General features: G+C 63.5%; 49 protein-coding genes, 3 tRNA genes and 2 pseudogenes (2 of these 54 only partly in view). 42 read left to right on the top strand and 12 right to left on the bottom strand.

Going from position 1 to position 57671, the window contains the following annotated elements; genetic code table 11:
- The 3 genes in view from JSO19_RS04490 to JSO19_RS04480 are tightly spaced (at most 11 nt apart) and all read left to right on the top strand, a layout consistent with a single transcriptional unit that may run on beyond the window.
- Positions 1 to 2273, top strand: partial view of a glycosyltransferase family 2 protein gene (locus tag JSO19_RS04490; RefSeq protein WP_270910015.1) — the 3' portion only. It extends 1105 nt beyond the left edge of the window; only the last 2273 of its 3378 coding nucleotides appear in the window; the start codon falls outside the window, past its left edge; the stop codon is at positions 2271 to 2273.
- The gene (locus JSO19_RS04485; protein WP_270910014.1) at positions 2266 to 3633 is read left to right on the top strand and encodes a DUF5719 family protein; all 1368 of its coding nucleotides are present in this window, start codon (positions 2266 to 2268) and stop codon (positions 3631 to 3633) included. Before JSO19_RS04490 ends, JSO19_RS04485 begins: the two co-directional genes overlap by 8 nt.
- Before the next feature lie 11 nt (positions 3634 to 3644).
- Positions 3645 to 4232 (top strand): hypothetical protein, encoded by a 588-nt coding sequence (locus JSO19_RS04480; protein WP_270910012.1) that lies wholly within the window; start codon positions 3645 to 3647, stop codon positions 4230 to 4232.
- Between the two features lie 56 nt (positions 4233 to 4288).
- Here the strand turns inward: JSO19_RS04480 and JSO19_RS04475 are convergent, their stop codons facing one another.
- On the bottom strand, positions 4289 to 4957 hold the full coding sequence (locus JSO19_RS04475; protein WP_270910010.1) for a GntR family transcriptional regulator: 669 nt from the start codon (positions 4955 to 4957) through the stop codon (positions 4289 to 4291).
- A 192-nt stretch (positions 4958 to 5149) separates the two neighbouring features.
- Here JSO19_RS04475 and JSO19_RS04470 point away from each other — a divergent pair, with 192 nt between their 5' ends.
- The 18 genes from JSO19_RS04470 (at position 5150) to JSO19_RS04385 (ending at position 26413) form a co-directional block, all read left to right on the top strand.
- Positions 5150 to 5905, top strand: coding sequence for a PIG-L deacetylase family protein (locus tag JSO19_RS04470; protein ID WP_270910008.1), 756 nt, complete (start codon positions 5150 to 5152; stop codon positions 5903 to 5905).
- Positions 5902 to 6600 (top strand): 4-carboxy-4-hydroxy-2-oxoadipate aldolase/oxaloacetate decarboxylase, encoded by a 699-nt coding sequence (locus tag JSO19_RS04465; protein ID WP_270910007.1) that lies wholly within the window; start codon positions 5902 to 5904, stop codon positions 6598 to 6600. The genes JSO19_RS04470 and JSO19_RS04465 overlap by 4 nt, the downstream gene beginning before the upstream one ends.
- Complete coding sequence (locus tag JSO19_RS04460) at positions 6593 to 7666, top strand: PrpF domain-containing protein (RefSeq protein ID WP_270910005.1); 1074 nt, start codon at positions 6593 to 6595, stop codon at positions 7664 to 7666. Before JSO19_RS04465 ends, JSO19_RS04460 begins: the two co-directional genes overlap by 8 nt.
- Positions 7667 to 7770: 104 nt before the next feature.
- A complete protein-coding gene (locus JSO19_RS04455) occupies positions 7771 to 8574 on the top strand; it encodes an NAD(P)-dependent oxidoreductase (RefSeq protein ID WP_270910004.1) in 804 nt (267 codons plus the stop codon).
- Positions 8571 to 9677, top strand: a complete 1107-nt coding sequence (locus tag JSO19_RS04450) for an ABC transporter ATP-binding protein (RefSeq protein WP_270910003.1) — start codon at positions 8571 to 8573, stop codon at positions 9675 to 9677. The genes JSO19_RS04455 and JSO19_RS04450 overlap by 4 nt, the downstream gene beginning before the upstream one ends.
- Positions 9674 to 11449: an ABC transporter permease gene (locus tag JSO19_RS04445; RefSeq protein ID WP_270910002.1), complete on the top strand. Its 1776-nt coding sequence runs from the start codon at positions 9674 to 9676 to the stop codon at positions 11447 to 11449. The genes JSO19_RS04450 and JSO19_RS04445 overlap by 4 nt, the downstream gene beginning before the upstream one ends.
- A 74-nt stretch (positions 11450 to 11523) precedes the next feature.
- Positions 11524 to 12627, top strand: a complete 1104-nt coding sequence (locus JSO19_RS04440) for an ABC transporter substrate-binding protein (protein WP_270910001.1) — start codon at positions 11524 to 11526, stop codon at positions 12625 to 12627.
- A 70-nt stretch (positions 12628 to 12697) separates the two neighbouring features.
- A complete protein-coding gene (locus tag JSO19_RS04435) occupies positions 12698 to 13891 on the top strand; it encodes an MFS transporter (RefSeq protein WP_270910000.1) in 1194 nt (397 codons plus the stop codon).
- Positions 13892 to 14421: 530 nt separating this feature from the next.
- Positions 14422 to 14874: a Fur family transcriptional regulator gene (locus JSO19_RS04430; RefSeq protein WP_270909999.1), complete on the top strand. Its 453-nt coding sequence runs from the start codon at positions 14422 to 14424 to the stop codon at positions 14872 to 14874.
- Positions 14875 to 14876: 2 nt separating this feature from the next.
- Positions 14877 to 16379 carry a catalase gene (locus JSO19_RS04425; RefSeq protein ID WP_270909998.1) on the top strand — a complete coding sequence of 501 codons (1503 nt, stop codon included), beginning with the start codon at positions 14877 to 14879 and terminating at the stop codon, positions 16377 to 16379.
- A 286-nt stretch (positions 16380 to 16665) separates the two neighbouring features.
- Complete coding sequence (mtrA, locus tag JSO19_RS04420) at positions 16666 to 17349, top strand: MtrAB system response regulator MtrA (protein WP_270909996.1); 684 nt, start codon at positions 16666 to 16668, stop codon at positions 17347 to 17349.
- A 78-nt stretch (positions 17350 to 17427) separates the two neighbouring features.
- Positions 17428 to 19101, top strand: a complete 1674-nt coding sequence (gene mtrB / locus JSO19_RS04415) for an MtrAB system histidine kinase MtrB (protein WP_270909994.1) — start codon at positions 17428 to 17430, stop codon at positions 19099 to 19101.
- Positions 19098 to 20810 (top strand): LpqB family beta-propeller domain-containing protein, encoded by a 1713-nt coding sequence (locus JSO19_RS04410; RefSeq protein ID WP_270909992.1) that lies wholly within the window; start codon positions 19098 to 19100, stop codon positions 20808 to 20810. Before mtrB ends, JSO19_RS04410 begins: the two co-directional genes overlap by 4 nt.
- Positions 20811 to 20859: 49 nt before the next feature.
- Complete coding sequence (locus JSO19_RS04405) at positions 20860 to 21645, top strand: ComF family protein (protein ID WP_270909990.1); 786 nt, start codon at positions 20860 to 20862, stop codon at positions 21643 to 21645.
- Positions 21646 to 21713: 68 nt separating this feature from the next.
- Positions 21714 to 22346: a ribosome hibernation-promoting factor, HPF/YfiA family gene (gene hpf / locus JSO19_RS04400; protein ID WP_270909989.1), complete on the top strand. Its 633-nt coding sequence runs from the start codon at positions 21714 to 21716 to the stop codon at positions 22344 to 22346.
- A 171-nt stretch (positions 22347 to 22517) separates the two neighbouring features.
- Positions 22518 to 25256, top strand: a complete 2739-nt coding sequence (secA, locus tag JSO19_RS04395) for a preprotein translocase subunit SecA (RefSeq protein WP_270909988.1) — start codon at positions 22518 to 22520, stop codon at positions 25254 to 25256.
- Positions 25257 to 25309: 53 nt separating this feature from the next.
- A complete protein-coding gene (locus JSO19_RS04390; RefSeq protein WP_270909986.1) occupies positions 25310 to 26290 on the top strand; it encodes a DsbA family protein in 981 nt (326 codons plus the stop codon).
- Positions 26291 to 26340: 50 nt separating this feature from the next.
- A tRNA-Thr gene (locus JSO19_RS04385) sits at positions 26341 to 26413 on the top strand.
- Between the two features lie 209 nt (positions 26414 to 26622).
- Here the strand turns inward: JSO19_RS04385 and JSO19_RS04380 are convergent.
- Entirely contained in the window at positions 26623 to 27276 is a 654-nt protein-coding gene (locus tag JSO19_RS04380; RefSeq protein ID WP_270909985.1) for an NAD(P)-dependent oxidoreductase, read from the bottom strand.
- Between the two features lie 112 nt (positions 27277 to 27388).
- Here JSO19_RS04380 and JSO19_RS04375 point away from each other — a divergent pair, with 112 nt between their 5' ends.
- On the top strand, positions 27389 to 27811 hold the full coding sequence (locus JSO19_RS04375; protein WP_270909984.1) for a winged helix-turn-helix transcriptional regulator: 423 nt from the start codon (positions 27389 to 27391) through the stop codon (positions 27809 to 27811).
- 21 nt (positions 27812 to 27832) lie between these two features.
- Here the strand turns inward: JSO19_RS04375 and JSO19_RS04370 are convergent, their stop codons facing one another.
- The gene (locus tag JSO19_RS04370) at positions 27833 to 28312 is read right to left on the bottom strand and encodes a hypothetical protein (protein WP_270909983.1); all 480 of its coding nucleotides are present in this window, start codon (positions 28310 to 28312) and stop codon (positions 27833 to 27835) included.
- A 172-nt stretch (positions 28313 to 28484) separates the two neighbouring features.
- Here JSO19_RS04370 and JSO19_RS04365 point away from each other — a divergent pair.
- Both JSO19_RS04365 and JSO19_RS04360 read left to right on the top strand, forming a co-directional pair.
- Positions 28485 to 28556 (top strand) — tRNA-Thr (locus JSO19_RS04365).
- A gap of 29 nt (positions 28557 to 28585) precedes the next feature.
- Positions 28586 to 28659, top strand: a tRNA-Met gene (locus tag JSO19_RS04360).
- A gap of 310 nt (positions 28660 to 28969) precedes the next feature.
- On the opposite strand, the gene JSO19_RS04355 is transcribed toward JSO19_RS04360, so the two are convergent.
- Entirely contained in the window at positions 28970 to 29683 is a 714-nt protein-coding gene (locus JSO19_RS04355) for a hypothetical protein (RefSeq protein WP_270912155.1), read from the bottom strand.
- On the opposite strand from JSO19_RS04355, the pseudogene JSO19_RS04350 reads away from it, so the two are divergent.
- Together JSO19_RS04350 and JSO19_RS13095 are read left to right on the top strand one after the other, a co-directional pair.
- Positions 29576 to 30744, top strand: a pseudogene (locus JSO19_RS04350) (IS3 family transposase). The gene JSO19_RS04355 and the pseudogene JSO19_RS04350 sit on opposite strands and share 108 nt — an antisense overlap.
- A gap of 28 nt (positions 30745 to 30772) precedes the next feature.
- Positions 30773 to 30919 (top strand): annotated as a pseudogene (locus JSO19_RS13095) (IS30 family transposase); the annotation flags it as partial.
- Positions 30920 to 31084: 165 nt separating this feature from the next.
- Here the strand turns inward: JSO19_RS13095 and JSO19_RS04345 are convergent.
- From JSO19_RS04345 to JSO19_RS04335, 3 genes are all read right to left on the bottom strand, one after another.
- Complete coding sequence (locus tag JSO19_RS04345; RefSeq protein ID WP_270909982.1) at positions 31085 to 32110, bottom strand: DUF559 domain-containing protein; 1026 nt, start codon at positions 32108 to 32110, stop codon at positions 31085 to 31087.
- Between the two features lie 154 nt (positions 32111 to 32264).
- The gene (locus JSO19_RS04340) at positions 32265 to 33293 is read right to left on the bottom strand and encodes an o-succinylbenzoate synthase (RefSeq protein ID WP_270909981.1); all 1029 of its coding nucleotides are present in this window, start codon (positions 33291 to 33293) and stop codon (positions 32265 to 32267) included.
- A gap of 314 nt (positions 33294 to 33607) precedes the next feature.
- A complete protein-coding gene (locus tag JSO19_RS04335) occupies positions 33608 to 36283 on the bottom strand; it encodes an aminotransferase class I/II-fold pyridoxal phosphate-dependent enzyme (protein ID WP_270912096.1) in 2676 nt (891 codons plus the stop codon).
- A gap of 269 nt (positions 36284 to 36552) precedes the next feature.
- Between JSO19_RS04335 and JSO19_RS04330 the strand changes: the two genes are divergently transcribed.
- The 3 genes from JSO19_RS04330 to JSO19_RS04320 are packed head-to-tail and all read left to right on the top strand — an operon-like array spanning position 36553 to position 39634.
- Positions 36553 to 37461 (top strand): 1,4-dihydroxy-2-naphthoyl-CoA synthase, encoded by a 909-nt coding sequence (locus JSO19_RS04330; protein ID WP_270909980.1) that lies wholly within the window; start codon positions 36553 to 36555, stop codon positions 37459 to 37461.
- 8 nt (positions 37462 to 37469) lie between these two features.
- Entirely contained in the window at positions 37470 to 38684 is a 1215-nt protein-coding gene (locus JSO19_RS04325) for an AMP-binding protein (RefSeq protein WP_270909978.1), read from the top strand.
- Positions 38681 to 39634 carry a 1,4-dihydroxy-2-naphthoate polyprenyltransferase gene (locus JSO19_RS04320; RefSeq protein ID WP_270909976.1) on the top strand — a complete coding sequence of 318 codons (954 nt, stop codon included), beginning with the start codon at positions 38681 to 38683 and terminating at the stop codon, positions 39632 to 39634. Before JSO19_RS04325 ends, JSO19_RS04320 begins: the two co-directional genes overlap by 4 nt.
- A 74-nt stretch (positions 39635 to 39708) precedes the next feature.
- On the opposite strand, the gene JSO19_RS04315 is transcribed toward JSO19_RS04320, so the two are convergent.
- Positions 39709 to 40038, bottom strand: a complete 330-nt coding sequence (locus JSO19_RS04315; RefSeq protein ID WP_270909974.1) for a DUF4229 domain-containing protein — start codon at positions 40036 to 40038, stop codon at positions 39709 to 39711.
- A gap of 74 nt (positions 40039 to 40112) precedes the next feature.
- Here JSO19_RS04315 and JSO19_RS04310 point away from each other — a divergent pair, with 74 nt between their 5' ends.
- The 5 genes from JSO19_RS04310 to JSO19_RS04290 all read left to right on the top strand — a co-directional run bounded on the left by JSO19_RS04310 (position 40113) and on the right by JSO19_RS04290 (position 46008).
- A complete protein-coding gene (locus tag JSO19_RS04310) occupies positions 40113 to 40556 on the top strand; it encodes a PLD nuclease N-terminal domain-containing protein (protein ID WP_270909973.1) in 444 nt (147 codons plus the stop codon).
- Positions 40553 to 42382, top strand: coding sequence for a 2-succinyl-5-enolpyruvyl-6-hydroxy-3-cyclohexene-1-carboxylic-acid synthase (gene menD / locus JSO19_RS04305; protein ID WP_270909971.1), 1830 nt, complete (start codon positions 40553 to 40555; stop codon positions 42380 to 42382). The genes JSO19_RS04310 and menD overlap by 4 nt, the downstream gene beginning before the upstream one ends.
- A 427-nt stretch (positions 42383 to 42809) precedes the next feature.
- Entirely contained in the window at positions 42810 to 43091 is a 282-nt protein-coding gene (locus tag JSO19_RS04300; RefSeq protein ID WP_270909970.1) for a pyrophosphorylase, read from the top strand.
- Between the two features lie 125 nt (positions 43092 to 43216).
- A complete protein-coding gene (locus JSO19_RS04295; protein ID WP_270909968.1) occupies positions 43217 to 45214 on the top strand; it encodes an alpha/beta hydrolase in 1998 nt (665 codons plus the stop codon).
- Complete coding sequence (locus tag JSO19_RS04290; RefSeq protein WP_270909967.1) at positions 45211 to 46008, top strand: hypothetical protein; 798 nt, start codon at positions 45211 to 45213, stop codon at positions 46006 to 46008. Before JSO19_RS04295 ends, JSO19_RS04290 begins: the two co-directional genes overlap by 4 nt.
- On the opposite strand, the gene JSO19_RS04285 is transcribed toward JSO19_RS04290, so the two are convergent.
- Both JSO19_RS04285 and JSO19_RS04280 read right to left on the bottom strand, forming a co-directional pair.
- Positions 45932 to 47176 carry an MFS transporter gene (locus JSO19_RS04285; RefSeq protein ID WP_270909966.1) on the bottom strand — a complete coding sequence of 415 codons (1245 nt, stop codon included), beginning with the start codon at positions 47174 to 47176 and terminating at the stop codon, positions 45932 to 45934. The two genes, JSO19_RS04290 and JSO19_RS04285, sit on opposite strands and share 77 nt — an antisense overlap.
- 117 nt (positions 47177 to 47293) lie before the next feature.
- Complete coding sequence (locus JSO19_RS04280) at positions 47294 to 48616, bottom strand: isochorismate synthase (protein ID WP_270909964.1); 1323 nt, start codon at positions 48614 to 48616, stop codon at positions 47294 to 47296.
- 134 nt (positions 48617 to 48750) lie between these two features.
- Here JSO19_RS04280 and JSO19_RS04275 point away from each other — a divergent pair, with 134 nt between their 5' ends.
- Positions 48751 to 49506, top strand: a complete 756-nt coding sequence (locus JSO19_RS04275) for a class I SAM-dependent methyltransferase (RefSeq protein ID WP_270909963.1) — start codon at positions 48751 to 48753, stop codon at positions 49504 to 49506.
- Positions 49503 to 50558: a polyprenyl synthetase family protein gene (locus JSO19_RS04270; RefSeq protein ID WP_270909961.1), complete on the top strand. Its 1056-nt coding sequence runs from the start codon at positions 49503 to 49505 to the stop codon at positions 50556 to 50558. Before JSO19_RS04275 ends, JSO19_RS04270 begins: the two co-directional genes overlap by 4 nt.
- A gap of 2 nt (positions 50559 to 50560) precedes the next feature.
- On the opposite strand, the gene JSO19_RS04265 is transcribed toward JSO19_RS04270, so the two are convergent.
- Positions 50561 to 51352, bottom strand: a complete 792-nt coding sequence (locus JSO19_RS04265) for an alpha/beta fold hydrolase (RefSeq protein WP_270909960.1) — start codon at positions 51350 to 51352, stop codon at positions 50561 to 50563.
- Positions 51353 to 51452: 100 nt separating this feature from the next.
- Between JSO19_RS04265 and JSO19_RS04260 the strand changes: the two genes are divergently transcribed.
- From JSO19_RS04260 to JSO19_RS04245, 4 genes are all read left to right on the top strand, one after another.
- Positions 51453 to 52844: an FAD-dependent oxidoreductase gene (locus tag JSO19_RS04260; protein ID WP_270909959.1), complete on the top strand. Its 1392-nt coding sequence runs from the start codon at positions 51453 to 51455 to the stop codon at positions 52842 to 52844.
- A 216-nt stretch (positions 52845 to 53060) separates the two neighbouring features.
- Entirely contained in the window at positions 53061 to 53615 is a 555-nt protein-coding gene (gene pyrE / locus JSO19_RS04255; RefSeq protein WP_217135675.1) for an orotate phosphoribosyltransferase, read from the top strand.
- Between the two features lie 8 nt (positions 53616 to 53623).
- The gene (locus tag JSO19_RS04250; RefSeq protein WP_270909957.1) at positions 53624 to 54424 is read left to right on the top strand and encodes a sulfite exporter TauE/SafE family protein; all 801 of its coding nucleotides are present in this window, start codon (positions 53624 to 53626) and stop codon (positions 54422 to 54424) included.
- A 49-nt stretch (positions 54425 to 54473) separates the two neighbouring features.
- Positions 54474 to 54737, top strand: coding sequence for a hypothetical protein (locus tag JSO19_RS04245; RefSeq protein WP_270909955.1), 264 nt, complete (start codon positions 54474 to 54476; stop codon positions 54735 to 54737).
- 28 nt (positions 54738 to 54765) lie between these two features.
- Here the strand turns inward: JSO19_RS04245 and JSO19_RS04240 are convergent, their stop codons facing one another.
- Positions 54766 to 55509, bottom strand: a complete 744-nt coding sequence (locus JSO19_RS04240) for an HAD-IIA family hydrolase (RefSeq protein ID WP_254259630.1) — start codon at positions 55507 to 55509, stop codon at positions 54766 to 54768.
- Between the two features lie 162 nt (positions 55510 to 55671).
- Between JSO19_RS04240 and JSO19_RS04235 the strand changes: the two genes are divergently transcribed.
- Positions 55672 to 57342, top strand: a complete 1671-nt coding sequence (locus tag JSO19_RS04235; protein ID WP_270909954.1) for a phosphoglucomutase — start codon at positions 55672 to 55674, stop codon at positions 57340 to 57342.
- Between the two features lie 34 nt (positions 57343 to 57376).
- Positions 57377 to 57671, top strand: partial view of a prephenate dehydratase gene (gene pheA, locus JSO19_RS04230; RefSeq protein ID WP_270909953.1) — the 5' portion only. It continues 659 nt past the right edge of the window; the window shows 295 of its 954 coding nt (coding positions 1-295); it begins with the start codon at positions 57377 to 57379; its stop codon lies beyond the right edge, outside the window.

Below are 57671 nucleotides of genomic sequence, written 5' to 3'. Positions count from 1 at the left end.
CTGTGGGCGCCCTGTTCACCTGGTGGCTCTTCGGTGCGTCGTTCGTGACCGGCGGAGGAGCCGGCCAGCTGACCCAGTCGCTCGGCGGCCTGTGGTCGAGCACCGTGAGCGCCGCGGCCGTGAACGTGCAATCGCTCGGTTCGTTCGCGCACACGATTCCCGCCGACCCCTTCGCATGGGTGCTCGCGCTCATGGGCACGATCACCTTCTGGAACCCCTCACTCGCGGTCATCGTTCTACTCATCGGCTCGGTGCCCGCAGCCGCCCTCGGCGGTTGGATGTGGGCGAGCCGACTCACCGAGCACGCCGCTGGCCGGCTGCTCGCGGGCATCGCCTGGGGCGCCTCGCCCGTGCTGCTCTCGGCGCTCATCACCGGCCGCATTACGACCCTCGTGGTGGTCGTCGCGCTGCCGTGGCTGCTCTATGCCGTCTCACGTGCCTCGCAGTCGTGGAGCTGGGCGGGCGTCGCCTCGTTCATCGCCGCCGTCGTGCTCGCGGCCGGCCCCGTGCTGTACCCTGCGGCTCTCGTGCTGCTCATCACCGCCGTTGCCTGCTACCCGCGCGGCGCCTCAAAACTCTGTGCGATCGCGATCGTGCCCCTCGCCCTCGGCGTGCCCCGCATGCTGAGCGCTGTGGCCTCTGGCCGCCCCCTCGACATGTTCGCCGACCCGTCGGCCCCGCTGCAGCACACCGCCGCGGCGCCCGCCGACATGCTGCTCGGCTTTCCCGAGGCCGGCCTCGGCGGCCTGCCCGGCGCCCTCAGCCTCATCGGCGTCGAGAGCTGGGCTTCACCGTGGGTCGTCGCCATGTGCCTCGTCGCGCCCCTCGCAATTCTCGCGGTGGTCGGTGCGTGCACCGGCCCGGTAAGGCGCACCATCATGCTCGGGCTCATGACCATTCTGGGCATGCTCACGGCGGTTGTCGCCCCCCACCTGCTGCTCGTGCCGCTCGGCTCAGAGCTCGTCGCGGTCTCGGCCGGCGCCGGCCTCGCGCTGTACTGGATCGGCCTCATCTCGTTCGCCTCCTTCGGCCTGAAGGCGCTGCTGCGCGCCGAGGTACCCGTCGCCATCGTCGCCATGGTCGGTGTCATCCTGCTCGGCCTTCCCACGATGGTGCAGCAGGTTCGCGCTGAAAGCCCACTCACGGTCGACCGACAGCCCATTCCCGCCGTCATCGACGCAGAGTTTGCGATCAACCCGACGCAGCAAGCCCTCGTCATCACGCCGCTCGGCGAAGACGAGCTGCGCGCACAGCTGCGAGGCGGAAACACCCTGACCCTTGACCGCGTGCGCACCGCGCAGCTCACCGCCGCAAAGGCCTCTGAAGAGCAAGCGCTCTCAGAACTCGTCGGATCGCTCGCGAGCCTCGGCGCCTCAGAACTGCAGGAGCAGCTCGAGGCCGCAAACATTCGCTTCGTGCTGCTCGGCGATACGCCGGGCTCCGGCGGCGCGCAGATTCGCTCGCTGCTGCAAGAAGCACTCGACCAGAGCGAGGCACTCTCGCCGATCGGCGACACCTCGCATGGCCTGCTGTGGCGTGTGAACGAGTCGGCCCCGGCCGACGGCGGCGAGGCTGCTGAGGGCGCTGACTCGGCCGAGGGTTCTGCCGACGCTGCCGAAAGCGACGACGAAGCCGAGAGCGCCGCCCAGGCGACCGCGCAGCTCGCCGACGACGAACTCGACATCCAAACCACCGAGCAGCGCCCCGTGAGCGGCAAGATGCTCTGGGTCGCCCAGCTCATCTTGCTCGGCCTCATGTTCCTGCTCGCGCTGCCCACCGGCGAGGTGCGCATGCGCCCCGAGAAGCACCGCAAGCCACGGGGAAGGGCCGCCAAGAAACTCGCGCCGCTCACCGACTCAGGCATCGCCGTGGCCCCCGCGGCTGAAGCCGCTGCCGACGCCGACGCCGACGCCGGCACCGCCGAGGCCGACGCGGCCGACGGCGAACTGAACGCCGAGCCTGCTGCCGTGCTCGAAGACGCAACCCCGCGCGAGGTCTCAGACCAGACCGACGAGGTGCCGATTATCACTGACGCGATGCTCGCTGAGGCTGATCCGCAAGGGGAAACGGGCGAAGCCCGCGACGACGAGCCTCTGGCTGGCGACGAAGCTTCGGCCGACGACGAGCCGGCGCTCGTGCACGAAGAGCACGAACTGCCCGACGAAGACACGATTTTCGTGGGCGGATCGGCCGACCTTTCAAGCCCCGAAGTGACCGGCCTCGACGAGACCACCAACACGAACGATGCACACCGGGAGGCGCGCGATGAGTAATCGAAGCAAACTGGTGCGCGGCAGTGCCCAGGTCGGCACCGGAATCGCGGTGACCGCGGTCGGCGCGCTCCTCATCATGCTGGCGGGGCAGGCGAACCTCCCGACGGTCAAGCACGAGGTCCCGTCGCAAACCGTGAACACCGCGACCACGACGAACACCTCGATCGTGTGCCAGGGCTCATTCGGCGTGCTCGGCCTCAACGCCAGCTCACCCAACGACGTCACCCCGATCGGCGAGGCCGAAACGAAGGTGAGCGGTAGCGAAACCACGAAAACCGACCTCGCACTGCAGCTCTCGGGCGCGACGCCGCCGAGCTCACACACGGTGCCCGGCTCAGAAGACTTTCGCGCAGCCCAACAGCAGCGCATCGACACCGAAACCGTGAGGGGTCTCGCCGCGTCAAGCTGCGGCGAAGCGACCAACGAGCAGTGGATCGTGGGCGGCAGCACCGCCCGCGGCATCTCGAGCGTCATCACCCTCTCGAACCCCGGCGCGGTCGCCGCAACCGTCACGATCGGCGTCTTTAACGAAGAAGGCCCCGTCGAAGGCGTCGGAACCACCGGCGTGCTCGTTCCGCCCGCGACCACCAAGACGGTTCCGCTGAGCGGCTTCGGTGCCGGCTACGACAGCACCGCCATTCGTGTACAAGCCAGCGGATCGCCAGTATTCGCAACCCTCGGCGTACACCAAATCACCGACATCACCCCCATCGGTGCCGACACGGTCAACGCGCAGCTGACACCATCGACCGAGCTCGTCTTCTCGGGTGTGCGCACCTACGAGAACCACACGCACGGCGAAGAGGGCGAAGACGGGCACGATGCCGCGCTCGCCAGGCTGCTCTCACCCGAGGTCGCGACGAAGGCAAAGGTGTTCTCGCTCACGGCCGACAAGGAGCGCGCACTCATCGGCGAAGTCGACCTCGAGGCTGGCGTCGTGACCGACCTCGGCTTGTCGAAGCTACCGAAAGAGGCCACCGGCGTCATCGTCGAGAGCGACGAACCCATCGTTGGCGGCGTGATGGCGCTGCTGCACAACAACAACGAACACGACTTCGCGTGGATGACCCCCTCGAGCGTCTTCAGCTCAGGCGAAACCGTGAAGGCGCTCACGCTACCCGGCGGAACCCTCACCCTCACCAACGTGAGTGACAAGAAAGCCGAGTTCACCGTCGGTGAGTCGACCGTGACTCTCGAGCCCTACACCGCGAAGCAGATCGCGAAAGCCGGCGAGGCCACCGTTCAGGGCGAAGCCCCCTTCGCCCTTGGCGTGACACTCTTCGACGAGCACACCCTCTCGACCTACCCGGTGCTCGCCTCAGCAAGCCTGATCGAAGAGTTCACCGTTTATACTCGCTAAGCTGGTGCGTGATGTTTGGCCGTCGTAAACCAAAGCCCCAGCCGCAGGGTAAGCCCGCGCAACCCTCGGCTGCGCAGCGCGCCGCCGAGCAGCGTGCTGCCGAGCAAGGCGCTGCCGAGCAAGGCGCTGGCGCCGCGCAACGGGGCACCGGGCAATCGGCACCCGCGCAACCCGGCGACTCGACCCCGCCGGTGCGCCGCCACGGGCGCCGGCCGATCCGCTCATCGCTCACCGGCACGAAGGTGCGCGATCCGCACTCCCGCGTGGAAACGTTCAAGCACTGGGCCGCCGCGACCATCCAGTACCTGCGCCAGCAACTGCCCGACGACCTCGACGGCGTCAACATCGGCTTCATGTCGCTGCCCCCATACGAGATGCCCGAGGGCACCCACTCGGAGGAGCCGATGTTCTGGCTCGTGAGCCCTGGCGAACACATGATCTACCTGTTTCGCGCGCCCATCCAGCGGTTCCGGGGCCTGCACGAGCCCGACGAGACGCACCGCCGCATGTTCGTCGAGTGGTGCGTGTACCAGGCCGTGTGCGAGTACCTGGGCGAAGACCCGTGGACGCTGCTCCCCGGGCGGTTCGAGCACTACTAGTGGGGTTTGCCCGAGGCGTTGCTTAAACGATAGGCAGGAAAACAGAGGCGAGGACGTTAGCTGAGACTCGGTTGTGTTTCCTTGAGCGCAGCGATGACGCTTTCTAAGTGGATCCGGATTGCCGCTTCTGCCGCATCAGGATCTTGCGAGGTGATCGCGTCGATGATGGCTAAATGCTCGGGGCCTGAGGTTTGTGCTCGGCCAGGGCGAAAGCTCAGTCGGAACTGGTGTCTTGCTGCTTGAGCCTGCAACCAAAGCAGTAGTTGGGCGGCAGTCTCTTGGCCGCAGTGTTCTCGAATAAACGCATCGAGTTGTTGATGTAGGGCTGAGTACTCGACGAGGTTATTGGTGTCGAGCGCTTCAACAATGTTTGCCCGCAATGAGGTTAAGCGCAGCGATTGCTCCGGGGTTATTATTTCTGCAAGTTTTCTTGCGCACAAAGATTCGAGGAGCAGGCGTACCTCAAGAATCTCGATCGCTTCTTCGACTGAGATCGCTCGAACGCGGGCACCCCGGTTCGGCAGTCGTTCGACAAGTCCCTCGGTGCTCAGATTGAGCAGAGCGGTGCGTACTGTTGCCCTTGATGCACCAAACTGCTCGCACAAGTCGACCTCGACAAGGCGCTGCTGCGGGGCAAATTCCCCGTTGAGAATCGCTGTTCTGAGATCGGCAGTGACATCAGGAGAAATGGGGTGTGAAGCGGTAGCAGCGGTGGGAGTGACCAAGGCAGCTCCTTTCGCATCGGTTGCGCGTCAACAAATAGTGGATACGTGAAAAGTGTAACCAACGACGACAAAAAAGGCGACCATAATTGTTAACAATATCTTGACCAATCTTGTTTACATGTGTGAAGATGGTGACACAGCATTCGATCGGGCCGCACAACGTGTGCCTGAGCTTTCGTTCAAGGAGGAACATTGTCACACACCGAACCTTCCACCCTCGTTGTCAGCGCCCACGCTGGCGATTTCGTCTGGCGAGCAGGCGGTGCCATTGCTGCCGCTGCTCTGCGAGGGGAGCGGGTGACTGTCGCGTGTCTTTCATACGGTGAGCGGGGCGAGTCTGCGAGTCAGTGGCTCCAGGGCAAAAGCTTGGAAGAAATAAAGGCGATCCGCAGAGAAGAGGCCGAAGCAGCCGCAGCTGCGCTCGGGGCTGATATTGAATTTCTTGATGCGGGTGACTACCCCCTGCTCGAATCGCAAGAAATCGTTCGGCAGCTCGTCGATATCTTCCGCCGAACGCAGCCGACGGTCGTGCTCACCCACACTCTGGCTGACCCCTATAACGGCGACCATCCGGCCGCTGCGCGGATGGCGCTTCAGGCCCGTGTTCTTGCGCAAGCGATTGGTGTGCAGAACTCAGACGGTTCATTTCCCACGAAAGAAGACATCATTGGGGCTCCGCCGGTCTTCTTCTTTGAGCCGCATCAAGGTGAGCAGTGTGAGTTCAAGCCAGACGTACTGCTCGACATCACCGAGGCCTTTGCGCGTAAGCAACAGGCAATGGAGTGCATGCCTGCGCAGAAACACATGTGGTCGTACTACACAGATCTCGCAGTGCGACGCGGTGTGCAGCTGAAGCGCAATGCAGGGCCAAACCTGGGCTTGGCTCACGAGACGCTTGCAGAAGCGTATGTTCGTTTCTACCCAGAGGTCACGGGGGTGCTCGCATGAAGTCGGTGATTGTGACAGATATTGAACGGCCACGCGCTGAGCTTGTTGAGCAACTTGAGCAGCTTGGAGTGGCGACTGTGCACGAAGCAATGGGGCGAACAGGCCTTGTCGGCACCATCGTTGCCCCGCTGCAACAGGGAAAATGTATTGCAGGAAGCGCGGTCACGGTGCTGTGCTGGCCGGGTGACAACCTCATGATTCATGCGGCGGTAGAGCAGTGTCGTGCAGGAGATGTTCTCGTGGTTACAACACCGACCCCCTCGCTCGCGGGTTCGTTCGGAGAGCTCTTTGCCACTGCACTCGCCTATCGGGGCGTGCGTGGGCTCGTCACAACCGGAGGGGTTCGCGACGTGCGTGAGCTTCGTGAAATGGGCTTTAGCGTTTGGGCTGCAGCTCAGAATGCTCAGGGCACGGTGAAAAACACCGCTGGCAGTGTGAACGTGCCGGTTGTAGTCGGTGAAGTTGTTATTCGGCCCGGCGATATCGTGATTGCTGATGATGATGGGGTGTTGTGCCTTGCTCCCGAAGACGCTGAGGCGGTGCTCGAGGCGTCGTATGCGCGTGTTGCGAAAGAATCAGAAGCCCGTGCTGCGTATCTTGAGGGCAAGCTGAGCCTCGATCACAATCATTTGCGTCCGAAGCTCGAAGAACTCGGGGTGAGCTACGTGCCACAAGCGGAGCTCGATCGTGCCTGACGCGACCGCAACGGCTCAGCATGCGTCAGCGATGTGGATGCGTGGTGGTACTTCAAAGGGGTTGTTCTTTGAAGGCCGAGATGTGCCGAGTGCCATTGCCGATCGCAATGCGTTTTTGTTGCGCGTCATGGGGAGCCCTGACGCGCGTCAGATCGACGGGGTAGGGGGCGGGCATCCGCTCACCAGCAAAGTGGCGATCGTTTCACCTTCTGCCTTGGAGGGCGTTGATGTCGACTATGAGTTTCTTCAGGTCGGGGTCGAGCAGGCCGTGGTGAGCGGGGCTCAAACCTGCGGAAACATTCTCGCGGGTGTTGCGCCTTTCGCCGTTGAAAGAGGGCTTGTGCAGCCGCAAGGCGATCAGACAACCGTGAGTATTCATCTGGTGAACACGGGCGATATCGCGAGAGCGACATTCATGACACCTGACCAGCAGGTTACCTACGAGGGTACGTTTGGCCTCGAAGGGGTGCCAGGTACTGGAAACCCCATTGAGCTTGAAGTGAGCCCACGCGAAGCCCCACTCTTTGTGACGGGCAAGGTGAGTGAAGCCATCAACGCGATAACGGTGAGCTTGGTCAATAACGGTATGCCTGTGGCAATCGTGAGCGCACGGGAGCTCGGTATTTCTGGGCAGGAAACAGTTGAGCAGCTTGAATCGATGCCTGAGCTACTTGGCCTGATTGAAGAGCTCCGTATTGAAGCTGGAGTGCGTATGGGGCTCGGTGACGTGACAAGCCTCACAGTTCCGAAGATGCTGGTCGTCTCGCCTCCGTCTCAGGGGGCAGACGTGGCGGTGCGTGCTTTGATACCGCACAGGGTGCACCGCTCAATCGGTGTACTCATGGCCGCGGGGCTTGCTGCTTCAGCTCGGGTCGAAGGTTCTGTTGCGGCGGTAGCGGCCGGTGGGCGCATCGGGTCTGATGACCGCGCGATCACCATCGAGCATCCCTCTGGGGTGCTGGCGGTTGATGCGAGCGCGTGGAAAGACGAGCGCGGTGAGTGGAGGGCGAATTCGCGCTCTGTGCGCACCGCACGCAAGCTTTTTGATGGTGTCGTTTACGCGTGAAGCAATGATTTATCGATTTGTTGCAAAGATTGTCAACAATATGCTTGACGATTTTGATTACATCTAATATTTTCAATACATAACGGTATAAACAGGAGTCAAAGATGACGGTTGTGGTGGTTCTTGGTCTTGGCGAGGCCGGTGCAATTTATGCGCGCGGGTTTCGTGACAGCGGCTTTACGGTTCGTGGGTTTGACCCATTCGTAGTGAACGACGACGAGGGCATTACCCAGTGCGATGATCTCGGCGAAGCTCTTGCGGGAGCTCAACTGGTTGTGAGCCTTGTTGGGGCCAGAGCCGCGGGCAACGTCGCAAAAGACGCCATGGCTCACCTTGAACGAGGAACAATCTTCGCAGACCTCAACACTGGGTCGCCTGATCTCAAATACGAACTCGGCCTCAACGCGGCTGAACGTGGTGTCGCTTTTGCAGACGTTGCGGTGCTGGCCCCAGTGCCTCGCTCTGGTGTGCAAACGCCGCTCATGGCGAGCGGTAGCGGCGCGCAAGCTTTTGCCGATCTGATGGTGAACGCTCATGCACCTGTTGAAGCGATCGATGGCGATGCGGGTGCCGCCGCCTCACGAAAGCTTCTGAGAAGCGTCTTTATGAAAGGGCTTGCTGCGGTAGTGATTGAGAGTATCACCGCCGCAGAAGCGGCTGGCTGCGACTCCTGGTTGAGGGGGCAGATCGCTGACGAATTCTCTGGTGATGCAGAAGCGCTCACTCAACGGCTTATCGACGGGTCTCGGTTACATGCCGAGCGTCGAGCCCATGAGGTGCTTGACGCGCAAGCGTATGTGCGTTCGCTGCAAAAACCTACGTGGGTGAGCGAAGCAACGCATACCTGGTTTGAACATCTCATGGCCAACGGCGGCCAGAACGAAACTGGCAAAGGAACATCGGTATGAACATCAAGATTGAAAACCTCACGCTGAGCTACGGCTCATCGGTGGCGGTGCGCGATCTGAGCCTTGAGATTCAGCAGGGCGAAGCACTCGTATTGCTCGGCCAGTCTGGCTGTGGCAAAACGAGTACGATGCGTTGCGTTGCCGGCCTAGAAACGCCTGATTCGGGGCGCATTACTGTCGGGGGCAATGTGCTCTTCGACTCGGAGCGGGGCATTAACGTTGCTTCTCACAAGCGCAATATTGGCATGGTGTTCCAGTCGTACGCGATCTGGCCGCACCTGACCGTCTTTGAAAATGTTGCTTTCCCGCTGCAAATGAAACGCGTCGCAAAAGCCAATATCGCTCCGAGAGTGCACGAGGCGCTCGCAGTTGTGGGCCTCGATGGCTTTGCCGATCGTGGAGCTTCGATGCTCTCTGGTGGCCAGATGCAACGAGTAGCGCTTGCACGGTCGCTTGTTATGGAGCCCTCTGTGATGTTGCTTGACGAGCCGCTGTCGAATCTTGATGCGAGGCTCCGGCACCGACTGAGGCAAGACCTCAGAGAGCTTCAGCACAGCCTCGGCCTGACATCGGTGTACGTGACCCATGACCAAGAAGAAGCTCTCGCTCTTGCCGACCACATCGCCATGATGCAGTTTGGTCGCATCGTTCAGATCGGTAGCCCCGACGAAATCTACGGCAGGCCGCTCAGCGCTTCAATCGCAGATTTCTTGGGCGTAGCGAATATTTTGCCCGCGACAAGGGTCGACGCGACAACGGTTGAACTGCAAGGCACTCAGATCAAGCTCGAAGTTGAGCCGTTCTCACCTCACGACGAGCTCCGCGCGTGTATTCGCGCCGAAGACGTACTCTTTGATGCTGACATTCCACACGAGTCACCAAATACAGTTGAAGGCGTCGTTGTCTCGAGAGAGTTTCTCGGGGCAACCGCCACGTTTAAATTGCGCTTAGGTGAAGACGTTGAGCTGCAGGTACTCGGCACAAAGCTGCAGACGAGCAGAATTCGTGAGGGCGAAACAATGCGCGTATACCTCCCGAAACACGCTGTTCAGGTGCTTCCGCTCGAGGTCACTGACGCTAACGTGAGAGCAGCAACGGTATGACAAACGAAACGCAAACCGAAATGAAAACCGGTGTGATTCGTGTGCGAAACGGGAATCAACAACGTCCTGCGTCACCAAGCCAGTTTCGAGCGAAACGAGTAATCGGTCTTGCCGCGCTCTACGGGGTACTGGGAATCCTGATCCTTATGCCGGTCGCGCTGGTGCTGCTTTCAGCGTTCACCAGCGAGACTCCCCGTCCTGGAAATATTCATCTTACGAATTTCACTTTCGACAACTTCGCGACGGTCTTTGGCGCGGGCGCAATGCGCGCAGCGGGCAACTCGGTCATGGTTGGAGCAGGAGCCTCGATTATCGCTCTGCTCTGCGGCGGGTTCCTTGCGTTCGTCACCGCACGCACGAACGTGCCGGGCAGAAAGTTTCTCTATTTCGCGGGCTTAATGCCGATGTTTTTGCCCAGCTTTGTTGGTGCCCTGGCCTGGGGTCTTCTGGGTGGGCCTAATGCGGGCCTGCTGAATATTCTGGCCCGAGACCTCGGCCTTTCTTCCTGGCTCAATGTGTATTCATTACCCGGCCTTATCGTCGTGTTGGGCATTTACTACGCGCCGTATGCTTTTTTGCTTATTCACGCGTCGCTCAGCCTCATGAATCCTGACCTTGAAGAAGCCGCCAGAGTACACGGTGCGAAGCCTCATGAAATTCTTCGAAAAGTCACGTTTCCGCTCGCAACACCAGCGATTCTTGGCTCGGCAATTCTTATTTTTACCCTGACGGTCGAGAACTTTCCCGTGGCTCAGATGCTCGGCTCTGCAAGCGGTATCGATACGCTGCCGACCTACATCTTTAGACTGATGAACTCCGCCCCATCGCGGGGGAACGAAGCCGCTGCCGTTGCTATCGCACTTGTCGTCGTTGTCCTGGTCGTCACGGCCGTTCAACGTCGTGTGATCTCGAAGCGTACGTTCACGACGGTTTCAGGAAAGGGCCTGAAGCCCTCGAAGATCGATCTTGGCTGGTTCAAAATACCCGCAGTGGTGCTTGGAACGTTCTACTTCTTCATTACGGCAGTCTTGCCATTGCTTGCTTTGCTGTTTGTCGCAATGCACGATTCCCCGTATATCTCGAGTGTCCTGGGGAGCATCAGCGACGGAAAGCTCAACTTTGACGCGTTTTTGGATGTGCTTGTTAAACCAACGGTTCACAAAGCAACACTGAACTCTGTGATTGTTTCTGTGCTTGCCGCGCTGATCGGAACACTGATCGCATTCATCGTTTCATATGTCGTGAACCGGACGACGATTCCGGGCAGGGCTGGTCTGGGGTATATCAGTATGATCCCGCTTGCCGTACCGGCAATTGTGCTCGGTCTCGGTTTGCTGTGGACCTGGCTCCTCATTCCGCTACCGGTATACGGAACGCTCACCGTTATGGTGATTGCCTTCATGGCAGCGCAAATGCCTCAGGGGTTCCAAGGCGCTAGCTCCGGTATCTTGCAAATTCATGCTGACCTTGAAGACAGTGCGGTCATGAGCGGCGCTAACCGAGTGCGTGCAATCTGGCGCATCACTGTACCGCTGCTGCGTGTGCCGCTCGCGTCAACATTCTTACTATTGCTCATGCTCTCGATGCGTGAACTGACCGTGCCACTCTTTTTGTTCACTACCGATACGAGGCTCCTGTCGATCATCATCTTCGACGATTACGAGAACGGCATTCTGCAGTCAAGCGCCGCAACAAGCGTGCTGTATTGCGGATTGATTTTCATTCTCGCCTGGCTTGCGCAACGCTTCGGAGCGAAAAAGACAACGGCTTGAGTATGAATGTTTCGATGACCCCCAACCCAACAACACGTATCGTCACCCATGACGCATTTCAGAGAGGAAATGTTATGAAACGCAAAACACTGAAAGGCTTAGCCTTCATCACTATGGCCGGGCTTGTGCTCACCGGCTGCTCATCATCCGAGAAGCCTGCTTCTGAGGCAAAGGCAGGTGAAGACCTCGTGATCGACGGCGAGCTTATCGCCAAAGCCGACGTATACGCAGATGCGCTTGACGAAGGAAGCCTTGTCTTCTACACGGGGGCGAGTGAAGTCTCTGAGCAGCAGGTCGCAGACGAGTTCAGCGAGCTCACCGGCATCCAAGTTGAGATCGTGCGGTTGGCTCCGAACAAGCTGCAGGAGCGAGTACTGAGCGAGAACGCCGCCGGTAAACTTGGCGCCGACCTTGTGCGCATCTCGGGCGAAGATCTGATTGTTGCCCTCGCTGAAGACGGGGTATTTACCGAGACTGAGCTGACTGACGACATCAGCGGCGCACTCATCGACGGAGTGGTCTTTGACGACGGAAAGTACTTCAGTAGTTTCGATCGTGTCTACAGCTTTGGCTATAACAATCAGGTTCTTTCTGAAGATGAGGCACCAAAGAACTGGGCTGATCTGACCGATACCAAGTACTCGGGCCAGTTTGGTCTTGTACAGGTTGGTGCTGGTGGAAGCACCGCGGCACTGACCCGTTTCCAGCTTGATCAGCTCGGCGAAGACTGGCTCAAAGATATTGCCGCGAATGAACCGCGCGTCTTCGACTCTTCAGCAAACCTGACTGATGCACTCGCGCGCGGCGAGATCCAGATTGGCACTGTGCCCATTGGTACTGCGTATTCTGCAATTCTTGAGGGAGCACCGATCACGATCGCTATGCCTGAAGAAGGCGCAGCCGCGTACCCCTTCTACGTGGGGCAGACCTCGGCTTCGAAGCGCTCAAATGCGGCCACGGTCTTTATCAACTGGCTTCTCTCAGAGAACGGCCAAGCTCTCGCTTCATCGCTCGGTGACTACCCCGTGCACCAGGGTGCTGCGAACCCTACGATCGGCGATGTCGAACTCCCTGCAGCTGATTCTGGCTTTGCCTACCGTGCGACGCTTGAAGACTCGCTCGAGCATCTCCAGAGCGACGCGAAGACCTGGATGGATATCTTCGACTACAACGGCTAGTCGTTGAGGGGCTGGGGGCGCAACGCCTCCGGCCCCTTTTCTTTTTCGTACAAGCTTGAGGAGCGGAGACGTGGTGGTAGGAGACCGGGCAAGCTGGTGGGCCCTCTTTGCCCATGCGGTACTCGTGCAGGCTTTGAGCTACGGGTTGCGTTCTTCGGTCTCTTATGAATTTCTCGGGCTTGGTCTAGGCGGATCTTGGCTCGGTTATTCTGCTGCCGCGTTTGCGTTGCCACCTCTGCTCCTCGCGATTCCATCGGGCGTGCTGGTGCGGAGATGCGGCGAACGGTTCGTGCTCGTTGTGGGGGCGCTGTTTTTTCTCCTCTCGGTTCTTCTTTTGGGAGTGGGGCGCGACCAGGCCCTTGTGTTGCTCTTAGCCTCATCGCTGATTGGCTGCGGGGTGCTCTTCTCTGTTGTCGCTGAACAAGCCTGGGTGATGAAAAAAGCTGCGAAGCACCGTCTCGACTTCACGTTCGGCATGTACACATTTGCCACCTCTGGCGGCCAAATGCTGGGGCCGCTTATGCTTATGCTTCCTGCGTATGCGGCATTCGAACATGGTGTCTTCGCCGAAGCCAGGAGCCTCGGCGGTGTGAGCCTCGTGCTTTCGTTGCTGCTTGTCGCGTTCTCAGCAGTGATACGGTCTGAAAAGACTCAGGTGAACGCTCAGGTGAACGCTCACGGTGATCCTGCTTCGGTGACGAGAAGTACGGGACTGCTGAGGCAACGGGGCATTATTTCGGCCTTGTTCGTGAGTAGTGTGGTGCTCACCTCACTCGACCTGGTAATTGTGTATGTGCCCCTTCTCGCTGATGAACTCGGGCTTCCGGTCGCGGCTGCAAGTGCGCTGCTTGTTGTGCGGGGTGCTGTCACGATGCTCTCGCGGCTGCTTCTCTCTGTGTTCACTGCCAGAGTGGGGCGTCGAGCCGCGTTAATGATCGGTTGCCTCTTTGCGGGGGTGGGGCTTGCCTGCTTCGCAGTGGTGCCCGTCGTGTGGCTTTTGATGATTGCCATAGCGGTATACGGTCTTGCGGCTGGAGTGGTGCAACCTTTGACTATGTCATGGATGACGCTCGTGACTACCCCAGAGCAGCGGCCTGTCGCGGCAGCGCTGAGACTCGTAGGCAACCGCGTTGGCCAGACGACGTTGCCGCTTGCGGCAAGCTTCCTTGCAGGGTTCGGAGGAGCGACAATGGTGTTCGCTTTGATGGCAACGCTGTTGACCTGCTCGGCGGTTACTGCTCGACAGGCGCCAAACGACCGTTAGCCACTTTCGGGGCGCCCGTTTTCTCCGCGCTTCCTGCTTCATGTTTTGCGCTTTGCGCTTCACTTTTGTCGCAGCTTGACGAAAAGCAGGGTGTTTGCGAAGAAACACCCTGCTTTCTGTCAAGTGGACGCTGGGGCGCTGCGCGGCTCGCGTCCAGTGGCACTCGCTTCGCGTCCGGTGACACTCGGCACGCGTTCTGCGTTTCTTGACTCGCGTTCTGCGCTTTCTGACCCTCGTCCTGCGCCGTTCGGCTCGTGTTTGCCGATTTCGCGTTTGTTTGACGAAAAGCAGGGTGTGAGAGGGGTAAACACCCTGCTTTTCGTCAAGTAGATCGATTTGGGGCGTGCAAAGCCGGCCACAGAGGCGGGCGCCGATCCGCCAGCAGTCGCGGGTGCGCGCCAGGCTCACCCGCGGGCACGGCCAGCGTGCGGCCAGCGCACCCGCGCCCGCGGCCACCGCACCCCACACAACCGATGTGGGTAAGGCCCCCCTTTCTTTTGAATCATTCAAAAGAGTGGTAAAGTTGAGCCATGACACAGCAACTCCACCTTGGTGCCGCCGAGCGGCTGAAGGGTGCTGGGCTGCGATCGACCGCGCCTCGACGTGCCGTGCTTGAGGCGCTGCACCCGGGCGGGCACCTCGATGCTGCCGAGCTTTTCCGGCTCGTGCAGCGGGAGCTTCCCGACACCACATTACAGACCATGTACGTGGTGCTCTCGGCGCTCACCGACGCGGGGCTCGTGCGCAAGATCGAGCCGGCTGGCTCAGCTGCGAGGTACGAGGTGCGGGTGGGCGACAACCACCATCACCTCATCTGTCAGGGCTGCGGGCGCATCGAAGATGTTGCCTGCACGATTGGCCACGCGCCATGCCTGACTCCCGGCGAGACGCACAATTTTCACATCCACACAGCCGAAGTAACGTTCGTGGGCCTGTGCCCCGACTGCTACGACGGAACAGACGAATCACCAGAGAAAGGGTAATTATGGCTGATCAGAAGATCACGACCACGCAGACCGGCACCCCTATCGCAAGCGATGAGCACTCACTCACCGTTGGCAACGACGGCCCCACGGTTCTGCACGACCGTTACCTCGTAGAGAAGCTCGCAGCGTTCAACCGCGAGCGTGTTCCCGAGCGTAACCCGCACGCGAAGGGTGGCGGCGCCTTTGGTGAGTTCGTTGTAACCGAAGACGTGTCGCAGTACACTCGCGCTGCAGTGTTCCAGAAGGGCGCAAAGTCTGAGACGCTCATTCGTTTCTCGTCGGTTGCTGGCGAGCAGGGCTCACCTGACACCTGGCGCGACGTGCGCGGCTTCTCGCTGCGTTTCTACACGACCGAGGGCAACCTCGACATCGTGGGCAACAACACCCCGACGTTCTTTATTCGCGACGGCATTAAGTTCCCTGACTTCATTCACTCGCAGAAGCGCCTTGGCGATTCAGGTCTGCGCGATGCAGACATGCAGTGGGATTTCTGGACCCTCTCACCCGAGTCGGCACACCAGGTCACGTACCTCATGGGCGACCGTGGTCTCTCGAAGTCGTGGCGCCACCTGAATGGTTACGGTTCACACACCTACCAGTGGATCAATGCCGACGGCGAGCGTTTCTGGGTCAAGTACCATTTCATCTCACACCAGGGCGTTGAGCACATGGAGGCCGATGAGGCCGAGCGCCTCGCGGGCAGCGACGCCGACTACTACCGTCGCGACCTGTTCGACTCGATCGAGCGTGGCGACTACCCGTCGTGGGATGTCTACGTGCAGATCATGCCGTACGAAGAGGCGAAGACCTACCGCTTCAACCCGTTCGACCTCACGAAGACCTGGCCTCAGGCTGACTACCCCCGCATCAAGGTGGGTACGTTCACGCTGAACCGTAACCCGGTCAACTTCTTCGCAGAGATCGAGCAGGCAGCGTTCTCGCCCGGCAACCAGGTTCCCGGCACCGGCATCTCACCTGACAAGATGCTCATGGCTCGCGTATTCTCGTACCCCGACGCTCAGCGTTACCGCGTCGGCACGAACTACAACCAGCTGCCGGTCAACCAGCCTCACGCAACCGAGGCCAACAACTACATGCACCAGGGCAACATGCAGTACCACTTCCCGCCCGCATCGCAGCGCGTCTACCACCCGAACTCGTTCGGCGCGGCAGGCGGACCCGCGGTTGATGCTCAGGCTGGCGTCGAAGCTTCGTGGGAGTCAGACGGCGAGCTCGTACGCGCCGCAGCAACCCTGCGCGCCGACGACGGTGACTTCGTACAGCCCGGCATTCTCTACCGCGACGTGTTCTCGGCTGAGTCGAAGGAGCGGTTCCACAACACGCTCGCCGGCCAGGCCGCTGCGATCACGATCGACGAGATTCGCGAGCGCTTCTTCCAGTACTGGACGAACGTTGACGAGGGCCTCGGCCAGATTCTGCGCGACCTCTACGCCAAGGGCGAGGGCACCGCAGCGACCGACTCACACGAGTCGGCAGAGTAACCACCACCCGCACCGCCGCACCGGCGGCTAGGGCAGAGGCGGGGTCTCGACTTTCGGGTCGGGGCCCCGCCTTTTGCGTGCGCTGGTGCCGGCCGCGATCCGCTCCCGCCGGTGCCCAGCCGCGATCCGCTCCCGCCGGTGCCCAGCCGCGATCCGCCCCCTCGTGTGGTCAAAAAGTGTCGCAAATCTTGTATCTTTTCGACACTTTTTGACCTTTCGGCGTCGGGCGTCGCTCAAGAAGCTCCACCTCCAGCCTTTTTCGCCATAAACACGCGATAATGGGGGTATGAGTTCAAGGATCCTTGTCGTCGATGACGACAGCGCACTCGCCGAAATGCTCACCATGGTGCTCGAAGGCGAGGGCTACCAGGTTGAGCATGCCGTCGACGGAAATGAGGCCCTCGAACTATTCGAGAGCTGGAAGCCAGATCTCGTGCTGCTCGACGTCATGTTGCCATTCATGAACGGTATTCAGGTGTGCGGGCGCATTCGCGAGACGTCGGGCCTTCCCATCATCATGCTCACGGCGCGCACCGACACCGACGACATTGTGCGCGGGCTCGAGGCCGGCGCCGACGACTACGTGGTCAAACCCTTCAATCCGGCCGAGCTGCTCGCTCGCATCAGGGCAAGGCTGCGCGACCAGAGCGAGAACGAGCCAGAGGTGCTGCGCGTTGCTGATCTCACGATCGACGTTGCGGCGCACGAGGTGACGCGGGGCGGCGAGCTCATTCCCCTCACCCCGCTCGAGTTTGACCTGCTCGTGATTCTCGCGCGCAAACCCCAGCAGGTGCACAGCCGCGAGATGCTGCTCGAAAAGGTCTGGGGCTACCAGTACAAGGCCGACACGCGACTCGTCAACGTGCACGTGCAGCGACTGCGCGCGAAGGTCGAGCAAGATCCCGATAACCCGCAGGTGGTTCTCACGGTGCGTGGCGTGGGGTACCGCGCGGGCGTTCCGCTCGAGTAACCCACGAACTGCACCCGTTTGAGCCACCGCCGAGAGACAGATCAACAGCCCAAAACCGTGTGAGAAAGCGAAAGCCGCGTGAACAAACTGAGGTCGATCGGGCGCCGAGTAGGCGAGCCGATCGTCGCGTCTCGCGACAGGGTTCGCGACGTCTGGCGCCACTCGATGAAGGTGCGCACCATGACGATCACGGGCGTCATGACGGGCCTCATGATTTTCATCTCTGGCACCTTCATTCTTGCCAGCGTGAGCGACGATCTCTTCACGCAACAGCGCGACGAAATTTTGCACGACTCGGCCAGGGCAACGGTGCTGGCGCAGCAAACGATTGACAGTGCCGGCTCGAGCGATCCGCGTGCCCTCGGTAGCGTGGTCAACGCGATGCGCCGCTCGGTCTCGAACATGTCGGCCTCAGACTATCTCGTGTTTCGCAGGCAGTCTGACCAGCCGCGCTCGGTCGATGCGCCGCTCGACTCGACCATCGGCCCCGAATTCTCTGAGTTCATTTCTGACGACCTGCGCAACTCGCTACTCGAGGGCGATGCGCCGCAGTACTGGCAATCGATCGAGATCGTGAAGCCCGACGGCAGCACGGTACCCGGGCTCGCGGTTGGCTCGACACTGCAACTGCCGGGAGAGGCGGGGCACTACGACCTCATTCTCGGCTACGACTTGAGCGAGACCGACTCGATCTACGGCTTCATCTCGCGCACGCTCGTGTTCACCGGCTTCTTCCTGATGCTGCTCATCGGAGCGCTCGTGTACGGCATCACCCGCCTCGTGTTCCAGCCGATCCGCTCGGCAGCCGATACGAGCCGCAAGCTCGCGAAGGGCGACTCGAACGCGCGCATGCCACTGCAAAATGACGAATACTTCGACCAGCTTGCCGGCAACTTCAACCTCATGGCCGACACCCTGCAAACTCGCATTACCGAGCTCGACGACCTCTCGACGATGCAGCAACGCTTCGTCTCAGACGTGTCGCACGAACTGCGTACGCCGCTCACGACAATGAAGCTCGCGTCGCAGGTGCTCGCATCGAACTCTGACGGGCTCTCGGGCGGCCAATCTCGCGCCATCGAGGTCATGAGCGAACAGGTTGACCGCTTCGAAGCGCTGCTCGCCGACCTGCTCGAGATCTCGCGCTACGACGCCGGCCAGGTCGCGATCTCAACCGAACCAACGAACCTCGTGCGCCTCACCGAAGAGGTCATCGAGGGGCTCGCTCCGCTCTCAAAGCAACCCATCGAATTGCATGCGCTCGGCGGGTACGCGCCCATCGAAGTCGATCCGCGTCGCATCAGGCGCATCGTTTCGAACCTCGTTGGCAACGCGATCGAGCACGGCGAAGACAAACCCATCGAGGTGCGCGTCGACTCAAACGGCTCGGCGACCGCGATCTCGGTGCGCGACTGGGGCATCGGCATGAACGAAGAAGCCACCGAGCGAGTGTTCGAGCGGTTCTGGCGGGCCGACCCCTCGCGCAAGCGCACCCTTGGCGGCACGGGCCTCGGGCTCGCGATCGCGCGCGAAGACGCGACGGTGCACGGCGGCGTGCTCGAGGTGTGGTCGAAGCCGGGGCAGGGCACGAACTTCAGACTCACGCTGCCGCGCGACGAGGGTGGGGCGGGCTTCTTCTCGCCACTGCCGCTCATTCCCGAAGACATGCCAGAGGCGAGCGAAACCTTTGACACGACCGGCGGGTGGCTCAAGCGCCCGCTGCGCAGGCTGAAGAAGGGAGACAAGCGATGATGACACGACGCATGCGCATGCTGGCAGCCACCGGCGTGACCCTCGCGGCGCTCACCCTCACCTCGTGCCACGGCATTCCCGTTGCGGGCGGAGTGCACCAGGGCCTCACCGACCTCGCGCAGGCCGAGCAAGAGGTGCAGTACCGGCCCGATTCGCCCATGCCCGACGCGACGCAGGAAGAGATTGTGCGTGGGTTCTTGCAGGCCGCCTCTTCGGCCTCCAATAACTACGACATTGCGCGCCAGTTTTTGACCGATGATTATCGAGACCAGTGGGATCCGAACCAGTCGGTCACGATTGACGAGGGAACCCGAAAGTACCCGATCATCGAAGATATTCCGATGGAGGGCGAAGACGAGATCGTGAGCGTCGTGGTCAACGGCATCGCTTCGGTCGACGAGCGCGGGGTGCTCACGCAGCTCGACGCTGACGAGAGCTCGCCGTTCCAGTTCGGGCTCCAGGAACAAGACGGCGAGTGGCGCATCGCCTCTGCGCCCAACGGCGTGATACTCGACCGCGCAACCTTTCTCGAGGTGTGGTCGGTGCACCAGCTCTACTTCACCGGCCCCAAGTCGACCCTGGTCTCTGACACGCGCTGGTTCTTGAAGCGGGCCACGATGGGCTCGCACATCATCAACCAGCTGCTCGCAGGGCCCACCGACGAGCTCACCGGCGTTGCCGTCTCGTCGTTCCCGACGGGCACGAAGCTCTCGAGCGACTCGGTCATCATCGAGGGCGGCACGGCGCGCATCGACTTCTCGTCTGAGTTCGAAGCCATCACCGAAGAAGGGCGCAAGCTCGTCGACATGCAGCTCTCGTCATCGCTTTACGCGCTCGCGGGAGTTTCGAAGTACGTCGTGACCGTCGGCGGGGTCGAGATCATGAGCGGCCAGGTGGCGCTCGCGCAAACGCTCATGCCGCCAAAGCCCGAGGGTGGAACGAGCGTCGGCGTCATGCACAGCAAGGGCTATGGCGTGCTCGGCTCGACGGGCATCACGGCCGACCCGAGCTACTCGAAGGTGCTCATGCCCATGAACCCCGAGCGCATCGTCATGAGCCGTGATGGTAGGGCCGCCGTGGTGCTCGCCGAAGACGGGCTGCACTGGGCGACACCGCAAACCTCGTTCCTCTTTGACGACCGGCCCGGCCTGCTCGAACCCACGACCGACCCGAGCGGCTACGTGTGGACCTTCGACCCCGCGAAACCCGAGCAAATCAATCTGTGGCACCCGGTGAGCGACAACATCACGCTCCCGACTCCCGAGCTGGTTGACGAGAAGGTGGTCGCGATGCGGCTCTCGCCCGACGGCAACCGCATTGCGATTCTCGTTGACGACGACGGCGCCAGCAAGGTGCTCGTGACCGGCGTCGTTCGTGACGACAACGGGGTTCCGCAGCGCTTCGTTGGCCTGGGGTCGCCGCAGGAGAACTGGGTGTACGGTGCTCCGCTCGACATCGACTGGGTCGACACGCAGCGCGTCGGGGTACTGAGCGCGGGCGAGGGCGACTCGACTCGTTTCACGCTCACAGGCCCCGGTTTGCTCGCCGAAACCCGTGCGGGAGTCTCGAAGGCTACAACGATTCGGGGTGGCGGGCGGCTGCAACTGACCTACCTACTCACCGCTTCTGGCGAGGTGCTGAGCCCCCAGGGCACGTCGAGCTGGCAACGCCAGGCGCAAGATATTTCGGTGGTCACGAAGCGCGGCTAGCCTGTGCATAACTTCTGACGAGGGGCTTGTCGCGTGTGATGCTTCGTGCATGGCCGAAACCCTCTTCCAAGCGATCTTGCGCGACCTGCTCGCGCTCCTGTGGCCCTCGTCGTGCCTCGGGTGCGGCAGGCCAGACCGTGACTGGTGCGCCGAGTGCGCGGCAGGCTTTGCCCGCTCGCACCGGCTCATCGACGTGCCCCACGACAGCGGCGAGGCACGGGCCGGTCTCATTCGAGGGCGGTGGATCGCTGCCGCCCCATACGCAGACGTCATGCGTCACCTCATCGTGCGCTACAAGCACCATGGCCAGCGCTCGTTCGCGGCTGCGCTCGCCGGGGCGCTCGAGGGGCCGCTCGACGAAGTAATGAGCGGCGGGCCACCAGACGAGGTGCTCGTCGTCGCGATGCCCTCTCGAAAGGAAGCGGTGCGCAGGCGCGGGTACCGGCCCCTCGAAGAGATCCTGCGGCTCGTGCGCTTCGCTGACGGGCGCAGGCTCGGCCGGGCTGAGCTGCGACGAGGCCGCGTGCTCGCGGCGACCCGCGGCCGCACGGGGCAGGTGGGGCTCGGCATCGCTGAGCGGCGGCGCAATGCCGCAAGGCTCAGAGTTGCCTCTGGCGCGCAGGTCGATGGCCGCTGCGTGGTGCTCGTTGACGACATCGTGACGACGGGCGCGACGCTGAACGCGGCGACGGCTGCGCTCGAGGCGAGCGGCGCCCGGGTGCTCGGCGCCGCGGTGCTGGCGGTGACGCTCACGAGGCACGACCGAATTTCTGCGCGTTTGGGGCGAATCGCTCAACTGAACTCGCAATACGAAGAAGAGAGGGGTAACGTGTGATTAAGGTGAGGGGCAACGGAGCTCCGAAACTCGGGGCTACCCCACCTTTTGGATCACAGGAGGTCACCATGGACGTGCATATCCACGGACGAAATGTTGATATTACAGACCGATTCGAAAGCTACGTTGAGTCAAAAACCGAGAAGCTCGAGGCGCTCCTGCCGAAGGCTCAGACGTTTAACGTTAAGGTTTCGCGGCTCAGCGATAAGAGCCCAAAGCACGGTGACCGTGTCGAAATTACCATCGTTGGTTCAGGCCCAGTGATCCGGGCCGAATCGTCAGGCAGTGACAAGTACACCGCCTTTGACATCGCCTACGGTCGCATTCTTGAGCGTGTGCGCCGGGCCAAAGATCGCAGGCAAGATCGCCGTGGCAAGGGCCGCACCTCACTCGGTGACGCGGCCTCGAACGACTTCAGTGGCGTCGGTATTACTCCCGCTTCGCTCGACACCGTGAACGCGGTGGCCAATGGCCAGCAGGTCGCGCAGGCGAGCGAGGGTGACGACGTGTATACGCCGGTCGTCATACGCTCGAAGGAGTTCCCGGCTGCAAGGCTCACGGTCGAAGAGGCCGTCGACCAGATGGAGCTCGTGGGGCACGACTTCTTCTTGTTCGTCGATGACAGCAACGGTCGTTCGAGCGTTGTCTACCGCCGTAAGGGCTGGAACTACGGGGTGATCTCACTCGACGACGCAGCCTAAGCGTCATGCCGGTGCCGCGCAGGGTGTTCTGTCACCTTGCGCGGCACCGCTCTTTTCGTGGGATTTCCTCAGCAGAGCCAGGGGGCAACGGACTAAGCTGGAGAACTGTTAGCCATTACACAATATGATCTGGGAACCACCAGATTCATGAACGGCTGAGGAGAAATATACGTGGCCACTGTTCTAGAAAAGCTTCTTCGCGTAGGCGAAGGACGCACGCTGAAGAAGCTTGAACGTCTCGCAAAAGTTGTTGCAGGGCTCGAAGAGTCGTTTGTAGACCTCACTGATGAGGAGCTTCGGGGCGAGACTGCGGCACTGCGCGAGCGTCTTGCGCAGGGTGAAACACTTGACGACCTTATGCCTGAGGCATTCGCCGCGGTGCGCGAGGCTGCGCGCCGCACCATCGGCCTGCACCCGTTCCCGGTTCAGGTCATGGGTGGCGCGAACCTGCACATGGGCAACATCTCTGAGATGAAGACCGGTGAGGGTAAGACCCTCGTCGCGACAATGCCTGCATTCTTGAACGCGCTCGCTGGCCGCGGCGTGCACATCATTACGGTGAACGACTACCTCGCCACCTACCAGTCAGAGCTCATGGGCCGCGTCTTCCGCGCCCTCGGCATGACGACCGGCTGCATCATCTCGGGCCAGAGCCCGGCAGAGCGCCGCAAGCAGTACGAAGCCGACATTACGTACGGCACGAACAACGAGTTTGGCTTCGACTACCTGCGCGACAACATGGCGAGCAGCGCAGCCGAGCGCGTACAGCGCGACCACTACTTCGTCATCATTGACGAGGTCGACTCGATTCTTATTGACGAGGCGCGTACGCCCCTCATCATCTCGGGCCCCGCAGCGGGCGAGGCCAACCGCTGGTTCTCTGAGTTCGCGAAGCTTGCTCGCAAGCTGAAGGCTGGCGTTGACTACGAGGTTGACGAGAAGAAGCGCACCGTCGGCGTGCTCGAGCCAGGCATTGAGAAGGTTGAAGACCACCTCGGCATCACGAACCTGTACGAGTCGGTCAACACCCCGCTCATCTCGTTCTTGAACAACGCCATCAAGGCGAAGGCGCTCTTTACCCGCGACAAAGACTACGTCGTACTCGACGGTGAAGTGCTCATCGTCGACGAGCACACCGGCCGTATTCTCGCTGGCCGCCGCTACAACGAAGGCATGCACCAGGCAATCGAGGCCAAAGAGGGCGTCAAGGTCAAGGCCGAGAACCAGATGCTCGCGACCGTGACGCTGCAGAACTACTTCCGTCTGTACGAGAAGATCTCGGGCATGACCGGTACGGCAGAGACCGAAGCGTCAGAGTTCATGTCGACGTACAAGCTTGGCGTCGTCCCGATTCCGACCAACCGCCCGATGCGCCGCATCGACCAGCCCGACCTCGTGTACAAGAACGAAGAAGCGAAGTTCCACGCGGTAACCGCCGACATCGTTGAGCGTCACAAGAAGGGCCAGCCGGTGCTGATCGGTACCACGAGCGTCGAGAAGAGCGAATACCTTTCTCGCCTGCTCGCCAAAGCCGGTGTGCGCCACGAAGTCCTGAACGCCAAGAACCACGCACGTGAGGCCGCGATCATCGCCCAGGCCGGTCGCCTCGGCGCCGTGACCGTCGCCACGAACATGGCCGGCCGCGGTACCGACATTATGCTCGGCGGTAACGCTGAGCACCTCACCGTCACCGACCTTGCCTCACGCGGGCTCTCTCCCGAAGAGAACCCAGAAGAGTACGAGGCAGCGTGGGACGAAACGTTTGCCAAGGTCAAGGAGGCCGTGGCCGCTGAAGCGTCGAAGGTACAGGAGGCCGGTGGTCTCTACGTACTCGGCACCGAGCGCCACGAGTCACGCCGTATTGACAACCAGCTTCGCGGTCGTTCGGGCCGTCAGGGTGACCCCGGCGAGAGCCGCTTCTACCTGTCGCTCGCCGACGATCTCATGCGCCTGTTCAACTCGGGCGCAGCGGCTTCGCTCATGAACCGCAGCAACGTTCCCGACGACCTCGCGATTGAATCGAAGATGGTCACGAGCGCCATTCAGAGCGCGCAGAGCCAGGTCGAGGCACGCAACGCCGAGATCCGCAAGAACGTGCTCAAATATGACGACGTGCTCGACCGTCAGCGCAAGGCGATCTACGCCGACCGTCAGCAGATTCTCGACGGCGAAGACATCGAGCAGCGCGTTGACCAGTTCAGGTTCGACGCACTGACCGCGATCATCGACACGCACGAGCCGGCCGCCGGCGAGTGGGACTTCGACGCGCTCTGGGCCGACCTCTCGCAGGTATACAAGCCAGGCATCACGATCGACGAGGTGCTCGCCGAGTACGACGGCAAGCGTGGCATGGGCCGCGAGTTCCTGGAGCAAGAGATTCGCTCTGACTTCGAACTCGCGTACGAGAAGCGTGAAGAGCAACTCGGTACCGACGCCATGCGCGAGCTCGAGCGTCGCGTCGTGCTCACGACGATCGATCGCCGCTGGCGCGACCACCTCTACGAGATGGAGTACCTCAAAGAGGGCATCGGCCTGCGCGCAATGGCGCAGCGCGATCCGCTCGTTGAATACCAGCGCGAGGGCTACAACCTTTTCCAGAGCATGATGGGCCAGATCAAAGAAGAATCACTCGGCCTGCTCTTTAACCTTGAGGTGCAGGTGCGCCAGGCCGAAGGGCCGCAGGACCACGTACACCTCGAGGGCGGGGGCATCGACCAGCAGGTTCAAACCGATACCTCGAAGCTCAGCTACACCGCACCGTCAGAAGACGGCGGCGCAGTAGTGAGCGGATCGGGCGGCAAGCGCAAGCAGCAGCCCACGACCCGCGGAGCCTTTGGGCAGCAGGTGCCGGCCGACGGCGAGGCTGATGACCAGCCGATGAACCGTGCTCAGCGTAGGAAGAATAAGTAACTTTCGAGTCGAGTGATGGGTCGCAAGACCCTCCGACATATCTGGAGAAAAACATGACACAAGAGTCGAACCAGCGTTTGACCAAGAACGAGCGCCGTGAGGCCGCGCGGGCACAGGCGAAGGCCGCCCGCGAGGCTCAGGTGAAGAAAGAGAAGCGCAACCGCCTGTTTGTACAGGGCGGCATCGTGATCGGCGTGCTCGCCGTCATCGCGATCATCGCTCTCGTCGTCACGCAAATGGTGAAGCCGGCGGGCCCCGGCCCCAAGAACATGGCATCGGGTGGTGTCGTCTTCGAGGGTGAGAACTTCGAGGTGCGCGAGACCCCGGCCATCGGCGACGGCGAGAAGCTCGTGGCGCAGGAAGTTAACCGTGAGACGGTTCCCCTCGACATCACGATCTACGTCGACTTCATGTGCCCCGCCTGTGGTGCATTCGAGCAGGAGGCCTCGGCCATGCTCGAGCAGTGGGTTGGCTCAGGCCAGGCGACGCTGCAGGTATACCCCGTGAACTTCCTCGACAGCCAGTCAAAGGGCACCCGCTACTCAACCCGCGCGGCAAACGCTTTCGCCTGCGTGGCAGAGCAGCAGCCTGACGCTGCTTGGGATTACTACCGCACCCTGCTCTCGGCCGAGGTTCAGCCTGCCGAGGGCACCACCGGCCTCACGAACGACCGCCTGCTTGAGGTGGCCGTCGAGTCAGGTGCCTCAGACAACCGCGAGCTGCGTCAGTGCGTGCAGAACGTTCCGTTCTCTGACTTCATCTCGAAGACGAACCGCCTGGCCTTCACCGGCCCGCTGCTGGGCCTCGAACCCGACACGGTTCTCGCTGACGGCCGCGGTGGCATGCTCGATGCCGACGCCGACCAGCACATCAGCGGTACCCCCGCGATCATCGTGAACGGCCAGCAGGCGCCGAGCTCACCCACCGAGCTCGAGCAGTTCATGCTCAAGAAGTTTGCCGAGCTCTCGGGCGACACCGCCGAGACCGGTGACGACGAGGGCGCTGACGCGCCCGAAGAGGGCAAGAAAGACTAGGCGAATAGCCGAAGGGGCCGCAATCGGTATAGACTGATTGCGGCCCAAACGCCGCCTTAGCTCATCTGGTAGAGCAGCAGCCTTGTAAACTGCAGGTGATCGGTTCGAGTCCGATAGGCGGCTCAAGAACGAAGACCCCCTCCCGAATCTGGGAGGGGGTCTTTCGCTGTGTGCGGATGTCTACACCCGCGTTCGCCTCACCGTGTGGTCAAAAGTGTCGATTTTCGACCTGATTTTCGACGCTTTTTGACCACACGCCGAGCGGAGGGGGCGGATCGGCACACGCCAGGCTCGCGCTAGTAGGCGACGGTGAAGCGCGCGCCAGGCTCGCGCTAGTAGGCGACGGTGAAGCGCGCGCCGGTGTGCGCAGGGGTCTCGATCTCTTTCACGACCGCGAGCGCGAAGTCGGCGCCTGAGATGGCCGAGTTGCCGGCCTCGTCGGCGAGCAGTACGTCGCCGCCGAGACGGTAAGTGCCGGTTGCCTCGCCTGGCTGCCAGGGCCCGAAGCCGCCGGCGGGCGAGACGTAGAACCACGCGAGGTCATCGCCCCGGCCGCGAAGGTCGGTGAGCACGCGGCCCATCTCTTCGGCCTCTGGCTTGATCTCGGCGGGGAAGTCAGGGGAGTCAGAGACGAGGGGACCGCCCTCGAACTGCTGCAGTGAGCCGGCGCCGCCGATGACGCCGAGGCGCACCTTTGCCGCCAGAGCAGCGTCGGCGATCGTGGCGTTGATGGCTGCGAGCTTACCCTCGCCGGCGAGTGCGCCGCGGGGTGAGAGTGACGAGATGACCACGTCGGCGTCGCTCGACACGATGCGCTCGATTGCCGATGCGTCGGTGACGTCGGCCTCGCGGTAGGTGACACCGGCGATGGGGGCCTCTGGGGTTGAGCGGGCGATGACGGTGACGTCGTGTCCGCGGTCGGCTGCGGTCTGGGCGATGTGTGCGCCGGCGTAGCCGGTTCCGCCGATGATGGTGATGTGAGCCATGGTCGGAATCTCCTATCGATAAACGTAGATAACTTGCAATACTCACTGTAAGCGACTTAGTATCTTTTGGTAAGTACCTACTTTTCAGAAAGATAGTTACCTGGAGGTTCCTATGAAGGGTGCGGATCAGCAGCCCGTGGCGGCGCAAGCGCGCGCCAAAGCAAACGCGGTCGACGCTCGCCCAGCCGACCCCTACAGTAGTGACTGCCCGTCGCGGCAGCTGCTCAATCGCATAGGCGACCGCTGGACGGTGCTCGTGGTTGGCGCCCTTGGTTCAGAGCGGCTGCGCTTCTCTGAGCTGCAGCGCCGCATTGAGGGTGTCTCGCAGAAGATGCTCACCCAGACGCTGCGCTCGCTCGAGCAAGACGGTCTCGTGACGCGTACGGTGTACCCGGAGGTTCCGCCGCGCGTCGAGTACGAGCTCACCGAGGTGGGCTCGACGCTGCAGCAGCCCCTCGACGCGATTGAGCAGTGGGCGAGAACGCACATGCAGTACGTGCTCGACTCGCGCGAAAAGCACGCCACAGCGGCCTAACGGCGCCGCGGGGTGCACGGGCTAGTTGTGGTAGGGGAACACCATCTCGATCGGGCCCTCAGGCTCTTCGAACTCGGGGCGGGGGTCGCGACTGTCGGCAATGGAGAAGCCGACCGCCGACCCGATGAGTGAGAGCGCGATGATGCCGAGCGAATTGCACAGGCCGATCGCGAGCCCCTGGTACTCGATGCCCGCGGCGGCATCAAAGAGGGTGACGAGTTCGCCATTGTGCATGTTCGGCACCATGAAGCCGAAGAGGATGGCGCAGAGCCAGCTGAGCGCCAGCGAGACGACGGCGCCGCGGCTCGTGCGGTAGCCCTTCTCGCGGGTCAGGCGCATGCGGCGCATCACCCAGATGTGGCAACCGACATAGGCCGCGCCGATCGTGGGCAGATACCACCAGGTGAGCCAGCCGCCGAGGCCAAAAAACCAGTGGCCGGCGCACATCCAAATCGAGAGAACGATCGACACCGGTACCAATACGCGTGACAGGCCGCTCACACCAACTCCTCTTGCCAAGTTTCTGCTCTTAGTGTGTCAGATGCTTGCGAGAACAAGATGTGTGCCGGGGGCTCCGGGCATGATCCACGCCCGGGATTACGGCAAATGCGATTCGATTTCACATTGCCCAAAAGAAATGCTATTCTCTAACGGTTGCATTCTTTGCGGCATTGCCCCGATAGCTCAGTGGTAGAGCACTTCCATGGTAAGGAAGGGGTCGCCAGTTCAATCCTGGCTCGGGGCTCTGACTCTGCCGGTTTCTGCCGGAAGCATGGCTGAGTAGCTCAGCTGGTTAGAGCGCACGACTCATAATCGTGAGGTCGCGGGATCGAGTCCCGCCTCAGCTACCGGAGTCGCACAAAACCCCTGCGGAATGCGGGGGTTTTGCTGTTGATGGAAGATGTTGATGGAAGTTCCGGCTTATAGGACAAAACGTGTGGATAGCGTCGGGCGGGTCAGCCCTTTCCGGCCCAGCCAGAGCGTAGCCAGAGTCCCTCGTTCGCGTCGAGACCGGTGTCGTAGAAGGTAGGAGCCGGGTCTTCTTCTGGTTCCTCGGTTCTTGGTTCAGTGACAGGGTGTTGCTGGTGAATGAATTCATGTGCCCAGTCGAGTGGGGGGGGGGCTATAGGCAATAAACGGTGGATGGCCCTGGCATGTTCATCCCCGGCCGCCCCACCCAGAGCGTAACCAGAGCCCTTCATTAGAGTCGAGGCCGGTGCCGTAGAGCACAGGTCCTGGGCCAGACTCTGTCTGTTGTGAACGACGAATAGGTGCCGCTGTCTGTGGGGTGTGTCTTCTCAGAATTGTGGTGAAATCTGGCCGCCCTGAGGGCAGGTATAACCACCATTCGATTGCGCGGCGTTGATGCTCCTCGGTCATGCCCCGGTGATGCAGCAGAAGCAGTCGCATGTGTGCGTTGGTGGCGCCCTCGATGCCGTTCGTGGTCGCTGGCACGTTCAGGGTTTTGAATGCTGGGTCGAGGAAGGTGAATAGGTGCTTGGTCTTGATGACCCGTTGGAACACTTGGTGTCCACTTTGGAGTCGTTGATGGGTGTACCACCATTTTTGGCCTGGCTTCGCCCATACTGGCACTTCGAGGCCATCTTTGCGGTAGGCGCGTTGTTTCGTGAGCGATAAATATTGGGTTTCCCATTGGAAGAACAGTGCTACCCAGGCTTCTGCATCATCGAGGGTGCGGGTCTGCTGTAGGAGTTGGTGACACTCAACATGGCTGGTTACAACCCAGCCTGGAAGGATGTCGCCATGCCCAAAATGTTCCCCAAAGAGTTTCGTGACGACGTAGTCCGCGTCGCGAGAAACCGTGAGCCCGGCGTCACCATCGCGCAAGTCGCCAAAGACTTCAGTATCCACCCCGGCATCCTCGAGAAATGGTTATACCGAGACCGCGTCGATCACGGTGAAACCCCCGGCGCCACGACCCAAGAGAACGCCGAGCTGAGAGAGCTACGCAAACGCAACCGACTCCTCGAGCAAGAAGTCGAAGTTCTCCGCCGTGCGACCGCGTACCTGTCCCAGGCACACCTGCCGGGACAATGATGTACCCGCTCGTGAAAGAGCTCGCCGATGACGGTATCTCCGTCCAGATGTCGTGCCGGGTCTTGAAGCTCTCACGTCAGCCCTACTACCACTGGCTGAAACAGCCCATCGGTGAGCGAGAAGTCGTTGAGGCTTATCGCGCGAACGCGCTCCATAACGCCCACATTGATGACCCTGAATTTGGGCATTGTCTCTTTGCCGACGAAGCCGGAGCTGCGGGCCAGCCGATGAGCGACCGAACTGCGTGGCGGATCTGCGCCAGACAGGGCTAGTGGAGCGTGTTCGGCAAACGCAAGGCAACCGGAAAAAGCCAACGTCCAGGGTCTGCCGTGCATGACGATCTCGTGAAACGAGAATTCATTGCCGCAACAGTGAACACACTCTGGTTGACCGACATTACCGAGCATCACACGAGTGAAGGCAAACTGTATGTGTGCGCTATCAAGGACGTGTGCTCGAACCGGATCGTGGGGTACTCGATCAGCGACCGCATGCAGTCACGTCTTGCCGTAGACGCGTTGGATAACGCGGTGGCGAGGCGTGACAGCGTTGCCGGGTGCGTAGTCCATAGTGATCGTGGGTCGCAGTTTCGAAGCAGGAAATTCCGACGTGCGCTCTCACGTCATGGCCTCGTGGGATCCATGGGGCGGGTGGGTTCGGCGGGCGATAACGCGGCGATAGAGAGCTTCTTCAGCCTCTTACAGAAAAACGTGCTCGACCGTCGAGCCTGGGCTACTCGTGAAGAGCTACGAATCGCGATTGTGACCTGGATCGAGCGGACCTACCACCGCCGACGCCGTCAGCCGCGTTTGGGTAGGTTGACGCCGGTCGAGTTCGAGGCGATCATAAACTTGTCAGTTGCTCTCGCGGCCTGACATATCAACTGTCACCAACTCCTACAGCAGACCCGTATTTCCCCAGGGTACTGATTTGAGGGTGTTCAGTCAGACAGATCTCGATTATGTTGAGTGGGAGATGAATGACCGGCCCCGGAAACGGTTAGCGTTCGCGAAGCCGGCCGAGGTTATCGAAGAGATACTGTTGCTCTGACTGCTAAAACCGCCCCGATAAACGACACTTTTTGACCACACGATGCGTCGGAGCATACCGGGTCGGGGTTGGCGGGACTGGCGGGCATAGCGCACCTACCCCAACTGGCAGGGCGCCAGCCCCCTACACCGGCACGAGCCACGCGGGAGTGCCAGGGTGCGCCGGTCAGAGGTCGAATTGCGTGAGTTTGGTGCCGATCGCGCGCGAACCCACCGCGAAATCGTCGAAGTGGAACCGGAGCACGCGATACCCGAGCAGCCGGGCACGGTCGAGTCGCTGCATGTCGGTGATGTACTGTCGGTGGTTGGTGCGATGCTGCTGCCCGTCGTACTCAAAGATCGCCAAGCGTTTGCGGCTTACGAGGTCGAAGCGCCCCACGAAACCGGCATCATCGTGAATGACGAACTGTGGCTCGAGATCAGTAAAGCCGCGGTGCACGAGTTCGAGTCGCAGGAGCGTTTCGTAGCGAGACTCCGCGCCAACACGAGCGTGCTCGAGAGCGCGGCGCAGCCTCTTGGCCCCGCCCGCCGAAGTTTCACTCGCGAGACGCCTGAGCTGTTCGAGTGCGACGGTGGCCCCGCCCGCACCCTGCGTAATGAAATGGTCAGCCATCACGATGAGTTCAAGCTCGCTGAGCATCGTCGAGCTCTGCAATAACCCTGTGAACGGCGAGACGAGCGGAAGCCCCCGAACCTGCCGCACCGAAAACGCTGCCCGGCTGCGGTGCCCAACGACACCCGGTTCCCTGGGGCGAGATGCTTCAAACGGAACCGTCACGTGCAGCAGTTCGTCATCCCGCACACTGTCGCGCCGCAGTAGGCCATCGCCCCGCGAACCGCCACCGCGCCGTGACTCATCGCCCCGCAGCACTCCATCACCCCGCAAATCGCCACCGCGCCCCACCTCATCGCGAAGCGCCCCGCCGGGCACAATAGGGCACCCGTACAGCGCGAGCGCAGTCACGTGACTAAAAGCGCTGTGCGGTTTCATCTTCGTGGCAAAGAACGTAGCCCGCTCGGCAAGAAGCTCCTCCTGGTGCATTCGACGACGCGGATGCTCACTCGGCAAAGCCCGCACGCCGTGAAACGGCTTCTCGACCGAGCCCCGATACACGGCGTATCGGCTGAGCCCGTACTGGTCGCGCTCGCCCGCGAGGAACGCGGGGCGCGGGGTAGGGCTGTCGATATGCATGTCCCCGAGCGTATGTGTTGATCACTGGGGCCCGCATAAGTTATCCACAGCGGATCATCGCAGGTGCCGAATCACCAGCCCTCGCAACCACCGGCCCCTCGCAACCACCAGCCCGTCGCAACCACAAGCCCTCGCAACCACCGACCCCCGCACCTCACCCGAGCAACGCGTGGCAGCGTTCGAGCCGGGCGATCCACCAGGCTTCGCGCTCGGGCGACGCGGCGAAGCGGTCGACGAGCTCGGCCTCCACGACGGGGGTGTGAACGGCGATCGATCCGCCCGAGGGAACGAGCGAATCGCGCACGACGTCGCCCGCGAGCAGCGAGACGGTCGCGAGGCCGCACGGGCCATCGAGCACGCCGTCGGGCAGGGAGGCGGCGAGGTGGGCGCCCATGGAGATTCCGACGGAGGTGTCAAGCGCGCTCGACACGACGACCGGCAGGCCAGCCTCGAGAATGATCTCGCGGGCGCGGGTGATTCCGCCGAGCGGCTGCGCTTTGACGACGAGCAGATCGGCAGCCCCGGCCCTCGCGACAGCCAGCGGATCGTCAGCCTTGCGCACACTCTCGTCAGCCGCGATGCGTACGTGAGGCGTGGGCCCGGCAGAGAGCGCCTCACGCAGCCGGGCGAGGTCTGAGACCTGGGCGCAGGGCTGCTCGGCGTAGTCGAGGTCGAAGGGGGCAAGCGCGCGTAGGGCGGTGATGGCTTCGTTGTAGCTCCAGCCGGCGTTCGCGTCGATGCGCACGCGCGCCTCGGGGCCCATGAGCTCGCGCACCCGGCGCACGCGGGCCACGTCGTCGTCGAGGTTCTGGCCGCGCTCGGCGACCTTGACCTTGACGGTCGTGCACCCGTCGAACGACGCGAGCAGCGGGGCCACGGCATCGGGCCCGATCGCGGGAATCGTCGCGTTCACCTCGACCCGGTCACGCGGCGCCATCGGCAACCCGGCCGACCAGCCGTACTCGAGCGCGGCCGCGAGCCAGGTCGCTGCCTCGGCATCGGCATACTCGGGAAACGGCGAGAACTCGCTGAACCGCTCGGGCCCCTCGATAATGAGTGCCTCGCGCTCGGTCACCCCGCGAAAGCGCGTGCGCGTCGGGATCGAAACGACGCGCGCCCGTTCCCGAACCTCGTCAAACGAGGGGCGGGGCAGGGGCTGAGTCTCGGGGCGTTCGGCGATCATGCGACCAGTCTAGAACTTCGGATCTCGCGCCGCTTTCGGCTGGCGTTGAGGCGGCGGCTGCCGGTCTCGCCGCGCCGTGCCGTGCCTGGTGCCGTGCGCCGGTACCTGGTGCGCCGAGGGAGCACGAGTTCGTCGAAAGCGCATCGAAATCGCGCGATTCCCGTGCACTCTCGGCGAAGCGGTGCTCCCTCGGCGAAATGGGAGGGCGCCCCAAAAACCGCGGCGGATCGCCCCAGCCCCAGACCGCGCAAGCAGTCCCCGGGCCAAGAGCGCCCCGCCAAGAGCGCCCCGCCCAGAGCGCCCGGCAACGCCCCCTACACGTCTGCGCCCGGCAGCGCCTCCGTGCCCACGATCACGCGGTAGCCGCGGGTCGCGTCGTAGCCGTGGATCTCGCGGGTGTCGAGCGCGCTCATGAACTCGAGCACGTCGCGCGTGATGATCTGGCCGGGAACGAGCACCGGGAACCCGGGTGGGTAGGGGGTGACGAAGCCGGCCGAGACGGGTGAGCGGCCGGCATCGATTTCGGCGAGCAGCTCGGGGCCCTTGCGGTACTGCACCTGGCGGTTGTCCTGGCCCTTGAAGAAGGCGGTGCGCAGGTCGCCGTCGGGCAGGTCGCCAGCGCCGCGGTACTCGGGCGCGAAGGCGCTGAAGTCGGGCAGCGGCGGGATCTCCTCATCTGGCGCAACGCCGTGGCCGTTCTCGAGCTGCTCCTCGGCGAAAAGGTCGGCGAGCTTGAGCAGTACCTCAATGAGGTAGGCGACGCCTGAGCGTGTGGTGCCGATGTTCGTCATGAAGAGCACGGTGTTGCGGCTCGTCTTGTTGACCTGAATGCCGTAACGGTCCATGAGGTGCGTGTACTTGAACGTGTCGCCGTCGACGCCTGTGCGGCTGATCTCGATCGTGATGCGGCTCGGGTCGACGACGAACTCTTCGGTGTCCCACGCCTCCCACATGTCGGCAAGGCTGTCGCTGTGGGGCAGGGGGCGCTGCGATCCGCGGTATTCGCCGGGAATGAGGTCGTAGGCGGTGAGTACCTTGAAAGTGTTGCGCAGTACCGGGTTGCGGGTGATGGCCTGCGCGAGGCTCGTCGCGAGGTCGAGCTGGCGCTGCACGAGCTCGAACCCTTCGAGCTCGACCTGACGGCGGCCGAGGTCGAGCGACGCGAGAATCTGGTAGTTCGGCGACGTCGAGGTGTGCGTCATGTAGGCCTCGTTGAACGCGGCCTCGCTCAGGCGCACGAAGTCCTGGTCGTACACGTGAACCATCGAGCCCTGGCGCAGAGCCGTGAGCGTCTTGTGCGTCGAGTGGGTCGCGTACACGCGCACTCGGGCGTCGGGCGAGGGAATGAGGCGTTCGTTCAGCCACACCTCGTCGCTCAGCGGGTCGCCGTTCGTGTCGAACAGGCGCGAGCGCTGCTCTTCGTAGCGCTCAGCGTAGGCCGGGTCTTTGAGGTGGCCCTCGAGGTACTGTGCCGCGGCCATGGCGGTGCGGCGGCGGGTGACCGGGTGAAAGGCCGCGAACGCGAACCAGGCCTCGTCCCACAGGAACACGAGGTCAGGCTTGATCGCGAGGCATTCTTCCATGACGCGAATGGGGTCGTAGACGATGCCGTCGAACGTGCAGTTCGTGAGGGTGATCATCTTGACCTGGTCGAGGCGGCCCTGCGCGCGGTAGTCGAGCAGAATCTGCTTGATGCGGTCGAGCGGCACGGCGCCGTAGAACGCGAAGTCGTTGAGCGGGTAGGCGTCGAGGTACGAGACCTGCGCGCCAGAGAGCATGAGCGCGTGGTGGTGCGACTTGTGGCAGTTGCGGTCGACGAGCACGACGTCGCCCGGCGCAACGATCGCCTGGTGCACGATCTTGTTTGCGGTCGAGGTGCCGTTCGTGACGAAGTAGGTGCGCTTGGCCCCGAACGCGCGCGCGGCGAGGGCCTGGGCCTTCTTAATGGCACCGACGGGCGAGAGCAGCGAATCAAGGCCACCCGAGGTCGCGCTGGTTTCGGCGAGCAGGAGGTTCAAGCCGTAGAAGTCGACCAGGTCGGTGATCCACTTCGAGTCGACGACTGATCCGCCTCGAGAAATCGGCAGCGCGTGAAACACGCCTGCCGGGCGGCGCGCGTGCTCCTGAATCGCGTTGAAGAAGGGGGTGTCGTAGAGGTGCGCGATGCGGCGCAGCAACGAGAGGTGTAGCTCGAGCTGGTCTTCGCGGCGGAAGACGCGGCGAAAGCGGCGGGTGAGCTGGCCCGCGAGGTCTTCGATGTGGGCGCCGGCAACGAGGTACAGGTCGAGTTCGGGGCGCACGCGCTTCAGCGTGTTTGCGAGGGTGAGCACGCGCTGCACCGAGCCGAGATCGCTGCTTTGTGCGAGCGGATCATCGCTCACCTGCGACTGGACGTACTCGATCGTCTCTTTCAAGTCGCGGCTGAGCGGCTGCTTCGTGTGGTCGCTGAAACCGGGGCGCATGATGACCGCGAGAATGTTGGGGTTCGTGAGCACGGCCGCCACGGCGTCTTCGGCCGATGGCACGATGACGACGTCGTAGATGAAGGCGTCGCCCGGGGTGCGAAGCGAGCGCACCTCTTGCTCGTAGATCTCTTTGTCGTTCTCAGACATCTGGTCGATGACGAGCACCTCGAACTTCTTGCGCGAGGGGTCACCGTGCTGGGGCGCATCTTCTTCAGAGAGCGGCGGCAGGTCGTGGTCTTCGAAGTCGCTATTGATGTAGCCCTTCATGCCCTGCATCGCGCTGCGCACATGGTCGAGCGCGAGCGAGAACTGGCCATGCTCGATCTGCTCGCGAATCTCGCGCACCTGGCGCTGGCCGATGCCCGCCCAGTAGAACTCGATGGTCTCGAGTGCGCGCAGTGAGCGAAAGAGCTCGGTGATGGTGGTCTGGTCGCTCACGTCGGCGCCGCCCAGGGCGAGTAGTTTCACGAAATAGCGCGTGTACTCCCATGCGTCGCTTCTTGCCCGCCAGGGGCTCGATGGCATTCCCGAGTAGGGGCCAAGCCACTGCTCTTCGTCTGTCGGCACGGTGATCACGCCCTCGCTTGACTGTCCGATTGAACGTACGAGGTTGGTTTGATCGTCTAACATGCCTAGAAAACCTTTCCAGCGTTGGAAGTGAGAAGCGCCACTGGCGCGACCGATGCGGCACCGCATAAGTTGTAGCAAAGTTTAGCGACTTTCTGTGCCCGAACCCGTATACGGTGCGTATCGTGCCAACAATGTGACGCGTTGTGACGGGTAGAGTGAGGGGTATGACGGTCGTATCTGAACTCTTTGACGCATCGGTATGGCAGCTGGCCGAGGGGGCCGAGCGGTATACCGACATCACCTCGCACGTTTCGCTCGATTCACGCATCGCGCGCATCGCCTTTAACCGGCCCGAGGTGCGCAACGCGTTTCGACCCCACACGGTCGACGAGCTGTACGACGCGCTCGAGCGTGCCCGCGTCAACCCGCGCATCGGCGTAGTGCTGCTCACCGGCAACGGCCCGAGCCCCAAAGACGGCGGCTGGGCGTTTTGTTCGGGCGGTGACCAGCGCATTCGTGGCCGCGACGGCTACCGCTACTCTGACTCTGAGCAGGCAAGCGACATCGATCAGGCCCGCTCGGGGCGGCTGCACATTCTCGAGGTGCAGCGCCTCATTCGCTTCATGCCCAAGGTTGTGATCGCGCTCGTTCCAGGCTGGGCGGCCGGCGGCGGGCACTCGCTCAACGTCGTGTGTGACCTCTCGATCGCCTCAGAGGAGCACGCGAAGTTTAAGCAGACCGACGCCGACGTCGGCTCGTTCGACGCGGGCTACGGCAGCGCCTACTTCGCGAAGCAGATCGGGCAGAAGAACGCTCGCGAGATCTTCTTCCTCGCCCGCGAGTACTCGGCGCAGCGTGCCTACGAGATGGGCGCCGTGAACGCGGTTGTGCCGCACTCCGAGCTCGAAACGACTGGCATCGAGTGGGCGCGTGAGATTCTTGGCAAGTCGCCCACCGCCATTCGCATGCTCAAGTACGCCTTCAACGCGGTTGATGACGGGCTCGTGGGGCAGCAGCTCTTCGCGGGTGAGGCCACGCGTCTCGCCTACGGCACCGACGAGGCCGTTGAGGGCCGCGACTCGTTCCTCGAAAAGCGCGATCCCGACTGGTCGCCCTTCCCGTACCACTTCTAGGGGCCGTGATGAGTGAACTGCGCCGCATTCCCGCGCACGACCACCTCTGGCTCATGGCCTCGCTCGCCGAGGCCCTCGCGAGCGGCCCTGCCGTGCAACCCATTGCAAGCGACGAGACTCCCTCGCCAGAGCACGTCGCCGAGGGCTGCGCGCTCGTCATACACACCTCTGGCTCGAGCGGATCGCCCAAGTTCGTCGCCCACTCGGCCGAGTCGATTCGGGCGAGCGCCGAGGCGACCAACGCGATTCTCGGTGGGCCGGGGCAGTGGATCATTGCCCTGCCCACGCATCTCATCGCGGGCGTGCAGATGCTCACGCGGTCGATTATTGCCGGCACCGATCCGCTCGTGGTGAGCGGTAAGTTCAGCCCCGAGAAGCTCGTTCGGCTCGCGTTGCAGCTCGAAGCCGACAGGCGCTACGTCTCGCTCGTGCCGGTGCAGCTGCGCGCCGTGATCGAGCTCGCTGAGCGTGACGAGGAGGCGCTTCGCGTGCTGCAGCGCTTCGACGCCATGCTCGTCGGCGGGCAGGCCGTGTCGCTCGAGATACGAGCTGCGGCGCACCGTCTCGGCCTGAAACTCGTGCGCACCTACGGCATGACCGAGACGGGCGGCGGCGTCGTCTACGACGGGGTCGAGATTGGCGAGACCGAGATGCGCATTCGGGGCGGCGAGATTCAGCTCTCGGGCCCCTCGCTCGCGCTCGGCTACCTCGATAACGACGGGCTCACCGCCGAAACGTTCATCGAAGAAGACGGCGTGCGCTGGTATCGCACGGGCGACGCAGGCTCGCTGCTCGGCGGAATGCTGCAGGTCACCGGCCGCCTCGACCGGGTGCTTATCTCGGGAGGCGTGAACGTTTCGCTTGACCGAGTCGAGGCTCTCGTGCACGAGATGCCGGGCTGGGCCGAGAGCGCCGCGCTCGAAGAACGCAACGACACGTGGGGCGCGCAGGTGACGATCGTGGCGGCGCCTAGTCATAACGCTGATGGCGGCACTGCCGACGGCGACGCGCTGCGCGACGGCTTCGAAGCGCTCGCGGGCGCGGTGAAGGCCGACCTCGGCCCGGCGGCAACGCCCCGCCGTCTCGTTGTCGTCGACGAGCTGCCGCGACTCGCAAACGGAAAAAACGATTATCAGCGCCTCGCCGCGATGCTCCAAGAGCCTCAGCGTGACGGCGCGACGGGCAGTGATCTGCCACGGGCTGAGAGTAAGGAAACGAAGTGAGCCGAAAAGATCCGCGTCGGTCAGGAAACCCGGCCAAACGGGCTGTCGCCGAGCAACGCGTCGAGATGGGCATCTCGCCCGCGATCACCTGGCGCGACTGGGTCGGCGGCGCGCGTATTCGCACCCTGCCACTCGCGGTCGCTCCGGTCGCCGCGGGCGCCGGCGTCGCGCACATGGTGCAGGCCTTCTCGCTCACCCTCACGCTGCTCGCGCTCGCCGTCGCGGTCATGCTGCAAATCGGCGTGAACTTCTCGAACGACTACTCCGACGGCATTCGCGGCACCGACGAGTTTCGGGTCGGCCCCACACGGCTCACCGCCTCGGGGCTCGTGAACCCGAAGCGCGTGCTCGCGACCGCGCTCGTGTTCTTCGCGCTCGCCGCCGTTGCCGGGGCCGTTGCCGTGGTGCTCAGTGAGCGCTGGTGGTTCTTGCTCGTTGGCGTGCTCGCGATTGCCGCCGCCTGGTTCTACACGGGTGGCAAGCGCCCCTACGGCTACGCGGGCCTCGGCGAAGTGTTCGTCTTCATCTTCTTCGGGCTCGTCGCCACCGTCGGAACCGTGTGGCTGCAAACCGACCTCATCACCGAAGAGGCGTGGGTGTCTGGCATCGGCGTCGGACTCTTCGCGGTCGCGGTGCTCATGGCCAACAACATTCGCGATATCCCGACCGACCGCCTCGCTGGCAAGAAGACCCTCGCGGTGCGACTCGGAGAGCGCGGCGCCAAGATCTTCTACAGCGTGTGCGTCGTGCTGCCCTTCGCGGTTCCCGCCGTCTGGGGAATCTTTCACACGAACCTTGTCTACACGTGGTTCGTGCTCGTGCTCGTCGCTCCGGCCCTGCTCATCATGTGGCTCGGCAAGAGCGCAAAAGACCTCATTCTCGTGCTCGTGCTCACGAGCTACTCGGGCCTCGCCTACGGCGTTGCCCTGGGGCTCGGCTTCGCGTTCTAGACGCTCGCGAGGGCGGTGCAGAGGCGGCAGCCTCAGGCTCGCCGAGGCGGTGCCCTGAGGCGGATAGGGCCCGGCTAAGCCCGGTCTGCGTCGTCTCCGGGCGCCTCGGCCTCGTCGCTTTCGACGGGCTCTGAGCGGTCGAGCAGTGACGGATCTTCGTCAACCATCTCGTCTTCAAGCACCGAGTCTTCGGTGCGATCACGGTCGCGCCAGTCTTGCAGGCCCTCTGCGGCGCGCTGACGCACGGGGTCAAGCACGATGATCGAGATGGCCATTGAGATGAGTGCGGCGAGAACCGCGGCGAGCCACCAGCGCGCGCCAAGCATCCACACGAGGGCGAACACGCCCGCGAAGAGGGCCAGACGAATTGTGGAATATAGCCACCAGGCTTTACGAGTACTCATCGTTCCCCATGTTAGCGACGCATCGCTGTGAGCAAGCCAGAAACTGAGACCGCGCATCGGGGTAGCATAGGGTCATGGCACGGTTCATCATTTTGGCAGTGGTACTCGCGATTGCGTTTACGCTGTACTCGCTCGTTGATGCCTCGATGACAGATGCGCGCCGCGCGCGTGGCGTGCCGAAACCCGTGTGGGTCGTGATCTGCGTCGTGCTGCCGGTGATCGGCGGAATTCTCTGGCTCATGGTGGGCAAGGGCGACGGGCGTGAGCCTGCGAAACAGGTGGCTCCCGACGACGATCCGCGATATGGCGCGCTGTCGACCGAGCATGTTGACCAGCGCATCGCCGATCTCGAGTCGCAACTGCGCGCGCTCGACGACGAAGTGTTTCCCGGTGAGGGTGCGGGCGGTGGCGAAGGCGCTGCCGACGCCGCAGCTGAGCCCGAGGCCGACGCCGCGGCCGACGAGGGCAAGGACGCCCCTTCCGAGACCAACAAGCCCGACGAAGACACCGAGCGGTGAGCGCCGCAGGGGCCGCCGCGACCCTCTCATCGCAGCTCGCAACGACCATCGTCTCTGAACTCATCGTGCAGGGCGTGCGCGATTTTGTCGTGTGCCCGGGCTCGCGCTCGCAGGCCCTCGCCCTCGCGGTCGCCGAAGCCGAAGCGCTCGGCGAGGCACGACTGCACGTGCGCATCGATGAGCGCTCGGCCGCATTCTTCGCGCTCGGCATCGCCCGCGAGAGTGGCCTGCCAGCGCCCGTCATCGTTACCAGCGGATCGGCCGTCGCAAACCTCATGCCCGCCGTACTCGAGGGGCACAGCGCGAGGGTTCCGATGATGCTGCTCACCGCCGACCGGCCCGAAGAGCTGCACGGCGTGCGCGCGAGCCAGACGGTCTGGGACAACATGTATACCTTCAACTTCAGCCGCTTCAACGCTGACGTTCCGCCGGCAGAAGACGAAGACCTCGACGAATACCTGGGCTCAGAAATTCCCGAGGTTGTCGCAGAGGCGTTCGTCAACGCGATCCGCTCGCCGAATGGCGCCGGGCCAACGCACCTGAATATTGTCTTCCGCGATCCGCTCTCTGGGCCCTCGGGGCTGCTCGAAAGCGCGCTCGAACGCGCCCGCGAGCGTGGCCCCGCTCGCGTTGCCGAGAAGCGCCCCACGCTTGCCGAGCGAAGGGCTGACGTCGAGTGCGAGTGGTGCGGTGAGCTGCCAGGCGACTGCGACCACAAGCGCCCGACCGAGCTCGAAGTGTACGTACACGGTGCGGGCAAGGCCCGGCCAAACACCGTCGTCATTGCCGGTGCCGACGCCGGAGCCGAAGCCGAGGCCTTCGCGCACGCCGCGGGCGTTCCGCTGCTCGCCGAGCCCTCGAGTGGTGCCCGATTCGGGCGCGAGGCGATTCAACACTGGCAGGCACTGCTGAACGACGAGGAACTTGCCTCACGCATCGAGGTCGCCGTCATCTTCGGCCACCCTGGGCTCACCCGCGAGGTGGCACGAGTCGTCGCCGCAGCCCGAACCGTCGTCGTCGACGACGCAGGGCCCGACGGCCCCGCGCTCGGCATCGAACGCTTCAACCCCGGCCGCAACGTCAAACAGTTCGCCTTCGCGGCCCGAGTCTCTGAAAAGTACGACCCGGCCGAGGTCAAGGCCTGGCTCGGCGAGTGGATCGTGCGCGACCGATCACTGCGCGACGAGCACACGACCGTGCACGAAACCGACCTCGAAGCCGCCCGCGCGACCGGCTACCAGGAGCGCAACGCCTTCGCCCGCGCCGAGGTGGCCCGCATGCGCGAGCCCCTGAGCCGCGAACACCTCACCGAAATGGTCTGGCGTGCCACCTGGCCGCACGACCGCCTCGTGCTCGCCGCCTCCCGCCTCATTCGCGTGCTCAACCGTATGGCCACGCCCCGCAACATTCGCGTGCACTCGAACCGCGGCCTCGCCGGAATCGACGGAACAATCGCAACCGCCATGGGCATCGCCCAGGCCAGCGACGGCGCCGGCATCACCCGCGTGCTCATCGGCGACCTCGCCCTCTTCCACGACGTCGGATCGCTCGCCCTGCCACCCGAACGCGAAGGCACGCCGCGCATGCAGCTCATCGTGGGCAACGACGGCGGCGGCACGATCTTCGACACCCTCGAAGTCGCCGCCACGAGCGACCCCGAAGCCTTCGACCGGGTCATGCTGACCCCGCAGCGCGTCGACATCGCCCAGCTCGCCGCCGCCTACGGCTGGTCGTACCGGCTCGTCACTACGCAGGGCGAACTCGAAGAGGTGCTGACGGCGCAGGCCGAGACCCCCGGCATCGTCGAGGTGGCGCTCGCGCGGTAGGGGTGTGGCTGGTGCTCTCGGCTGCCGCTCCCCGCGGATTGCCCTTTTCTGTGCGTTTTCGTGAGTTCCGGGCGGCTCCCCGCGGCTTGCTGGCCGGTTTCTGGGCTGTGCTCGCTCGCGCGGCGTCTACTTGACGAAAAGCAGGGTGTTATCGCGAAATAACCCTGCTTTTCGTCAAGTAGACGCAACATTCACCGGGAAAGTGCTCCCGGCCGCCGCACAGAGACCCCGGCCGCCGCTTCATGCCCCAACAACCGCACGAAGCCCCGAACTCACCCTGTGAACGGCCAACGCAACGCCTCAAAACTGGGTTATCAACAGATCGCGAGCGGCCCCATTGCAGGCGGATCTCTACTCCCAATACGCTTCAACTGGGGGCCGCGGAACCCCCGTGGTCCCGAGCTACGAGCCTTGGAGGTCACCAGTCATGTCACGCGTTCTCTCAACCGAAGAAGCCCGGGTCGCCATTCGCCAGATTCAATCGATCGTGAGCGGCGGGTTCACCGAACAAATCACCCACCTCGATGCCCAGGGAAGGGTGCTCTCTGACCCCAACATCTGGGACGGCCCGCTTGCCTCGCAGTTTCGCTCGACCACGTGGCCAGAGACGAAGGTTGCGCTCGACAGTGCAAAGCACGAACTTGAGCGATTGCGCACACAGCTCGAGACGATCGCACAGAACATCTTCGCGGCGGGCGGTGGCGCCTAAATGGGGGTGCGGCGCCCCGCTCACCAACCACAGACGCTCGCCCCTCGCGCCGCAGAAACCGCAGTCCCAGAAGCAGCGAGCACAGCCGCAGCCGCAGAAGCCGCCTCCGCCGAGAGCACACCCGCATGACCGTGCACTTTGACGACCTTGCGGCGCAACGCCTTGAACTCGCGGCGACGTCGGCGGCAGAGCAGTTACGCCTGCAGAGCGCCGAACGACACCGCAGTGCTAGGCGCGCCCTCGAATCGTTTCGCGGCGGGTATGCACGGCGGTTCGAACAGGTGGTGTGCATCGAGTCTGAAGACCGGGCGCGGCTTGCCGCGACCCTCGACGAGCTCGCTGAGAGCGTCGCGCTCACCGCGGCGGCGGCAGTGCGCGAACGAACGAGGCAGCACGATGTCGCCGAGTGGCAAAAATACGAGGCCGGGGTTAACGCGCACGGCGCCCTCGTGAACGCCGTCGGCATCACCGAGGGCGGCCGTCTCGTGGCGACGGGGGCCGGGGCGGGCAGGCTCTGGAAGGCGCGGCCTGACTCGCGGGCGGTGGTGGCGGCGCCGATCCGCGTGGGGTTTCAGGCGAGACCCAGGCCCCGCGGCTTCGTGCCCGGCGGGCAGAGCCGGGGAACGACCTCGGCGATGCCATCTCAGCTGCGGGGTTTTGCTGGCCGGGCGCGCGCCATGAATCGTGACCTTGAGCACGAGGCAGATCGGCTGAGCGAGGCCTGGCGCGGGTTCGTGCAGCAGTGCGGGTGGGCCCGTATCGAGGGCGCAACATTCGAGAGTGGCTTTCGCCGGCTCCTTGCAGAGAGCGACGACGATGCGCGGTGGATCGAGCGAGTCGCCACGGCGTTCGAGCAGGCCGGGGCAGGAACCCTCCCGACGCACAGCGTGAGCCTTGCGGTGGCTGGAAGGAGCCCGAAGCTGCTTGCCCGGCTACTGTTCACCGGGGCAGGGCGACCTGCGCAGGTCTCGGTGACGTGGCGGGCGCTGATGGCGCGGGCACCGCAGACGGCTGATGCGCTCATCGAGCAGTACGCCTATGAGCTTGCGGGGCTCGACGGCGTTCCGTTCGAGGTGCGCGACGTGGCGGCACGGGCGGTGCTTGACGATATCTTCGATCCGCCCGATGACGGGGGTGCGCATTCGGGCGAGAGCCAGACGCAGCGCTTGCAGCGGGCCTATGCGCGCATGGGCTTTGCGCCCGGCGAGCGCTCGCTGAAGGATTTTCGGGCCGACCTCGATGACCTCAGGAGCGAAGTGTTGCACGCCGAGCAGATGAGTCGTGGCGAGCCGGTGATGCTCGTCGGGCTTGGCCGGCACGACGGAGCCGTGACCGCAGCAATCGCGGTGGGTGATCTTGCAACCGCGCCGAAAGTCGGGGTGTTTGTCTCGGGCATGAACTCGAATGTGCGGGGCATTGGCGAGGCGCTGCCCGCCTTTCACTCGATGAAGCAGAACGGTGAAGACATGGCGTTTGTGACCTGGATCGGGTACCGGTCGCCCGGCGTTGGCGGGGTGATATCGCAACAGCGGGCCGATGCGGGCGCGGTGAGACTCGTCGACTTTCTCGAGGGGGTCACCGAGAGTCGTGAGGTGCCGGTTGACCGGCTTATCGTGATGGGGCACTCGTACGGCACGAACGTTGCTGCCGAGGCGCTCACGAAGGTGACGGTTCCGGTGAGCGCTTACGTGGCGATCGGCTCGGCGGGGCTGAAGCCCGGCACCGAACCCGGCGACCTACGCGTGGCTGAGCGGTACGCGACCCATGCCAAGCGCGACAACATTGCGCAGATCGGCGTGCGTTCAACCGCGCTGCAGTATGACTACGGCACCCCGCCTGTGACCGATGAGGCGAAACGTCTGCTCGATGCGGCGGTACCGAGGGAAGATCCGCGAGAGCTAGACGGTTTTCACGTATTCAGTTCTGAAAAGACGAAGAAAGGTGCACAGGTGACGATGCACAACCTCCTCAATCCCATCGACTGGCAGAGTTCGCTCGGTAAACCGGCGCAGTATCTCGCCGATACCCTCGACGGCACCATAGCTGCCGAAGAAGTGGGGTACCTGCACCCGAGCTCGAGCACGGTTGCTTCTCTGCTCGACATTATGAACGGAGCACTATGACGTGGCTCATTCGAACGGTAGCCCTCGCGCTCGCGCTCATGCTCGTCGCCTGCTCCGGGCAGAACGATCAGCAAGACGCGGCGGGGGTGACCGAGAAAGCGATGGTGGCGATGACGCTTGAAGAACAGTACGAGCGGGCGGGCAAAAACTATGAGGCGTTCCAGGCGCTGGTGGCCGAGGTGCAGATGCTGCTCGATGATGGCGAGTGGTACACCACGCTCACCTCTGAGCCGATGCCGCTCCCGGGTCAGGCGAGGGGTGGCGACCTCGTGGGCGATTCAGACGACAACAGCTACTACTTCATGATCGCGAGAAAGAAAGACGTGCAGGTCTCGAAGCGCCCCGAACTCGACCGCCTCGAAGCTTTGTGGAACGAGCGGGGCTGGCCAGCGGGCACAGAAGAGCGCATTTACGGCGGGTCCCGGCTCGCGGTCGTCACCCCCGACGGTTACCGTATCGCCGTCTCCAGTAACGCCGAAGGCAAGGCGCTCGAACTTCTCGCGTTCTCGCCTGTGTACTGGGGAGACGTGCGTGACCTCATGTCAGGAATGTACGACCGCCTCGAGACCGAAGATGCACTCGGCTCACCCTGGGGCCTCGACAAGCGAGACGAAGACGGGCACTACACGATGAAACCCGGTGTGTACCGGCCGTTTCCCGACTGGGTGTACATGCCCCTCGACAAAAAGGAGGAGGAAGAAGAAGAGACGCCGAAGGCTAGTCTTCGGGAGACGACGATCCGCCATATCGAAACGGCAGGAGGTCGCCCATGGGCACACGATGCACCCGAGTGACGATGAAGCCGATCATGAGGGCGGCGGTGAGGGGAACCGCGCCCGAGATCATGAGACCTGCGCGCGCGCCGAAGTGGTCGACGAGCATGCCGAGCAGGGGGCCGCCGAGCGCCTGGCCGCCGACCGCGATGAGCAGGTAAATCGACATGACGCGACCGCGAATAAGCATGTTCGACGAGGTCTGGATGAGGGCGTTTGCCGCTGTCCACATGAGCACCGACCAGAGGCCAGCGAGGGCGATCGTCGCCATAAACGCCCACTCGTACGGCATGAACGCCGAGGCGAACTTGAGGGAGGTGTACCCGAGCACCGAGCCGTAGAACGTGCGTAGCCTCACGCCCATTCGGCGCATCGACAGGATCGCGCCGATGAGCGCTCCGGCGGCGATCGCAGAGTTGTAGCTGCCGTAACCGCGGGCGTCAGAGTCGAACACGTGCTCGGCCATGGGCGCGAGCAGTACCGACCAGTTCATTCCGATACCCGAGACAAAGACGAGCAGAATGAGGGTCCAGAAGATGACGGGCTTGCGGCGAACGTAGGCGAGGGCCTCGCGGGCCTGGCCCTTCTCGCGCGGTGCCGTCGGAAACTTCGTGAGCACGGCGGTGTTGATGAAGAAGAGCAGTAAGAGCGAGAGCGAGGCGCCAATCGCGGTGACGAGAAAGGCCCAGCCACCGCCCCAGTTCGCGAGCATGAGCCCCGCGACGGCGGGGCCGATGAGCGCAGAGGTCTGGAAGATTGCCGAGTTGGTGCTCACCGCGTTCGAGAGCAACTGGCGGCCGACGAGCTCAGAAACAAACACCTGACGGGCCGGCTGGTCGATGACCGAGAACAGGCCGACAAGACCAGCGAGCGCGAAAATGTGCCATGCCTCGAGCGCGCCGGTGAAGGCGAGGGTCGCAAGCGAGGCCCCAGAGATGATCACCACGGTTTGCGAGATGATGATGAGGGTGCGTTTTGAATACCGGTCGACGATCACTCCGCCGAGCATGCCGAACAGCAGTACCGGGCCAAACTGCATAACGACGAGAAAGCCGACCGTGCTCACGTTGCCGGTGAGCTGAAAGAGAATCCAGTCCTGGGCGACGCGCTGGGTCCACACCGCGGTGAGCGCGAGAATCTGCGCGATCGCGTAGATGCGGTAGTTGCGAACGGTGAGCGCGCTCACCATGTCGCGAAGTGTGGGCTTTCGGTGTGGAAGGGGAATGACGCCTGTCGAAGCATCCTCCACGGTGATCGTCCCCTCTCGTCGTTTACGCGTCTCTTCACTTCTGAGCGCAAGCGACGACTAGCTACATGCCTCCATCATCGGTCGAAACTTCGCGACCGTTTCGCTGAGTTCATGCTCGGGGTCGGCCCCTACAACGAGACCCCCTCCAGCAAAAGCGGTGATGGTGGCAGGGCTTTGGCTGTGGTCGACCTGCGCACTCCGTAGTGCGATGGCCCAGTCACCGTTGCCGCCTGCTCCTACCCAGCCTACGGCACCCGCGTAGCGACCGCGGTCAAATGGCTCGAGTTCATCAATCGTGTCCATCGCGAGCGGCGTCGGGGTTCCGGCGACCGCGGCCGTCGGATGCACCGCTTCAGCGAGCTCGAACGCGTCGGCCCCGTCGGCGAGCTGCGCCGTCACCCGGGTCGCAAGGTGCCACACGTTTGGCAGTTGCAAGAGCGAAGGTTCGGCGTCGTGCTGCAGATCGGTGACGTGCGGCGAGAGCGTCTCGACGAGGCTCTCGATCGCGAAGCGGTGCTCGAGCTGCTCCTTTTCACTCGCAATGAGCTCGCGAGAGAGCGCCTCGTCGCGCGCCTCATTCTCATCGCGCCTGCGGGTGCCAGCGAGCACGCGCGCCGAGACCTTTGCGTGAATTGACCGAATGAGCGTCTCTGGGCTTGCACCGATCATGCCGTCGACCGCAAAGGTCCAACAGTCGAGGTAACGGTGTGCGAGCCTGCCAAGCGGAACCCGCAAATCGGCGCCCTCAGCGAGCGGCGCCTGGAGCCTGCGCGCGAGCACCACCTTTTCGATGGCGGCAGCGTCAAGCCTGCGGCCCGCCTCGGCGACGCCTGCCCGGTACGCTTCGGTCTCGCCCTCTGGAGCCTCCCACTGAAGCGGCTGCCATGCCGCAGTCGCGGCCCCACCAGCCCTCACGCCGGCAAGCGCGAGAAGGTCATCGAGCTGAGCGACGTCGAAGACGTCGACGCTCGCGAGCGACGCTGCCGCGGGGTGCGGATCGACCGAGTCGTCGCCCACGTACGTGATCCACGCCTCTCCATCTTTCTTGCCGACAATGACGCGCGGCACGATGAGGGTCGAGGGGGTCTGGCTGTTGCTTGCGAACGAGAACGTTCCGAGGGCGATCAGGCCCGTTGCTGGGCCGGCGATCGGGTCGTCGACGACGGCGTTTTCTTGCATCGCCGCCCAAGCACGTGAAGCGTCTGCGAAGCGCTCGCCGCCGTGCGTATCGAGGCGGTACGCGACACAGAGGCCCACGAAGCCGCGTTGCTTGCGCACCCAGAGCAACGGGTTTTGGGAATCGGCAAGCTGAACGAGGTCGGGCACCCGGCTGAGCGGCCGAGAGACGACACGAAAGCGGGGCAGAGAAACGGTGTTCACGGTTCCAATCTACCCGCTGTGGGGTGGGGGAGCGTGGCCTGATTCACAGGTGACGGCGGTGCGCTGCACGGGCCTTACGGGGCAAAAACATGACTCATGAGGGTAACGTCAGCCGTTGCAGGTAGCATGGAGGGGTGATTCGCCCCAATGCAAACGAAAAACCAGCGAGCGACGTTTCGAGCATGTTCGACGAGGTCTCCCCTCGCTACGACATCATTAACGACGTGCTCTCTGCGTACCAGTCGCGCCTGTGGCGAATCGCCACGGTGAAGGCCGTCGCCCCGCGCAAGGGAATGCGGGTGCTTGACCTCGCAGCCGGCACCGGCACGTCGAGTGCGGCCTTCGCGGCCCAGGGCGCTCACGTGACCGCGGCCGACTTCTCGCGCGGCATGCTCGCCGAGGGCGAGAAACGCCAGGCTGGCAACGAGCTCATCGACTTCGTGTGGGCCGACGCGACAGACCTGCCGTTTGAAGACAACAGCTTTGACGCCTCGTCGATCTCGTTCGGCCTGCGCAACGTTAACGACCCGAAAAAGGCGCTTCGCGAGATGCTGCGCGTGACGAAGCCCGGTGGGCGACTCGTCATCTGCGAGTTCTCACAGCCGCCTCTCGCTCTCATTCGCGGGCCGTACTCGTGGTACTCGAAGAACGTGCTGCCAAAGCTTGCGAGCCTCGTGGGCGGCCCGGGCGAAGCCTACGACTATCTGACTGAATCAATTGAGAAGTGGCCGCTGCAGGCCGAGCTCGCGTCATGGATGACCGAGGCCGGTTTCGAGCAGGTCGGCTACCGCAACCTCACCGCCGGTATCGTGGCCCTGCACCGCGGGTTCGTGCCAGGCGAAAAAGCCGTTCAGAACTTAGACATCATTGAGGGTGAGACCAAAAAATGAGCCTTCCCATCGCTGAAGACACCGCGACGCAGATGCTCCCAACGAACCTCTTTAAGGGGGCTCGCGACAAGCTGCACGCCAAAAAGCTTGAAAAAGAGATGGCGCACGTCGAAGCCCAGCTCGTCGAGCAGCTCTCGTTTGCCTCGCCGGTTGCTGATGCCCCGGCGCGCTACCTCGCTGAGGCCGGCGGCAAACGTATTCGCCCGCTGCTCACGCTGCTTGCGAGCCAGCTCGGCGACGGCCCGAACGAGCTCGTACACCGCGCTGCCGTTTCGGTCGAACTGACCCACCTCGCGTCGCTGTACCACGACGATGTCATGGACGAGGCGACACTGCGCCGCGGCGTTCCCGCCGCCCACACCGTCTGGTCAAACTCGGTCGCGATTCTCGCGGGCGACCTGCTCTTTGCGCGTGCCTCATCGCTCGTCTCTGGCATGGGTGAAGAAGCGATCGTGCTTCAGGCGAAAACGTTCGAGCGTCTGTGCCTCGGCCAGCTGCACGAGACGGTCGGGCCCCAGGAGGGCGACGACCGTATTGAGCACTATATGCAGGTGCTGGCCGACAAGACGGGCGCGCTCATCGCGACCGCCGCACGCATGGGCGTCATGTTTGGCGGGGCCAAGGCCGAATACGCCGACATGGTGCAGGAGTACGGTGAGCGCATCGGCGTTGCCTTCCAGCTCATCGATGATGTGCTCGACCTCTCAGAAGACAAAGAGCAGACGGGCAAGCTCGCTGGCACCGATCTGCGCGCTGGCGTGCAGACGCTGCCGGTGCTGCTGTTGCAAAGGCGTGCCGAGACCGACCGTGCGGCAAAGGATCTTCTCGTTCGCATCGAAGAGGGCGCCGCGCGCATTCAGGCCGGCGAACCCGCGACGCTGCTCGACCGCGAGGTCGCTGAGCTGCGCGAACACGAGGTGACCGCAGAGACGCTCGCAACAGCGAAGCAGTGGGCATCAGACGCGGTAGCCGCGATCGCCCCGTTGCCAAACTCGACCGTGAAAGACGCGTTCGAGCGCCTCGCCGATTCGATCGTCACCCGCGAGGGCTAGAGCTAGGCGCGCGGCGGTAGCTGCGACAGCCAGCGCTCGATGCCCCGCACCGCGGGCTCACCGTGCGCGATGATGGCCTCGTGCCCATGGCCCTCAAGCTCAAGGAGCGCGGCGTCAGGAACAAGACCCGTGATTTGCCGTGCCCACACGGCAGGGCTCACGCGGTCGAGTGATCCCCTGATGACGAGCGTCGGCTGATCGATGCGCGGCAGCGTGCGTTCGATGTGGTGCTCGAGCGTGGGCTTCAGCTTCTCGATAAACCACCGCGGCCCCGCCTGCGCGTAGGCGAGGGCTCCTCTGGCGAGCACACTGATGCTCTCGGTTCCGAGGTCTTGCAGCATGCGCTTGGCCTGCTGGTGCACCGAGCGTTCTGCGGGGTTGACGGTCGTCGCGACCAAGATGAGCGCGTCGACGAGCTGTGGGTGCCGGGCGGCGAGCTCGGCCGCGACCTGCGAGCCCATCGAGTGGCCGACCACGATGAGCGGGCTCTGGGCCTCGTGCTCAGTGAGCGAGAGCGCGACGAGGTCGGCCGTGTGCTCCATCGAGAGGGCACGCTGTGGTTTCGGTGCATCGCCAAAGCCCGGCAGATCGACCGCCGTGACGTCAAATGGGGTGTCGCCGTCGAGCAATGCGGTGATGAACGATTCGTACACCCAGTGCCCCATGCCGATCCCGTGAATGAGCAAGACCCGCGGTCTGCCGTTCACCGGCCAGCGGTAGCTCAACAGCTCATTGCCGCCGTGCACGAAAGAGTTTCGCTCGGGTTCAGGAAGTACCATTTCTGGGGTGGCCATAGTGACTCAGAATAACAGGGTTCTCAGAGGTCATACGGGCTTGTTCGCTACCGTTAGACGCGTGTGTCGCGCCCACCTTCGCGCGCCAGGAAAAGGAAGCATGACCAAGAAGACTCTTCGCCTCGCAATTGTTGGTGCCGGCCCGGCGGGTATTTTTGCCGCTGATCTGCTGCGAAAAGCCGAACGCGACTTTGACATTTCGATCGATCTCTTCGAAAAACTCCCTGCCCCCTATGGCCTCGTGCGCTATGGCGTTGCTCCCGACCACCCGCGCATCAAGGGCATCGTGACTTCGCTGCGTGAGGTGCTCGACAACGGCACCGTACGGTTCTTTGGCAACGTCGAGTACGGCAAAGACCTCACGCTCGACGACCTCAAGCACCACTACAACGCCGTCATCTTCTCGACCGGCGCAGCCCGCGACGCATCACTCGACATCGAGGGCGTTGACGCGCCCGCCTCATACGGTGCCGCCGACTTCGTGAGCTGGTTCGACGGCCACCCCGACGTTCCCCGCACCTGGCCGCTCGAGGCCGAGTCGGTCGCGGTCATTGGCAACGGCAACGTCGCACTCGACATTTCGCGCATGCTCATCAAGCACCCCGAAGACCTGCTCACGACCGAGATCGCCGACAACGTCTACGAGGGCCTCACGCAGAGCCCCATTCGCGAACTGCACCTCTTCGGTCGCCGCGGTCCAGCCTCGGTGAAGTTCACCCCGCTCGAACTGCGCGAACTCGGCGAACAGCGCGACGTCGACATCGTGCTGAACGAAGCAGACTTTCTCGTCGAAGATCCGCACGCTGAAGAGCTCGCGGCCGCCAACAAGCAGAGCAAGGTCATCAACCGTGTGTTCGATACCTGGCGCAAGAATCAGACCGAAGAACGCGAGCCGGCATCGCGCAAGCTCGTCATGCACTTCTGGTCGAAACCACTCGCTCTCGTGACCGAGGGGGAGGGCGACGAGCGACGCATCACCGCGATCCGCATCGAACGCACAAAGCCCGACGGCCAGGGCGGCATCATCGGCACCGGCGAGATCAGCGAGATTCCCGTGCAGGCCTTCTACCGCGCCGTCGGCTACTTCGGTTCGGCGGTCGACGAGATTCCGTTCGACGCTGCCCGCGGCGTGATCCCGAACGTGAAGGGCCGCGTGCTCGACGAAGCCGGCGAGCACATCGGCGGCGTGTACGCGACCGGGTGGATCAAGCGCGGCCCAGTCGGCCTCATCGGCCACACGAAGAGCGACGCGATGGAGACCCTCGAACAGCTCATCGCCGACGAAGCGACGGGCGGCAGCCTGTGGCAGCCCGAGAACGCCGACGAGGCCGCGATCACCGCGCTGCTCGACGAGCGCGGCGTCGAGTACACGACCGTCGACGGCTGGCACCTGCTTGACGAGCACGAGCGCTCGCTCGGCGAGGCGTCGGGGCGCGAGCGCATGAAGGTTGTGCCGCGCGACGAGATGACGCAGATTTCGCGGGGCGCGTAGGGCGTTTGACGCCTGTTCCTCGGCTGTGCTTGCCGATGTGGCGTTTACTTGACGCAAAGCAGGGTGTTTCGGCGAAAACACCCTGCTTTCTGTCAAATGGATCGCTGCGCGAGCGGCGGGCGGATCGGCGCGCCTGCGTCGGCCGACAGAGCGTCTCGCGGCGGGCGATCGACAGCCCGCCACCGGCCGCGCCGCACACCCGGTAACATAGAACCCATGTCAGCAGCGCGCGAACAGCTCATCGAGCTCATTAAGAACGAGGCCGTGTTTCACGGTGACTTTACCCTCACCAGCGGAAAGAAGGCGACGTACTACATCGACCTTCGCCGCCTGAGCCTCGACCACCGCGCGGCTCCGCTCATCGGGCAGGTCATGCTCGACCTCATCGACGACATCGACGGGGTTGTTGCGGTTGGCGGCCTCACGATGGGGGCCGACCCGATCGCCTCGGCGATCATGCACCAGGGCGTCGCGCGCGGCAAGGTGTACGACTCATTCGTCGTTCGCAAGGAGCCCAAAGACCACGGCCGCGGTCGACAGGTCGAGGGTCCAGACCTCGAGGGCAAGCGCGTCGTCGTGGTTGAAGACACCTCAACAACGGGCGGATCGCCCCTCACCGCCATCGAGGCCCTGAAGCGCGTGGGCGCCGAGGTTGTCGCGGTCGCCGTTGTGGTCGACCGCCAGGCTCCCGCGAAGGCGCGCATCGAAGAGGCGGGGTACGAATACCGCTACGCCATCGGCCTCAGCGACCTCGGGCTCGACCCCCAGTAGCGCGCCGTATGCAGCAGCCAGTCAGCCAGGCCCCCGTGCGCCCGGCAGCCCTCTCGCTCATGCTCATCGGGGTTGCCGGCGGAACCCTCTCGGGGCTCTTCGGTATCGGCGGTGGCACGATCATCGTTCCGGCCCTCGCGCTGTGGCTTCTCATGCCGCAAAAGCTCTCGGCCGGCACCTCGGTCGCCGCAATCTTGCCCACGGCAATCGTTGGTGCGACGACCTACGCGATCCACTCGAACGTCGACTGGGCTGCCGCGATCGCGCTCGCGGTCGGTATCATCATCGGGGCGCAGGTGGGCAGTTGGCTGCTGAGCCGGGTGCCCGTGCACGTTGTGCGCTGGGTGTTCATGGGCTTTCTCGCGGTGGTGATCGTGAGCCTGTGGTTCGTGGTTCCGCAGCGTGAAGACACGATTTCGCTGACGATCTTGACGGCGCTGCTGCTCGTGGTGACCGGGTTCATCACCGGTATTCTTTCGGGGCTTCTGGGCGTCGGCGGCGGAGTGGTCGTGGTGCCCGTGCTCATGTTCTTCTTCGGCGCGAGCGACCTCGTGGCGAAGGGAACCTCGCTGCTCATGATGATTCCCGGGTCAATTTCGGGAACGCTCGGCAACATGCGCCGTGGCAACGTCGACCTTCGTGCAGCAGCCTTCGTTGGCGTCGCGGCGGCAGTCTTCGTTCCCGTCGGTGCGACGCTCGCCGGGCTGCTCGATCCGTTCTGGGGCAACCTCGCCTTCTCGGCGTACCTGCTCTTCCTGCTCTGCCAGATGCTCGTGCGCGAAGTGCGCATGCGGCGCAACGCGGCGTGAGGCCCTCAATGTCAGTGGCCCCCGCTACGGTTGAGGGCAAGGAGGCACTATGACACCACCATCACAGCCAGAGCGCAGGGCAGTTCCCGGCGCGGGCATCATCATCTTCGTGACAAGCGTTGTGCTCACGATTGTGGCGCTGCTCGTCCCGATGATGGCTTGGCTCGCGATTCCGTTCGTGCTGGGCGCGGCCGCGCTGCACATTCGGGCTGCGGCACGCACCGCGGGCTCGCCGACACCCTTCATGGTTCTCGTTGGCCTCGATATCGCGATGCTCATCGCCGTCGCAGGAAGTCTCATCGTCGGCTTCTGAGCACCGCGTTTTGCCGGGGTGGCTCCCGCTAGCGCTTCTTCTCGAGCAGCGAAGCGATCGAGGGCAGCTTCTCGTTCGGCCTGAACGGGTACTTCTCGATCTCGGCGTTATCGGCGATGCCCGTCATGACGAGAATCGTGTGCAGGCCGGCCTCCATGCCCGCGACGATGTCGGTGTCCATGCGGTCGCCGATCATCGCGGTGTTGTGCGAGTGCGCGCCCAGACGGTTGAGCGCCGAGCGGAACATCATCGGGTTCGGCTTGCCCACGACGTAGGGTGTACGGCCCGTCGCTTTCGAGATGAGCGCCGTGACCGCACCGGTCGCGGGCAGCGGGCCCTCGGGGCTCGGCCCGGTCGCGTCAGGGTTCGTTGCGATAAAACGCGCGCCGCCGTTGATGAGGCGGATCGCCTTCGTCATCGCGTCGAACGAGTAGTTGCGGGTCTCGCCAATCACCACAAAGTCGGGGTCGGTTTCGGTCATCACGTACCCCGCATCGTGCATGGCCGTGAGAATTCCTGCCTCGCCGAGCACGAACGCCGATCCGCCGGGCTTCTGCTGCTTCAAGAAAGCGGCGGTCGCGAGCGCACTCGTCCAAATGCGTTCTTCGGGAACCGTGAGGCCCGCATCGGCAAGCCGGGCGCTCAGATCTCGCGCGGTGAAGATCGAGTTGTTCGTGAGCACGAGGTACGGCTGATCGTTGGCCTGCCACTGGGCAATGACCTCGGCAGCACCGGGAATGGCGTGGTTCTCGTGCACCAAGACACCATCCATGTCGGTGAGCCAGCACTCAATTGCGTCTCGGCCCACCGGTGAAGCTCCGGCCTCGCTGGCCGGCTGATTTTTCAGTTCTTCTGTATTTTTCATTGGTGCCTTTACTTTACCTCGACAGCGTAAACGCAAGGTTAACGGACCGAGATGCGGCAGACTAGAGGCATGCATGAACGCGCAGGCCTCGCTGCCACCCCCGAAGACCTCATCGACGTCGCGGCAGTCATCGCCGCGTACCACGAGGCTCGGCCAGATCTCAGCAATCCGGCCCAGCGGGTAGCCTTCGGCACCTCAGGACACCGCGGAACCTCGCTCAACGCCTCATTCACCGAGGCGCACATCGCCGCAATCTCGCTCGCGATCGCCGAGTACCGCGCAGGGCAGGGCATCACCGGCCCGCTCTTCATCGGAGCCGACTCGCACCCCCTTTCAGCCCCGGCTCTCGCGACCGCCGTCGAGGTGCTGCTCGCCGCGGGCGTCGAGGTTCGTGCGAGCGCCGGCGACGCGCTCGTGCCCACGCCCGCGCTCAGCCACGCGATTCTCAGCCACAACGAAGCGATGCATGCCGCAGCGGATCGCGCAGCCGCCGGCACCCCGGCCGATGGCCTCGCCGACGGCATCGTCGTCACCCCGAGCCACAACCCGCCACAGGATGGCGGGTTCAAGTACAACCCACCGCACGGCGGTCCCGCCGACACCGACGCGACCGACTGGATCGCCGCTCGAGCGAACGAGCTGCTCGAACAGGGAGCCGACATCGCCCGCGCCGTCGGAGCGGAGCCCGCACGCCATGACTTCATGGGCCCCTACGTCGCCGCGCTCGGCGAGACTGTGAACGTCGAAGCGATTCGGGAGGCGGGGGTGCGCATCGGCGCCCACCCGCTCGGCGGTGCCGCCGTCGAGTACTGGGCTGAGATCGCCCGCGTGCACAAGCTCGACCTCACCGTGCTCGGGCCCGGAATCGACCCCACCTGGTCGTTCATGACACTCGACTGGGACGGAAAGATTCGCATGGATCCCTCGTCGCCCCACGCCATGGCGGGCGCCCTCGCCGAACGCGAGCACTACGACCTGCTCGTCGCGAACGACGCCGACGCCGACCGCTTCGGCGTGATCACCCGCGGGGCAGGGCTGCAGCAGCCGAACCACGTGCTCGCCGTTGCGATCGACTACCTGCTCGCGCACCGTGCCGGGGCGGGCAGCGCGGAAGGATCCGCCTGGAAACACGCGGCCATCGGCAAAACGCTCGTGTCATCGGCGATCATCGACCGAGTTGTCGCGGGCCACGGCCGCGAACTGCTCGAGGTGCCCGTCGGGTTCAAGTGGTTCGTGCCCGGGCTGCACGAGGGCAGCGTCGCGTTCGGCGGCGAGGAAAGCGCGGGCGCCTCGTTCTTGCGCACCGACGGGCGTCCCTGGTCGACCGACAAAGACGGAATCATCATGTGCCTGCTCGCCGCTGAGATCACCGCGGTGACGGGCGAGAGCATCGACGAACGCTACCGGGCGCTCACGCGCGAGCACGGCACCCCCGTGTACCGCCGCGTTGACGCCGCCGCGACGCCCGACGAGAAGGCACGCCTCAAAAAGCTCACCGCCGCCGACATCACCGCGGGCGAGTTCGTCGGCGAGGCGATCACCGCCGTGCTCACCGAGGCTCCGGGCAACGGGGCTGCCATTGGCGGGCTCAAAGTCATGACCGAGAACGCCTGGTTCGCGGCGCGCCCCTCGGGCACCGAAGACGTGTACAAGGTCTACGCCGAATCCTTCCTGGGCGAGCAGCACCTCGAACAGGTGCTTGCCGAGGCGCAGGCGCTGGTGGCGCGGGCACTTGCGTGAGCCTGATGGGTTCGCCCTCGCGTAGAATGGCCGCATGACTGCTTCTCAAACGCCCCTGCGCCGGTACTCCTATCTTGGGCCCGCGGGAACGTTTACCGAGGCGGCCCTCAAACTCGCGCCAGAGGCCGCCGGTCAAGAGTGGATCCCCGTCGCCAACATTGGCGAGGCGCTTGCCGACGTGGTCGGCGGGCGCAGCAACGCCGCCATGATCGCGATCGAGAACTCGGTCGACGGCGGAGTCACCGTCGCGCAAGACGCCCTCGCCACGACGCAGGGCCTGCACATCGTCGGTGAGTACCTCGTGCCCGTCGACTTCGTGCTCGTCGTGC

Origin of the sequence: Leucobacter sp. UCMA 4100 (genome assembly GCF_027853335.1) — a bacterium.
Classification (GTDB): Bacteria; Actinomycetota; Actinomycetes; order Actinomycetales; family Microbacteriaceae; genus Leucobacter_A.
Note: the sequence above shows the minus strand (reverse complement) of the source record. Positions and strands in the feature narration are given on the sequence as shown.

Coding starts and splice junctions, on each gene's coding strand:
- JSO19_RS04485 (WP_270910014.1), top strand. CDS start 2,266: ATGAGTAATCGAAGCAAACTGGTGCGCGGCAGTGCCCAGGTCGGCACC.
- JSO19_RS04480 (WP_270910012.1), top strand. CDS start 3,645: ATGTTTGGCCGTCGTAAACCAAAGCCCCAGCCGCAGGGTAAGCCCGCG.
- JSO19_RS04465 (WP_270910007.1), top strand. CDS start 5,902: ATGAAGTCGGTGATTGTGACAGATATTGAACGGCCACGCGCTGAGCTT.
- JSO19_RS04455 (WP_270910004.1), top strand. CDS start 7,771: ATGACGGTTGTGGTGGTTCTTGGTCTTGGCGAGGCCGGTGCAATTTAT.
- JSO19_RS04450 (WP_270910003.1), top strand. CDS start 8,571: ATGAACATCAAGATTGAAAACCTCACGCTGAGCTACGGCTCATCGGTG.
- JSO19_RS04445 (WP_270910002.1), top strand. CDS start 9,674: ATGACAAACGAAACGCAAACCGAAATGAAAACCGGTGTGATTCGTGTG.
- JSO19_RS04440 (WP_270910001.1), top strand. CDS start 11,524: ATGAAACGCAAAACACTGAAAGGCTTAGCCTTCATCACTATGGCCGGG.
- JSO19_RS04430 (WP_270909999.1), top strand. CDS start 14,422: ATGACACAGCAACTCCACCTTGGTGCCGCCGAGCGGCTGAAGGGTGCT.
- JSO19_RS04425 (WP_270909998.1), top strand. CDS start 14,877: ATGGCTGATCAGAAGATCACGACCACGCAGACCGGCACCCCTATCGCA.
- mtrA (WP_270909996.1), top strand. CDS start 16,666: ATGAGTTCAAGGATCCTTGTCGTCGATGACGACAGCGCACTCGCCGAA.
- JSO19_RS04410 (WP_270909992.1), top strand. CDS start 19,098: ATGATGACACGACGCATGCGCATGCTGGCAGCCACCGGCGTGACCCTC.
- JSO19_RS04405 (WP_270909990.1), top strand. CDS start 20,860: ATGGCCGAAACCCTCTTCCAAGCGATCTTGCGCGACCTGCTCGCGCTC.
- hpf (WP_270909989.1), top strand. CDS start 21,714: ATGGACGTGCATATCCACGGACGAAATGTTGATATTACAGACCGATTC.
- JSO19_RS04390 (WP_270909986.1), top strand. CDS start 25,310: ATGACACAAGAGTCGAACCAGCGTTTGACCAAGAACGAGCGCCGTGAG.
- JSO19_RS04380 (WP_270909985.1), bottom strand. CDS start 27,276: ATGGCTCACATCACCATCATCGGCGGAACCGGCTACGCCGGCGCACAC.
- JSO19_RS04375 (WP_270909984.1), top strand. CDS start 27,389: ATGAAGGGTGCGGATCAGCAGCCCGTGGCGGCGCAAGCGCGCGCCAAA.
- JSO19_RS04345 (WP_270909982.1), bottom strand. CDS start 32,110: ATGCATATCGACAGCCCTACCCCGCGCCCCGCGTTCCTCGCGGGCGAG.
- JSO19_RS04340 (WP_270909981.1), bottom strand. CDS start 33,293: ATGATCGCCGAACGCCCCGAGACTCAGCCCCTGCCCCGCCCCTCGTTT.
- JSO19_RS04335 (WP_270912096.1), bottom strand. CDS start 36,283: ATGCCATCGAGCCCCTGGCGGGCAAGAAGCGACGCATGGGAGTACACG.
- JSO19_RS04330 (WP_270909980.1), top strand. CDS start 36,553: ATGACGGTCGTATCTGAACTCTTTGACGCATCGGTATGGCAGCTGGCC.
- JSO19_RS04325 (WP_270909978.1), top strand. CDS start 37,470: ATGAGTGAACTGCGCCGCATTCCCGCGCACGACCACCTCTGGCTCATG.
- JSO19_RS04315 (WP_270909974.1), bottom strand. CDS start 40,038: ATGAGTACTCGTAAAGCCTGGTGGCTATATTCCACAATTCGTCTGGCC.
- JSO19_RS04310 (WP_270909973.1), top strand. CDS start 40,113: ATGGCACGGTTCATCATTTTGGCAGTGGTACTCGCGATTGCGTTTACG.
- JSO19_RS04300 (WP_270909970.1), top strand. CDS start 42,810: ATGTCACGCGTTCTCTCAACCGAAGAAGCCCGGGTCGCCATTCGCCAG.
- JSO19_RS04295 (WP_270909968.1), top strand. CDS start 43,217: ATGACCGTGCACTTTGACGACCTTGCGGCGCAACGCCTTGAACTCGCG.
- JSO19_RS04290 (WP_270909967.1), top strand. CDS start 45,211: ATGACGTGGCTCATTCGAACGGTAGCCCTCGCGCTCGCGCTCATGCTC.
- JSO19_RS04285 (WP_270909966.1), bottom strand. CDS start 47,176: ATGGTGAGCGCGCTCACCGTTCGCAACTACCGCATCTACGCGATCGCG.
- JSO19_RS04270 (WP_270909961.1), top strand. CDS start 49,503: ATGAGCCTTCCCATCGCTGAAGACACCGCGACGCAGATGCTCCCAACG.
- JSO19_RS04265 (WP_270909960.1), bottom strand. CDS start 51,352: ATGGCCACCCCAGAAATGGTACTTCCTGAACCCGAGCGAAACTCTTTC.
- JSO19_RS04260 (WP_270909959.1), top strand. CDS start 51,453: ATGACCAAGAAGACTCTTCGCCTCGCAATTGTTGGTGCCGGCCCGGCG.
- pyrE (WP_217135675.1), top strand. CDS start 53,061: ATGTCAGCAGCGCGCGAACAGCTCATCGAGCTCATTAAGAACGAGGCC.
- JSO19_RS04250 (WP_270909957.1), top strand. CDS start 53,624: ATGCAGCAGCCAGTCAGCCAGGCCCCCGTGCGCCCGGCAGCCCTCTCG.
- JSO19_RS04245 (WP_270909955.1), top strand. CDS start 54,474: ATGACACCACCATCACAGCCAGAGCGCAGGGCAGTTCCCGGCGCGGGC.
- JSO19_RS04240 (WP_254259630.1), bottom strand. CDS start 55,509: ATGGATGGTGTCTTGGTGCACGAGAACCACGCCATTCCCGGTGCTGCC.
- JSO19_RS04235 (WP_270909954.1), top strand. CDS start 55,672: ATGCATGAACGCGCAGGCCTCGCTGCCACCCCCGAAGACCTCATCGAC.